Source organism: Methanobrevibacter thaueri, from assembly GCF_015062915.1.
In the GTDB taxonomy this organism is placed as follows: Archaea; Methanobacteriota; Methanobacteria; order Methanobacteriales; family Methanobacteriaceae; genus Methanocatella; species Methanocatella thaueri_B.
This window is the reverse complement of the sequence record NZ_SUTJ01000001.1, coordinates 6,045-61,506: the sequence shown is the minus strand read 5'-3', so window position 1 is coordinate 61,506 and position 55,462 is coordinate 6,045. Positions and strand designations below refer to the sequence as shown.

Here is a 55,462-nt window from a genome sequence, read left to right as displayed (position 1 = left end):
ATATTCTCTCACCGTGCCTGAACATTTCACTGGTGTGCTTTGGCATATGGTTCAGCCTTTCTTCATACGCTTCACGGTTTGGAGCGGATTCCACGCCGCATGAGAGAAATGTTGCCTGGAAATCTATTGCATCCTCATTTGCCCTCCCTGATCCCCATCCGAATCCAACGCTGATTCCTCCGCAGGTAATGTGGTCACGTCCAAAATAGGTTGTTTTTCTATTGGCTATTGTCTGTGCAACAAAACTCATTACACAGCCGCCCTTTTCGCTTTTTGGGCCGATGGCATCTTCCGGTTTGGTATCTGTTTTCAGTAACGCAATTGGCGGAAATTTCATGTTAAGTTCTTTTGATATATTGCTTTGCATACTAACTACCTCTATGTTATTGTTTAACATTTAAAGTATTAATTTTTATCAATTGGTTAGTTTTTCACTTCAAAAAATCGAACGATTGAACAATTTTTAGAATATGGTGTTATATCATTGTATATTTTTTACAATGTTTTTTCAAACTTTACATTATTTAATCACTGTCCAAAAAACTGAAACATTTATATACTACCTCGACTAATTTAAGATAGGAATTCAGTGAGGTGAAAATAATGAGAAAAATTACTATCGCAATATTAGCATTAGTCCTCGTTGGCATGTTGATTCCAACAGGATTTGCAACCGATTCCAATCTTGTAATAACATATGGTGAAAGTACAAATGCAAACAGCAATTATAAATCAATTGTTGATTCATTCTTCACAAGTCAAGCAAATGTAAATTTAGGTGATGTAAACTCAAAAGTAATCACTGCTGATCAGGTTAATCAAATATCAAGCGGTATTACTGGAAAATCATATTCCTCAAATCAAATATACTCATCAGCGCTCCTGGATTTGAATGACAATGACAATCTTCAGGTTAGCGTTGACAAGTCCAAGATAACAACAATAACAGGGGACATGTACATTTCAGCATTGAAATCTGCAGGAATTACAAGCGGCCATGTCTATGTGACAAGTCCAGTGACTGCAACTGGTGAATCCGCTCTTGCAGGAATAATGAACGCTTATGAGCAAGCGACCGATGTTGAAATTCCAGACACTGTCAAGGAAGCTGCAAACAATGAGATCTACACTGAATCACAAATTGTGGAAAACTCCGGTGTCGACCCTAACAGCTTATCACAACTGGTGAATGACGTTAAGGAACAAGTTTCAAGAGAAAATGTCACAGACCACAACACAATTGTGAATATCATTAACAACTATGTTCAAAACAACAACATTAACATAACCAACAGTGATATTGAAAACTTGGCGGGCAGTATCGAGCAAGTGCAAAACGTTCAAGGTGATGTTAACTACTATAAAGATAAAGTAAGTGGTTTTTTAAATGACACCAATTCAACAGGCGGATTTTCACTTGACGGATTGTTTAACTGGATTAAATCCTTTGTAAATGGGATTTAAATCCCATTCTTTTTTTAACCTCCTATAAATTAACCCATTGATGTAATTTATATATGATAAAATCATAATGTTAATTAATGGAGGTGAATTATACTTGAAATATTTTAAAAGCATTTTTAAAATTTCAATAATTCTGTTACTTCTAATAATTGCGGTTGGATCAGTTTCTGCAACAGATGCAGGTGATTCAACAATAACCGATAATCAAAATGATGACTTTGATTTGGATGAAGATTTAGACGATGATTCTGATTATGACTCTGATGACGATTCTGATGAAGATTGGGATGATGATTCTGATGAAGATTGGGATGATGATTCTGATGATGATTCTGATGAAGATTGGGATGATGATTCTGATGATGATTCTGATGATGATTCTGATGATGACGATGATTTAGACGATGACGATTGGGATGATGATTTCAATGAATCAGATATCTACTTATCCGACTATGATTATCTTGAATCCAAAATTCTGGTTTATCTAGAAAAATACGGTAATCTCACAGATGAAAACTGGACAGAATCCGATGCTTTCCTGAATGAATATCAGAAATATCTAAATGATCCATCAAACTACACTCTAAATGAAAGTCTTGAGGGTTATGAAACATATGTTAAAATATTCGATTCAATAACCTCAACATTTGGTGATTATAATCTAACAGAAAACGAGACAGCATATCTTAAATTCCTGATAATATATTATCTTAACAATTATGGTAATGTGAGTGCAAACTACACCTGGAACGAAAGTGATGACTTTTCAAACTTCCATTTAGCATGGATGTTTAAAACAGAAACATTCTACGGATGCGCGTCAGCAGGATGCATGGATATTCTGGATGCATTAGTTCCTATCTCATATTCAAGCTTAAATAACCTATTCAATCCGATAGTAGGCAATTCCACTGAAGGCAATGTGACTTCAGATGATAATGTCACCAGCATTGATGTGCCTCAAAACGGCGACTCATGGTGGAACAACATCATTATCATGGCTTTGGTCTTGATATTGGTTGCTTTAGTGATTATTTAGGTTTTTATTTTTTCTTTTTTTTAACACAATATTTTTAATAATTTAACAACAAATTAACTACATGGTGATTAAATGGTTATAGTTAAGCATTGTCCAAATTGTGGAAATGAGATTACAGATGAAGGGGAATTTTGTACAGAATGTGGATATAACTTATTGGATAATTCTCCTAGGATAATAAGGGCAACAAAAGATGAAAAAGGATTTTTTGATAATCTGGTTGAAAAAACAAGTTTTCCAGTCATGGTATTTGCTTTTGTAATATTTGGAATATTCCTATTTGTTGGCGCTTTGTTTTGGTCTTCATTCATGTCAAACGGATCTTTGGATTTGTTAACTTATCTTATGTTGACCGTTGTGTTTGCAGTATTCTTCGGAGGGATATTTGTCGGATATAAGGGATGTGTGGACAAATCTTATGTAATGCCAAACTTTGCATTATACTCTGGCAGCATTTATGCGGTCGTATTGTGTGGAATAGGGTTGATATTCACATTTTTGATGGGAATCTTGTCAGCTCTCAGTTCAGCATTTTCTTCAATGAGCAGTTCCTCTCCATATGGAAGTTCTTATCAGCCAACAACTCCAAATTATGTTCCTAATATGGACTTAAGCGGTGTTTTTAAAATAATATTGTTTATTTTACTGATTCCTGTAGCTGCTTATTTTGGAGTTTACTTGGGTTATATCTTAAAAGAGAATATTTAATTTATTATTAAATATTATTTTTTTCTTTTTGAAGGCATAATTTATACTATTTTTTACAAAGATACATTTTCAAACCATCTAATATATATACTAATTAACTACATAAATAAACACATTAACTAATTAAATTTAATTAACTGAAGGTTTGATAATATGGTTAAGTTTTCACAAACTCTTGATGATAGGCAACCGAGAAGTCGAGAAAAATCATATGTTCCTCCAAGGGAAAATCAGAATTATTCTCGTCAAGAACCCAATGCCAGTTCCAGGTCTATAGATGACATCATGTACAGCAGATTGCCTAGACCAAACCAGGTTCAAAGAACAGTCTATCAAGAGGAAAACAGGTATTCTGACTATGATGATGAGGTCATCTATGTACAGCATCAAACTGAAAGGGAATCTGTCCAGCCGGATTACAGAAAACCTGAACTTCAGTTCCCTGCTGATCAAAACATCCAATTCGGTGTGGAATACAAGCCAAATTCAAAACCGCCGGTAATAGGAAATAACTACACAATCCGTTCAAACTCAATCATCTACAATGACGTTGTGATTGGGGACAATTTCAGAACAGGACACAACGTGGTTATTCGTGAAAACACCAACATAGGTGATGATGTATTAATCGGTACCAATACTGTCATTGAAGGTGATGTAATCATTGGAAATGATGTCAGCATCCAGTCAAACGTTTACATACCAACCAATTCAGTCATTGAGGACAATGTATTTATCGGACCTTGTGCTTGTTTTACCAATGATAAGTATCCTGTTAGAATTAACTATGAACTTCAAGGACCAAAGGTAAGGCGTGGAGCTTCAATTGGAGGAAACACCACATTCCTGTCAAATGTTGAAGTAGGTGAAGGATCAATTGTGGCTGCCGGAGCTATCGTTATACACTCAGTTCCGCCATTCTATCTGGCAATAGGAACACCGGCACGTATCAAGCCGCTTCCTGACCACTTGAAGGTTCCAAACAGATTTTAAGGAGAATTATAATGGCTCAATATAAATGTAAGATTTGCGGATATGTTTTTGATGAAGATGATATTGAGGAAGGTTTAAACATTCCTGCCGGAACCAAATTCGAGGACCTGCCTGCTTCATTCAAATGTCCAAAATGCAGAATGGCAAAGGGAATGTTTGAAAAAATAGATTAGTTTTATATATTACTAACATATAAAATAGTATTATATCTTAAAAATTTTTAGGAGATTGTTAAATATGGCAAAATTCAAATGTAAATTATGCGGATACGTAACCGAAGAATTCGATGAACTCCCAGAAGACTACAAATGTCCAATGTGTGGCGCAACCGCTGACATGTTCGAAAAAGTAGAATAGGATTGTTTTAAATGGCTTATGTTTGTAAGGTATGTGGATTTGTCTTAGAAGAAGACGAATTACCAGAAGATTACGTATGCCCAGTTTGTGGCGTACCTGCAGCTAATTTTGAAGAACAATAAGTTCTTCTTTTTATATTTTTTCTAAAAATTGCTTATTTTTAAAGTTGACACTTATTTTTCCAGAGTATTTTTCAAATATCATTTCAATGTCACGATTGTCCCTTGACACGACCTGATAACTCACTTTATCTGAATATTCCTTATCTATGGATTCCAGATTGTTGTTTCTCACTTCACCGTCAACTGTTTTAATGTCTGAGTATTCAAAAACAAGTTCAAAAACATCATACTCTTCAATCTCAACGATTTCAGCCTCTCCGATGGCCTCCATAACTGATTTTGAGTATGCCCTTACAAGCCCTCCTGCGCCAAGCTTGATTCCTCCGAAGTATCTGGTAACCACAGCAGTCACATTGTGAAGTTCGTTTTTTCTCAAAACGTTAATCATAGGTTTTCCGGCGGTTCCGCCAGGTTCCCCGTCATCGTCAAATCCTTCCCCGTCACCTGCAATGTATGCTGTGCAGTTGTGAGTGGCATCGCTGTACTGCTGGTTCAAGCGTTGGATGATTTCCTTTGACTCCTTCTTGCTTTTGGTTGGAAACAGTGAGCATATGAACTGTGATTTCTTGACGTTTATCTCAACTTGCACGGGTTTTTTAATAGTTTTCATGTTATCAATATATTTATATATCTCATCAAACATATTAAATTTAATTAATTTTTACAAAGGTGTTAAATTTGGCAAGTAGATCAGCTACAGTTTTGGTTGTTTTTATAGTTGCTGTTCTTGCATTCTGTCTTGCAAGTGTCTTTGCATCTATGACTGGACCAATATCAATTTTACCTAATGAAAGTGAGTCTGGAGGAGTTCTAGATAACCTGTCTGCTATCACTGAAGACGATTCAATCGGTCAGAGCAGCTATAGTTATCAGGATTACAGTGACAATTCCTACAGTGATGATTCATCAAAACATGATTCTTCAAATGTAGAGACAACAACAGATGACTCATCATCTGGTGGTTCAGGTTCCTCAAGTGGAGGTTCCGGTTCATCTAGTAGTGATTCTGGTTCATCTAGTGGTGATTCAGGTTCTTCTGGTGGAAGTTCTGGTGGCAGTTCATCTGGAAGTGGTTCTGGTGGTTCTTCTGGAGGTAGTTCCGATATTGAAACTACCACAGATAAATAACTACTTTTTTTCTTTTTTTTAAAAATCCAATAATTTTTCAACGTCAAATATTACTGAGTTTATGGCGAGATTAAACAGTCTGTGACCGTATTCCTCATCGATGTAGACTCCGTTTTCTTCAACGTCCCTTGCACCCTCTTCAATGTTAGGGTCGTCTTTGCGCGCCTGCTTGAATCCATGCAAGCCCACTTCCTCGTATTCATTGACATTTGCCTGATTTTCAAGCTCTTCCTCATTTACAATGCCCAATACCTTAGCCATTGAAAGCTCGCCGCTTCCGCCGTGAGGTCCTTCGGAGGATATCACCTTGTTGTTGAATGTTATTGCAAGGTCTGTCTTGTCCTCAATGTCCCATAATTCAGCCATCAGAGGTATGTTTCCGCCATGTGCATTTACAATGACAACTTTTTCAATATCGAGGAATTCCTTTGCCTGGTTTAATGTGTTGATGACGTTTTCTTTTAACACGTCAAGGGAAACGTGAACTCCATGATCGATTGTGTCCAATTCGTAGGCGGGAAAGATTATTCCTAAAAACTTGGCTCCTGTCTCAAGGGATGATTGGAATGCGATATGCGCTCCTATTTTGGCGTCTGTGTCAATAGGAAGTGCTGGGCCATGGTTTTCAAGGTGTGACCCAAGTGCAATGATTCCAACCTTGTGAACGCCAGGGTCTCTGATTTTGCCTGCTCTGTATCTCAATTCAGCCATGAAATCACCTTATATCTCGAAGTTCCAGATGTCGTCTCCGACATAGTGTTTGGTTTCAACCGCTTTTCCTGAATCGTTTGCAACCATTTCCTCACCGGTGATTAAACTGACACCGATTGCCAATGGTTTTCCATGGGTTTCATCAATTATCAGTACGATGTCTCCGGCTTCAACGCCTTCAGAAGCATCAACGATTCCAGGACTCATGATGTCTGCACCGTTGCTTACAAAACGAATCGCTCCCATGTCCACGGTCACTGTTTTTGCATCAATCTCATTGGCAAGTGCCGCTTTTAGTGTTGGGAACGGTTTGTCGTCGATTATTATGATGTAAGGTTCGCCGTCTACCAGTATGAATGAATTAGGTTCCGCTTCAAGTATCTCAACATTCTTCTTTCCTTGAAGTAAATTTCCATATTCGCCTAATTCTGATTTTATCTCTTTAATTTTCTTCTTTTTTAGGAAATTTCTTTTTTTAACTTTTATAGCCATGTCTATCCCAATTGTATTTTAATGAATAGTATTATGTTTTCGCAATTAATAAGGTTATTTATTTATCAGGGAATATTTTCTGTCCCTTGAAAACACATACCTGAAATCGATGTCATCTCCAATATCTGCAACAATGATTGGTGAGTCGTGTCTTGCATACCGGGTTATTGTGCTTGCATTGCTGTTGCTTAGCTTGTCTATGGTTCTGTTGATGATTTCCATCTCCTGCTGGCTGAAATGGGGTGTTGGGATTATTGTCGGGAAGTACCTGTGGATCTTTCTTGAGTAGTAATTTTCCTTTCTTAAAAACAGCTGATTATTTGAAATAAGCTCCTGTGTTATCTCAAAGAAATGCTTGGGCTTTATTCCTCGCCTTGACTTTATGTAGGTTTCATCGGTTAAAAGCTCACCGTAAAGTTCATAATATCCGAAATCAATGAAATACATTATGCTGCACAGCACTGTCTTTCCGAAATTCGGCTTATAGGAGCATTGGGATAAAATATACATTATTAGGTCGATATATTTGGTGCGGTTGAAAGTCATGTGATAGCCTGTGATGGTTGAGTGAAGTTAGTTTTGTATTTAATGTATACTTATGGAATGTGGGAGAGCATTTGGAAACTAATATTTATACGATGGGCGTTAATAATAATTATTGTTGCTAGTTTTTCATTATTTTTGCTTAAAATAAGGTAACCTTTATATAGTAGGTTATCTATAATTAATAGTATTAGTTTTAATTAGGTTTTGTCTTATCTTAACTTGATTATATTATGTCTAATACTGAGTGTTTAACTCAATTCATATTAAAAAACTAAAAATTGTAATAATATAAGGTGATATAATGAGCGGACAAAATGTTCAAAGACCACTTGACGCATTAGGAAAATCTGTGGACTCTCCAGTTTTAATAAAACTTAAAGGAGATCGTGAATTTAGAGGTATACTTAAGAGCTTTGATTTACACATGAACTTAGTTCTTAACGATGCAGAAGAGTTACAAGACGGAGAAGTTACTAGAAGACTCGGTGTTGTGCTCATTAGAGGAGACAATATTGTTTATATTTCACCATAAGTATTATTCAATACTTTTCGAGATTACATTTTTACGATAGCTTAAGGAGGTGTATCAATGTCAAAGGGAACTCCATCAATGGGTAAAAAGAATAAAAAGACCCATATCAGATGCAGAAGATGTGGTAGAAACACTTATCACATACGTAAAAAAGTCTGTGCTTCTTGTGGATTTGGTAAATCCAAAAAACTCAGGAGATACAGCTGGCAAAACAAAAAACCAACTACTAGACAAAGATTAGTATAAGTTGGTAACTCTGAAGATTATTTTAATAATCTTCTTTCAAAACTCTTTTTTTCATTAACGTTTACTTTAACAGAACTCTTTTTAGATAACTTTATTAATTACATCGTCAATTAAATTATTTTAGGTATAACTAACTTTTTTAGGAGGTCAAAAATATGACTGAATTGAAAGACATTGCTTTAGAAAACGATGTGGATTTAGAAAACTGTGTGGTTTTCGTAAGAGGAAACGATGACATACTTGCTGTTGACATTACAAACGCCGGAATCAGGCAGAGAAGTGACGATACAATGGGATTCACCTTTTCAATCTCTCCAAAACAGGCATTAAAATTAGAGGAATATTTCAACAGATTCACAACCGGTGAAAAATTCTACTTTAACATTTCACAAACAGGCTACAGGCCGGTGTACTATCGCGGATTGTCTCCAATGACCAAGGAGGTAAGCAAGGAGTACATGCCGAAATTCAACATCACACTATTTGCCCAAAAGGCAATTGTTGAACCTGAAGACTCATACTTCGCACCTGCCTGTGCATGCTGTGAGTTCTGCCATATCGATTAAGGGGTATCATGTTTGGCGATGAGTTTAGCGATATAATCAAAATAACAAAGGGCAACGGACAAAGCATTGAACTTGATCAAAGGAGAATCAAGATTCGTGAAAACAAGAATGGATTGATGGGCATCAGTTATGTTGCTCCAGCTTTTGAATCAATGGACATTGAGGATTTCTTTGAGGGGGTCATCACTTCTGAAGAGGTTTACATGGACATTGGTGGAACTGGTGATTATAAGGTGAGGTTCAGAGGGTTGGTTGAAGGGAAAGGAAAAAATTTCCCTAATAATTTCAATCATAAGATTATTCTTTTGCAGGAACCTACAAATTTGGATCCAAGAGTCAACATTCAAGAAACAGGTTTTTCAAGATTCGTGACTCCTGAGGAACGTTTTGGAGGATTATAATTCTCCTTCAACGGCATCCCATAGGTCAACTGCCCAACCCTGTTTGCCGTCGATTACCATATCGAGCAACCTGACTTTTCCGTCTTTGAATCTGAATAGGCGGTAGTCTAGTTGTGCTTTTTTGGCGGTTCCTTCCTTGTTGCAGTCAAGGTATAATCCTTCACTGTATTCTTCTTCAAAGTCTCCCGCTTGAACAAAATCACCTACAAGGGAGTATCCGTTTTTAACGCTTTTATCTAATTCGTCTACGGTTTTTAACCATCCGCCCTGTGCTCTGAATTTCATGTCAGGGTCGATTTTTGTCATTTCTTCTTTCCAATTTAATATCATATTACCAAATCCTTGATTCAATTTTGGTCCATGTTATATAAATGAAAAGTGCGAGAGAGCATTTGAAAAGTAATAAATATAACAATAGTTATATATTAATAAGTAGTTATATATAATTAGAATTCCATAATTTAATAATGTAACAAAATAAGTTTGGGCTTTAATTATGGATTTATTTGAAAAATTTGGTATAGAAACTGATAACAAACACTTGTATGAAATAGCATTCACACATGCTTCATATTCAACGTATAATGATTTAGATTATACTTATGAAAGATTAGAGTTTCTAGGAGATTCCGTCTTAGGTGTAATAGTATCAGAATATCTCTACAAGAAATATCCTAACTATGAAGAGGGCGAATTGACAAAGATAAGGTCAAATTTCGTATGCCAAAATGCATTAATATACTATTCTCATAAGTTGGGGTTACAGGAATTCCTTAAGGTATCTGTAGAGGAATCTAATCTGACAAAAAATGAAGTATTGTCAATTACTGCGGATTTATTTGAATCATTCCTTGGAGCAATATTCATTGATAAGGGAATGGATTATGCTAAGGAATTCGTAGCAAATGCAATATTCAAATACATCGACCAGAAAAGAGTATTCTTTGAGGACTACAAGTCTTCCATTAAAGAATATGGTGATGCTAATGAGCTTAAGATCACATATGAAGTTCTAAAGGAATACGGTGTTCCTCATGACAAGACATTCATCATGGCCTGTCTGATTGACGGCAAGGAAATGGGTGTCGGAAGAGGAAAGAATAAAAAAGAAGCTGAGCAGGCTGCTGCAAAAGGAGCAATGCGAAAACTACGAATTGGGAGAAAATAAATGAGCAAAGAATCTGTTGGCAATGTAGAGACAAAATATTATAATATTGCCGAACCAATTGATTTGGATAGTGGAAAAACCCTTGAAGAGGTCACAGTGGCATATGAAACATATGGTGAACTCAATAAAGAAAAAACCAATGCTATACTAATCTGTCATGCACTTACCGGTGACGCTCATGCTGCAGGATGGCATGAAGGCGATAAGAAACCTGGCTGGTGGGAAATAGTGATAGGTCCAGGAAAGGCACTGGATACTGAAAAATTCTTCATAATCTGTTCCAACGTATTGGGAGGATGTAAGGGAACAACCGGTCCAAGTTCAATCAATCCAAAAACAGGTAAGGAATATGGATTGGAATTTCCAGTAATAACAATTAAGGACATGGTCAAAGTCCAAAAGAAACTCATCGATTCATTCGGCATAAACCAGTTGTATGCAATAATCGGAGGGTCAATGGGTGGAATGCAGGTTCTTGAATGGCTGGTAACATATCCATCAATGATGAAAAAGGCAGTTCCAATAGCAACAACAGCTTTATCATCTCCGCAGCAAATAGCATTTAACGAAGTTGGTCGTCAGGCAATCTTTTCAGATCCTAACTGGAACAATGGTAACTATTATGAAACAGGCAAGATTCCGGAAAACGGATTGTCACTGGCTCGTATGATTGCTCACATCACCTATTTGAGCGATGAGTCAATGGACATCAAGTTCGGAAGGGATCTTCAGGACAAGGATGAAATCAGCTACGATTTCTCAATCGATTTCCAGGTTGAAAGCTATCTTAAGCATCAAGGGGAAACCTTTGTTAAGCGTTTCGATGCAAACAGTTACCTGTTCATAACAAAGGCAGTGGACCTGTTTGACTTAAGCGTTAACGATTCACTGATTGACGGACTTAAGAATGTGGAATGTAAAATGGAAGTCATTTCAGTAGATTCAGATTGGCTATATCCAACAGAGCAAAGCACAGAGCTTGTAACCGCACTCAACGCAAACAATGTTGAAGTGTCATTTTCAGAGATAAAATCAAATTACGGGCATGATGCATTCCTGCTTGAAATGGGACAGTTAAACCACATACTTTCAAAATTCCTGTCAAGCAGCATTGTTGAGGACATAATGATGGAAAAAATTGCAACAATCAGGGAAACCGCTGACGTGCAGGATGCGGCCAAGCTGATGCTGGACAAGCATGTAACTCACATTCCGGTCGTTACGGAGGATTACAAGCTGATTGGTATCGTGACCAGCTGGGACTTGTCAAAGTCCATTGCAACCAACTCCAATCATCTGAAAGACATCATGACAACAACAGTGAAATACTGCCATGCTGATGATACAATAGAGGACATTGCAGGGAGAATGCGTAAATTCGATATATCATGTCTTCCTGTAGTCGATGAGGATATGAAAGTTTTAGGTTTGATTACAACAGACCAAATCAGTAATTTATTAAGTTAAATTACTTATCTATTTTTTTTAATTAATTTTATAAGGTATTTATTACATAAGTATTATTTTAACTAATTTGGAGTCGTTATTTTGTCGAGGAAAGAAAAATTTATTGAAGGTTGTAAGAAGGGTGTTCCAATTGCCTTTGGTTACGTTCCAATGGGGATTGGTTATGCTGCAATTGCAATAAAGGCAGGAATGACTCCTATTCAAACAATATCAATGTCAGTGCTTGTTTATGCAGGTGCGGGCCAGATCATTGCGGCATCAATGCTTTTAAGTGGTGCCACTGCAATGGCAATAATTCTTACCAATTTTGTTGTAAACCTGAGGTACTTTGTAATGTCAACATGTGTTCTTAATCAGGTTGAGAAATCCAGTTTGCCATTGAACATTCTTGCGGCACATGTGACTGTTGACGAATCATTTGCAATGTTTTCATTAAGTGAGGATTCAAATATCTGGATTTATCTTGGAATTGCAATATTTGCATGGTTGAGCTGGATTCTTGGGGCAGGAATCGGTGTTGTAGTACTTGACTTGCTGCCTGTAATTGTCACTAACAGTTTCAACATATCATTATATGCATTGTTTGTAGCCATTTTGGTTCCATCAATTAAGGAATCCAAGCAAATTGCACTTTTGGTATTGATTACAGCAGTCTTAAATATTGTTTTGGGCCAATTTTTAGGCAATTGGTCACTGATTGTTTCAACATTGGTTGGTGCTGCAGTTGGAATGTATATCGTTGATGATGACTATATTCTAGGGGGAGAGGTATAATGGATTACGTAAACCTTGTCATTTTAGGATGTGCCCTTGTCACTTTCATTCCAAGATTGATTCCGGCACTCTTTATCGATAAGCTGAATTTCCCACCTAAAGCGGAAAAATTCCTGAATCTGATTCCATACACTGCCCTTGCTGCACTGATATGTCCGGGAGTTTTGACTGTGGACAATCAGCTATGGTACATAGGATTGATCGGAGCGATTGTTGCAGCAGGACTTGCATGGAAAAAGGTTCCTCTCGGAGCCATTGTGATTTTGACAGTGGTAATTCTTATTGCAGTATACTCAATAGTGCCATTCTTTTAAGGTGATTTAATGAATATTAATGAAATTTTTTTCTATTATATTAATAATAATTTGCAAAACCCATTCTTTGATGCGGTAATGCCTTTCATTACTGATTTTGGAGGTTTTTTAGGGTTATTCATAATAGTGATTGCAATCATATTGTATGCCAAGCTGAGAAATAGGCAAACACTTAAAAAAATTGCAATCCTTGCATTGATAGCTCTTCTCTTTTCAGACGTGATAGCCTATGGGTTAAAGATAATTGTTCAGGAGCCAAGGCCATTCATGACATTGGATCATGTCCGTTTGTTAATAAGGGAGGATGATTTACTTGCATTTCCTTCAGGTCATGCAACCTCAACATTGGCGGTTGTTTCACTATTCCTTTTAAACATTGAGGATTTGGTCAAAAAACACTATGTGATTGTAAGCATTCTTTTAGTGGTATTTGCAGTTGCGATTCTATTTTCAAGAATTTACTGCGGGGTGCATTATCCGTTTGATGTTCTGGCAGGTGCATTGATAGGAATTGCCGGAGCATTGGTAGTTAACAGGTTTAAGGATAGGATTTTTAGTCTATTGAAATTATAATTACTAAAAATCTTTAATGTATTATAGATGGTGATGTGAGTTTAAATGAAATTGTGGAATCCAATAGCGTTTTTCATTAGTCTTATAATGAGTATTGTCATGCCGTTGATTTTTGCAACACCTATGGGAATGCCCGTAGAGATATGCTTTTTAATGTGGCCGGTAAGATGGGTTGTAGCTTACTTTTTAGTCAATCTGATTGTTCATCCATTGGGATTAAAACTGGCCAATAAGGTGTTTGGATTTAAATTGGGAATGAAAACAGGATTATGGAATCCTTTGGCATTTTTCATAAGTCTGATAATGAGTTTCATAATGCCTTTGATATTCGGAGTCCCTATCGGACAATTGCCTGTGGACATGTTGATTTATTTATGGCCTGTCAGATGGGTTGTGGCTTACTTCATAGTCAGCCAGGCGGTAAATCCATTGGCATTCAAGTTGGCAGGTAAGGTATTCGGATTCAATCCCATGAAGTAATTAAATTTATTAATAAATTTTTCAATATTTTATTTTAGTTGTTAAAATTTGGAGCGTATTGTAATGTGTTCAATTGTTGGTTTGCAGGGTAACGTTAATGCGGAAAGTATAATAAAAATGTTGAAATCCTCAAAAAACAGGGGTCCTGATGCATCAGGCATCTATCTTGATAAGATTTATTCAGATATTGATTTGGATGAGTTTGAAGACGATTCACAATACCCTATTGCTTTTGGCCATAACCTTCTTTCCATTTATGATTTGAATGAAAGGATTTCCAAACCTCAACCGGTAAGCAATGATAATCTCACACTCGTTTTCAATGGGGAACTGTACAATTTCAAAACAATCAGAAACCTTCTCTCCAAGGTGGGGGTTGATGCAGAAGTTAAAAGTGATGCTGAAGCGCTCATGTATCTAATTGATTTTTATAACAAGGGAGATTTAATCAAAGCCATTCAAATGGCTATGAGACTGATTGATGGAGATTATGCATTTGCGGTTTGGGACGGTGAAAACCTTGCGCTTGTTCGTGATCCTTTAGGTGTCAAACCTCTGTTCTATGCTGAAAATGATGATTTGAAAGGATTTGCATCAACAAGAAATGCCTTAAAAGAGGCCGGATTCAATGATATTCATACCCTAAAACCAGAACATATCCTATTTAACTGGGAAGATATAGCTCCGGCACAACCGATATATGAAAAGATCTTTGAAGGTGACGTAAGTAAAATAGACAAGCTGTTAAAGTTAAGTGTTGCCAAAAGAGTTGAAGGATTATATGAGGTCGGGGTAATATTTTCAGGCGGTGTTGACAGTTCATATCTTGCACTGCTTTTGGGTGAAATTGCTGAGAATGTTGCCTTGAAAATAACACTTTATGCTGTGGGAACTGAAAACTCACATGACCTTGAGGCAGCAAAATACGCCGCCAAATACCTCAATCTTGACTTGAAGACATGTGAGGTCACTGAAGACATGGTTAGAGAGGCATTGCCTAGTGTAGTGAATGCAATCGGTGACGATAACCTGATGAAGGTTGGAGTTGGACTTACAACATACTTTGCAACAAAAATGGCTGCAGAAGACGGTATAAAAGTGGCAATATCAGGTCAGGGTGCAGATGAGCTCTTTGGAGGATATAAGCGCTACCTTGAAAGCTTTGTAAATGACACATTGAACTATGACATTCGTGAGGACATGTCAAACATGTACCATGTCAACCTTGAAAGGGACGATGCATGCGCCATGCTAAACTCAGTTGAATTGAGATTGCCGTTTCTGGATGAAAAGCTTGTTGAATTGGCACTGAACATTCAGGACAACAAGAAAATCGTTTCAATGCATGATGAGATGAGAAAAAGCATCTTAAGGAAACTGGCCTTTGAGGAAGGCCTTGACTATGAGATAGCCTACAGGCCAAAGAAGGCTGCCCAGTATGGGACAGGTATCGACAAGATTTTGAGAAAGAAAATCTTAAAAGACACTGATATCTCAAAATTTTTAGAATGATTCTCAAATTTTAATGGCCGACCAGGGCTATTATTTTCTCTTTTTTTAACTTTTTAATCTTTAACTTTATTAATATTGAAAAACATAATAATTATATTATTAATTGTTAGGAGTTTTATAGATGTCAATCGAAAAAGATGCAGAAGAAATTATAGAAAAATTTTCAAAAACATTAGAAAACATTCCAGATTCAGATGAAACCTGGTACATTACTGATAATTTAAATTTAACCCGTGAAGATGAAGCTCACGAAAAAAATCCTGAAAAAATATTAAGAAACGCCAACATTGACAAAGATGGAAATCTTATTGTGAAAAGAGCTGATTGGACTAATTAAGAGGGATTTACATGAGAATAAATTTGGTTCTCGAACTTATGGATACTCCAGGACAACTTGTTAAGGCATTGGAACCTGTAAGCAGTCTTGGTGCAAACCTTGTCACCGTTATCCATAAGAGAGATTATAAAAACGAGAAAGGCAATGTTCCCGTTCAACTCACTATTGAAGGAGAACAAGAAGACCTTAAAAATGTAGTTAACAGATTTGAAGAGTTAGGATTTTCCATAATAGAATTGGATGGTGTAGTCTTAAAGGAAAAAATCACTACCATCCTATTCGGCCACATCGTAGATCAAGATTTAAGAGACACAATGGACAGAATCAATGACCTTGATGAGGTTGAAATCGTGGCATTTGACATAAAATTGAATGGTGAGGAAAAATCCACTGCAGTAATCAATATCGAAGCGGGCGTCGGCAGAAAGCAAGCAGTATTTGATAAGATTGCAGAAATTGCAGAAGAAAAGGAATTACTGGTAATTAATGAAGTTTAAGTGATGATTATTATGGATGAATGTAAAGTCATTATCATGGGATTCGGTTCAGTTGGCCAAGGTGTAGCTAATGCCCTTTCCATGAAAAAAGATTTAATTAAGGATAAAACTGGAATCAGCGTGAAGGTTGTAGCAGCAGCTGATTCATCTTCATCTGCAATCTCACAGGAAGGATTGGATGAAGAATTACTTGTCAAGACAAAAAAAGAAGAAGGAAAACTCTCAGCATATCCTGAATTCGGTTCAGATAAAAGCGGTTTGGATGTTTTAGATGCTGTCGAATACGATTGTCTTATCGAAGCAACTCCTACTAACATCGTTGATGCACAGCCTGCATTATCATTAACATTAAAAGCATTCGAACAGGGAAAAGACGTTGTAACCTCAAACAAAGGACACCTTGCACTCAAATTCAGGGAAGTTGTTAGTGCAGCAGAGGAAGCTGGCGTTGAATTCAAATATGAAGCAAGTGTAGGCGGATCAATGCCTATCATCAATTTCACAAGAGACACACTCGCATCATGTGAAATCAAATCAATCAAAGGTATCCTCAACGGTACCACCAATTATATTCTGTCAAGAATGACTTCTGAAGGTTCAGAATATGAAGTCATCCTCAAGGAATCACAGGAATTAGGTATTGCAGAAACCGACCCAACACAGGATGTTGAAGGTATCGATGCAGCATGTAAGACAGTTATTCTTGCAAACTCACTTTTAGGCATTGATGCAACATACAGTGACGTTAAAGTGGAAGGTATTTCAAAAATCAATTCACAAGCTATTGAACTGGCTAAAAAAGATGATTATCTAATCAAACTGATTGCAGAAGTATCTCCTGACAATCTGCAGGTATCTCCTCGTTTAGTCAAAAGAGGAAGTTCCTATGATGTAAGCGGAACCTTGAACATGGCAACAATCAAGACTGACTTGGCTGATGAGGTTTCCGTAATTGGACTTGGAGCAGGTTCCCTTGAAACCGCTTCAGCAATGTTAACCGATTTAATTAGTATTTTAAAAAATAAAAACTAATTAAATTCTTTATTTTTTTCACTATTTTTACCTAGATGATAATATGAAGTATGTAATTTTTATTCCGGACGGGTCAAGCGATTACCCGGTAGATGAACTAGACGGTAAAACTCCTTTAATGGTGGCCAACACTCCAAACATTGACAAATTGGCAAAAAGAGGATTCGGAGGATTCACAAACAACGTGCCTGAACAGTACACTCCAGGTTCCGATGTGGCTAACATGAGCATTTTCGGATTTAATCCTGCTGACTACTACACTGGACGTGGACCGTTGGAAGCGGGTAGTGAAGGAATTCCAACAAAACCTGAAGACGTAATATTCAGATGCAACACAATATACAGTGAAAGTGATGCAATGGATGATTTCAACGCAGGCCACATTTCCACTGAAGAGGCTGACGAACTGATGAAAGGCCTAAACGAGTATTTCAATGAGAAATACCCTGACTTCAAGGGCAAGTTCTACACTGGCGTAAGCTACAGACATCTTTTCATCTACACCTGTGGCAGCGTGGAAGATGCAGAAATCCTTTCAAGCATCAAGACAATGCCTCCACACGACATTACCGGTGAAAAACTAGTTGATAATCTATTTGGAGACTGCGAGCTAGCAGAAGAATTCCATAAGATAATGTTTGAGGCAAGGGAATACCTCAAGGATCATGAGGTAAACCAGAAAAGGGAAATTCCTGCAAACATGGTATGGCTATGGGGACAAGGCGTAACACCGACCCTGCCTAACTTCGAGGAGACTTACGGAATAACCGCTTCAGTGATTACCGGTGTTGACTTATTGAAAGGTATAGGTAACTTTGCAGGCATGAACATTGTCAATGTGCCTGGTGCAACAGGATACTTTGACACTGACTATAAGCAAAAAGGAGAATATGGAATCGAAGCTTTAAAGGAAACTGATTTATTATTGATTCATATTGAAGCTCCTGATGAAGCAGGTCACGCCCAAAATACTGAAGAAAAGGTAAAAGCTATTGAAAGAATCGATGAGTTCATTGTAGGACCAATCATTGAAAGCCTTGAAGGCGAGGAATTCAGGGGAGCAATATTGCCTGACCATCCAACACCAATCAGCGTTGGAACCCACACCCGTGACAATGTGCCGATTATAATATTTGACTCTGAACGTGAAGGGGATGAATGCGAATCATTTGATGAGGAAGGAGTCAAGAAAGGTTCACTTGAATTTAAAGAAGGTCATTTCCTAGTTCAAAGATTGATTGATGGAGATTATTAAAATGAAAGTATTATTAGTTAATGGAAGTCCTAACCGTAAAGGATGCACTTACACTGCACTCACATATGTCGAAAAGACATTAAATGAGGCAGGAATCGATACAGAAATATTCTGGATTAAAACAAAACCAATAACAGGATGCACTGCATGTGGCATTTGTGGAGAGATAGGCAGATGCACATACAATAATGACAGTGTAAACGAGTTTGTTGAAAAGGCACACGATGCAGATGCATTTGTATTCGGTTCACCGGTTTATTATGCAGGTGCAAACGGGTCAATGACATCCTTTTTGGACAGGGCATTTTATTCAAACTCACATAATCCTGATGGAGATGCATTCAAGCATAAGCCTGGTGCGGTAATATGTTCCGCTAGACGTGGAGGAACAACTGCAACATATGATCAGTTAATCAAATATTTAGGAATATCCCAAATGCCAATTGTATCATCATTCTACTGGAACATGGTTCATGGTAACACTCCTGAAGAGGTTGAACAGGACCTTGAAGGGTTAGCCACCATGAGACAGCTTGGAAGAAACATGGCATATTTCCTTAAATGCATAGAAGCAGGTAAAAAAGAAGGCTTAACTCCTGAAGAGGAACCTAAAATAGCCACTAACTTTATAAGATAAAATTATGAACATTTTCAAAACTCCTGAAGGCTATCTATATTCAAATAGGGCATTGCTCTACCTTTTCCTACCTTTATTGGTGGAGTATGCCTTGGAATTCTTTGTAGGTCTAGCCGATTCCATCATGGTTGCATCACTTGGTGAAGCGGCGATTTCAGGGGTTTCACTTGTTGACTTTCTGATGCAGTTTCTTATTTTTTCATTTTCAGCCCTTGCAACGGGTGGAGCCGTTGTGGCAGGACAATACCTGGGCGATAAGAAGGTGGGTCAAGCTCAAAATGCTGCCACTCAGCTCGTCTGGTTTTCCACAATATCATCAACAGCGTTAATGATTGTTGTAATCATATTGAGACAGTTCCTGATTGGAATTCTTTTCGGTCATATTGAGGCTGACGTATGGTACAATGCGGACATGTACCTGTATATTGTGGCATTGTCAATCCCATTCATTGCAATATACAATGCAGGTGCGGCAATTTTCAGAACAACCAACAAGGCTGCTTTTCCAATGCAGGTAATGCTTGTATGCGATATATTGAATATTGTCGGCAATGCAATCTGCATATATTACCTGGGATGGGACGTTCGTGGCGTTGCAATTCCAACCGTAATCTCACGTATGATGGCGGCGATTTTAATCATGTACTTCGCTGCAACCAAAAATGAAAGGCTATCTATCAAACTGAAATTGAAGCATAAGTTTGATACCATAATCCTTAAAAAGGTGCTGAAGGTTGGAATTCCATATGGTATTGAAAACGGACTGTTCCAGCTGGGAAGAATACTCATTCTAAGTCTGGTTTCAACATTCGGAACAATGGCAATAGCTGCAAACTCAGTCGGTTATGCAATAGGAATATTTTCAGTATTGCCAGGGTTTGCAGTCAATTTAGGATTAACCGCAATAATATCAAATTGTGTCGGTGCAAACGATTATGAGCAGGCCAGATATTACAATAAGAAATGTTTAAGTCTAGTATTTATATCACATATCATAATAAATTTAATCATATTTGCCATGCTTCCGATGGTTTTAGGAATTTACAACTTATCCGCTCAGACAGCTCAAATGGCAACTGAAATGGTGATTTGGCATGGAATATTTGCAATAATCATTTGGCCATTGTCATTTACCATTCCTGCAACATTCAGGGGAGCTGGTGATTCAAAATCAGTAATGTACATTAGCCTTGCGGTAATGTTCACATGCAGAATAGGCCTGTCCTATGTCATAGCCGACTGGATGGGTGTTGGAGTGTTTGGAACATGGATTGCAATGTTCATAGACTGGTACGTGAGGGCAGCGATTTACATTTACAGGTATTTCTCAAACAAATGGACAGAATACAGGGTGGTTTAATGAGACCGGAAATAACATATAAAAATACGCATCATTTTAGTAAAAAGGAACTTCAGGATTTATTCCTATCCGTTGAATGGTCTTCAGGCGAATATCCCGAAAAGCTAGTGATAGCAATGAAAAACTTCGACACAGTATTTTCAGCATGGGACGGCGAGGAGCTTGTCGGATTGATATCAGTGATGGATGATGGGATAATGAATGCATACATCCATTACCTGCTTGTAAAACCGGACTATCAGCTAAAGGGAATTGGAAAGGAACTTGTTGAAAGGGTCAAGAAGCATTATGACGATTATTTAAGGATAGTTGTAATCTGTAAAGATCCTAATGTTAAGTTTTACGAATACTGCGGTTTTGAAAAAGAGGAAGAAAAGAGTGCATTATTCATTACAGAATTGGAGAATTAGGTGTAAATATGGTACTTTTCAGAGGAGACATCAAGTGCAAGAGCCTGCAGAGACGCACATCTATAAGTGTAATACTGCCTGCGGACAATATCCATTTCCTGCAGGACACAGAGGAAATCGTTCCGCAGCCCTATAAAACATTGTATCTGCTTCACGGCCTCTACGGCAGTGACGACATATTTCTTGCAAACACTTCCATTCAGAAGTTTGCAGAGGACAACGGGATAGCTATTGTAATTCCATGTGGCGAGAACAGCTTTTACGTTGACAATCCAAAGGCACATGCCTATTACGGAGAATATGTGGGCCAGGAACTTTTGGACATTACAAGAAACATTTTCCCGTTATCCGATAAGAGGGAGGACACATTCATCGCAGGTTTTTCAATGGGAGGCTATGGTGCACTCCGCAATGGATTGAAATATTATGAGAACTTCTCAAAAATTGGAATGATTTCATCTGCATTGATAACAGATGATATTGTCAGCTATACTGATGACAGCAATGTTTTAAGGTCAAGAGATTTCTACGAGTCAATTTTCGGAAATCTTGATGAAATCGAAGGCTCAGAAAATGATCCAAAACATCTGATTGAGACCTGTCCTGATATTCCTGACATTTATATGGCATGTGGGATTGATGATTTCTTGTTTAGAAAAAACGCTGATTTTTATTTGTATTTGAAAGAAAATGATGTTCCTGCCACTTTTGTCGGTGACGAGGGTGAACACACTTGGGATTTTGCTGACAAGTACGTCAAGGAATTCATGAAAACATTAATAACTGATTAGGTGAATTATTATGAGGGAATGGCAAGTCGGAGATCCAATTGGTGACGGAAATGATTTAGGCGTACCGGATATACCATACATGGGTTATCTGAAGGACAAATCAGATGATGATTCATACGAAGATGATTGGGAGTTCGAAGATGATGACTCATATGATGATGATAGAATCGGATACTCTCCTGCGGAGTATATTGCCAAAGCCAATCAGTTGAAAAACAATGGGGATTATGTCAATGCCATAAAATTATATAATTTGGCATTGGATAAACGACTTGTTGATGAAGCCTTAAAGGGGAAAGCGGAATGTTTGGAAAGTCTGGGAAGAAAAATCGATGCAGCCAATTGGTATTCCGAATTAGGATATTTCAAGCTTTGGATTGGGGACAGGGATATGGAACTTGCCGCAAAATATTATAAAAAGGCGGTTGAACTGAATCCTAATGATGAGAAATCCTTAAAAGAATTGGCTTATGCCTTAAAGCAGTTAGAAAGGTATGATGAATCCTTAAAATATTACAGTCGCATCACAAAAGAGGATGTCAGTTGGCACTTGGCAATGTGTCATATGGGTATGGGTGAATACGACAAGGCCATACCGTTTTTGGATATAGAAATTAATAATCATCCTTATCGAGAGGATCATCTTGATGATAAATGCCAATGTCTAATTAATTTGAACCGTAAAAGCGAAGCAATACAGTGCTATAAGGATTTCATTGATTTTTTAATGTCTAGGGAATGCTATCAAAAGGCAATCGATCGAATAGATTTGCTGTCCGAAATCATACCTGATGACCCTTTCCTGGAGGAGAGGAAAAGCAAATCCCTAAAGAATATGGAAATTCTTTACAAGAGACTTCAAAACGTTTTGAATGCAATAGCAAGTCATCATATGTATAATCCTGACGGTTTGGATGAAAACGATTACATGGGATTCGTAAAGCACATTACTCAAGTGTCCGGTGAGTCAATTGGTGACATATTGAGATGGTATCAGCTTCCGAGGGTTGATTCAGTTGGATTCGCTGATAAATGCGAGGAAATGCTTTTCCATTACCATTGGTCAAGAATCATAGACATGTATGATGACGGTAAGTTAAGGGGGTTGTGATGATTATGAAATGTCCGGAATGTGGAAACCAATTGGATGAGGATAATTACTGCAGTGAATGCTGTGAATTTTTTGAGGATGTGGAAAATCTATGTCCTAACTGCGGTAGCGAGTTGGATGAGGATAATTACTGCAGTGAATGCTGTGAATTCATCAAGGATGATTATGAAGGCAATGCTTTTGAGGAAGTTGATTATGAAGACAATTCTTTTGAAGAACCGGATTATGATTCAATGGTCAACAATGGAGACCAAATCTGTTTAAACTGCACCTACTGGAGTGTAAGTCCATATGGAGCGGCTCATGGAATGGTTTGCAGGAGAGGTTATCTAACCAATGGACCGGGGGATTCCTGCAGTGATTTTGTACAGGCACACAGTTTTGCAAACTATGGTGACAGTGGACAATACCAGTTTGATGAAACATCACGAAACATTTCAAACAGGTTAAATCACTGGAAAAATAACAGATGAAAATCATCTTTATAAAGCAAATTAAATTTTTATATATTAGTAAAAACTAAAATTATAGTATAATTGAATTGGAGAGGATTAATCTGACAAAGTATATTATTATAACTGGTGGGGTAGTTAGTTCCATAGGTAAAGGTATTACCTCAGCATCTATGGGTAGAATTTTAAGATCATATGGTTTAAAGGTTTCAGCTATTAAAATAGACCCTTATTTAAACTGGGATTCTGGAACACTCAATCCATATCAGCACGGTGAGGTATTCGTAACTCACGACGGTATGGAAACAGACTTGGACCTTGGTCACTACGAAAGATTCCTTGATGTTGAGCTTGATGGAATGGCTAACATCACAACCGGTAAAGTTTACGAGTCCGTCATTGCAAAAGAAAGAGAAGGAGGATATCTTGGAGAATGTGTACAGGTAATTCCTCACATCACTAATCGTATCAAAGAAATGATTAGGGCAAACTCCGAAAGCGCAGATTATGACGTGGTTCTCGTTGAGCTCGGTGGTACCGTTGGAGATATTGAAAGCCAACCATTCCTCGAAGCATTAAGACAACTCAGAAACGAGGAAGGAAGAGAAAACGTTATGTTCGTCCATGTTACATTCATTCCCTACCTGAATGCAGCTGGAGAATTCAAAACCAAACCAACCCAACACTCAACAAAAGAATTGAGAAGTGTCGGTATTAATCCTGATGTTATTGTATGCAGATCACAAGTCCACATTGACGATGCGCTGCTTGGAAAGGTCGCTCACTTCTGTGATGTTGACGTTAATGCAGTGGTCAACACTCCTGATGCAGGCACAATCTATGAAGTGCCTTTAGTTCTAGAAGACCGCAATATCGGTCAGTTGATAGTCAATCGTATAGGATTGGACGTTGAAGCGGACACCTCCAAACTCGATGAATGGAGGGAAATCGTAAAATCCCTTAAGACCTCCGACCCTCAAGTTACAATAGGTATTGTTGGTAAATACGTTGAGCTTGAAGATTCATACATCAGTATCCGTGAATCCCTGCTTCACGCAGCAGCAAGCATCGGCGTCAAGGCAAACATCAAGTACCTAAGTTCAGACGTTGAAGAGCTTGACCAGGATGCATTGAAGGAATTTGACGGTATCCTAATACCTGGAGGATTCGGTGAAAGAGGATTTGAAGGTAAATTGGACGCTATCGACTATGCAATTGAAAACAATGTACCATTATTCGGAATATGTCTTGGAATGCAATCCATGGTGACTCAATTCGCCAGAAGAAACGGATACCCTGAAGCAAACAGTTCCGAATTCGGCGATGACATTGCAGACCCTGTAATTGACATGATGGAAGAGCAAAAGAAAATCAAGAACATGGGCGGAACAATGCGTTTAGGTTCATATGACTGTAAAATCATTGAAGGAACCAAGACCCATGAGGCTTATGGCGAAATAGATATTGAAGAGCGCCACAGACACAGATACGAATTCAACAATGACTACAGGGAAGACCTGCAGGAAAAAGGATTGATCATTTCAGGTACAAGCCCTGATGACTTCCTCGTGGAGATTGTTGAACTGCCTGATCACCCTTGGGCTATAGGTTGTCAGTTCCATCCTGAATTCAAGTCAAGACCTAACAGGCCACATCCATTATTCAAATCATTTTTAGAAGCTATATATGAGTATTCTAAAAATTAATTTCTCTTTTTTTTACAAGTTGAAAGCAATTTTGCATGCTTGCTTTCTGCTTAATTTATATTATTTGTTGTAAAATACTATACTTATGAATTTCAGTACTATATTTTTAATTCAGATAGTAATTACAATTTTGTTTTCGGTTTGTGCGACAATTTTTGATGTTCGAAAGGGTTTTGTTCCCAACATGTTATGCTATATCATGATAATTTTCGGATTGGCAACAAACCTGATTTTGTCATTAATTTCAGCTAACATTAAATTCATTCTAGCCTCATTTATTTCGATGGTTGTCACATATTCCATAACTTATATGCTGTGGCAATTGTCAATGTGGGGTGGTGGTGATGTTAGACTGTTTACTGGCATTGCCACAGTAATACCATCGGGACTAAATGTCGACTTCTTGCATGTTTTTCCTGTGATGTCAATATATCCCTTCTCGTTCAGTGTGGTAGTAAACAGCATCCTGGTGTCATTTCCATTCCTCTTGATTTTCGTGGCATATGTGATAATCAAGAAGGATCTCTTCAAAAACAACATAGACATACTCTTCAATGTATTCAGCCCAACCAGCCTGAATTATATCAAGGAGCGGGCGCTCAACAAGAGAATAAAGGTTAGGGACATAAAGGAGGGAAACATTGTCAACAGCTATTATTTCGATGATGAGCATATCTGTGAGCTTATTGAGGAGGCTGACGGAAACCTGAAGGTGTACAAGAACAAGGACGAGGGATGCAAATACTATTTCAAGTCTCTAAGTGCAGGGGGAATAACAAAAAAAGAGGAAAACCTGCTTAAGATAATGAGCGTCCAGGGATTCATTGGCGATGAGATATCCATCAAGATTTCATACCCATTCACCCCTGCCATCGTTGCAGGATTGCTGATAGCGGTGTTTTATGGAGACATAATGATGATCTTTACAAAAAACATTGTGCTGGTGATATGATGGACAGCAACGGACAGGTATCATTGGAATACATGCTAATATTTGCAGTTTCATTGATCCTTTTGATTGCATTCACATTGCCTATGACCGACATGACAATTAGAAACACTCTTGACGTATCTGATTCACTGGATGTGAAATCAGACCTTTCAAAGCTCTCAAATGCGATTGAAAGCGTTTACGGCCAGGGACAGGGTTCAAAACAAAGTGTCAACATAATATCAAAGGATTCACACAGAATCGATGTGTCCGACAGTCATGTATCATGCAGGCTGAAGCTTAATGATGGGGCAAGCAAGCTTGTTAATGTTGACTGCAATTCAAACCTGAAAAGAACATCAATACCAATAGGCAAGGGGACAAATACGATAATCGTCGAATGGCCAGTAGGCAGTGAAAACATGAAAATCTATGAGATATAGCCAAATTTCATACAAAGTTATTTTAAGTATTATCTTTTAATATAAAAGTATAACACTTAAAATTGGTGTGAATTATTATGGATATTATTACAAGCATAATTTACATTGTTTTATTCATTATCATGATGGCATTTGTCTTTTCAATAGGTATGCTAAGGCAATACATGCCAAAGCGCGAGATACTTCTGGTATTGGCTGTGGCATTCTTCATTGGTGCAATCGGAGGAGCATTCTTTTTAGAGCCGATTTATCAGGAATTGCCTGCAATGGCAAGTGCCGTTGAAAGCAATATGCCGAATAATGAAGAAACATTATATTTAGATTTATCTTCATCGATTGATACAAATCAATTGAGAAGCGATTTGTCCTCAATGCAGGGTTTCAAGTCCTTTGATGAAACTTCCATCACGATTCCGATGTGGAGCTTCAACGAACGGGAACATGACTACTTTGCATCCATAGTGGGTAATATAGATTCCCATTACGAGAAATACAATGTAACTTCAAATTCAATCAAGATTGACCTTGCGGAAAACTACACTGCATCCCAAGCGTTAAAATCATTTTCAGATTGGTATAAGCTGGTTTATGACGATACCATCTCATACGCTCAAATCCATGCAGTGCTTGTCATCGATTCATCCAAACTTGATGATTTCGAGCAGGCCCTGCTTGAAAAGGGAGTAGTTGCATCACATATTGAAGGACCAATCCAGGATAGTGTGAACAATACCAACTCATCAATGTTATCAGATCTTGAGTTTACACTTGTTTGCGGTGGAATTGGAGTCATCGTGGCAATAATTGGAATATACATGGACTCTGTTGTTCCTGCATACAGAAGATTCAGAAAGTTCCTCAACACTAAACGTAAAAGATAATTATGGATGTTGCAGTACTATTTTCAGGAGGAAAGGACAGTACCATGGCGGTTTATGCCGCATTGGAAGCGAAGGAAGATGTTAAATATCTTCTTTCGATGAAATCCAAAAATGACGAGTCATACATGTTCCATGTTCCAAACATTCATGTCACCGATTTGCTTGCAGAAGCACTTGACATTCCGATAATGTCAGTCGAAACAGATGGGATTAAGGAAGAGGAACTTGAGGATTTGAGGGCTGCTTTTGAAACTCTTAAAAAATCAGGTGTTCAAGCCATATACACAGGTGCCCTTTACTCAGTTTATCAAAAGTCAAGGATAGAGAAACTTGGTGATGAGGTGGGATTGGAGATTATCTCACCATATTGGCATGTCGATGAGTTGGAATACATGCGAAAAATAGTTTCACTGGGATTTAAGATAATGATTTGCGGTGTGGCAGCATGGGGACTTGACGAGTCATGGCTTGGAAGAGTCATTGATGATGAAACAATTGATGAACTTGTCAAGCTCAACGGGAAGTATCGCCTTGACATTGCCTTTGAAGGCGGTGAAGCCGAAACATTGGCCATTGATGGGCCTATTTTTAAAAAAAGACTTAAAATAATTAAATATAAAAAAGAATGGCATCTTGACAGTGGTGTTTACATTATCGAAGATGCAATTTTAGAGGATAAATGATTATAAGTTGATTTCATCAAAATACTTATTTATCTCTTCAATACAGCTTTCCATGTCACTTTCGTTAATGATGAGCTTATCTGAAAGTGAAATAACTGATCCGATACCGAATTTTAATTCGGTGTAATCTCTTTCTTTAAATACATTGTAGTCGTCGGAATCGTCTTCCCTTTGTCTTAGTTTCAATCTTTCAAATCTTAAGGCAGGATTTGCAAATATTGAAAGAATAATGAAGTTATCAAAGTTTTCCCTGAACATTTCAACTTCAGGAAGGCTTCTTATGCCTTCAACGACAATTGTTTTTTCAACGCCCTCTTCCTGTATTTTTTTAATTTTTTCTATGGTCAATTCAGAAACGATATACTCTCCATGTTCTTTTCTTAGGTTTTTTGCAGTTTCCTTTGAGCTTTCGCCTCTTTTTTTAGCTTCCTCACGGATGATGTCGCCCATGCTAACGATGATTGCACCTCTTTCAGTTGCAATGTCTGAAATAATGCTTTTTCCGGAACCCGGCATACCTGATATTCCCATTACTTTCATTATATTCACTCTTTTAATTTAATTTGTTCCAATGATTCTTTAAGGTTTTCTTCATTATCAAATTCGTTTACTATTTCCATCAATACTTTTTTATCTTGAGTTTTCAAGTCTTCAGCTATTTTTGTCATGAATGGAATTGCTCGAACGATATTGTCCATGATTGAAACGTCAGACATCTTTGATGTTCTTGAAAGGGGGTTCAAGTCTATTGTCAATATGTTCTTGCCACCTTTTTTCAATATTTCAGCCCTGTCACCATCTTCCAATGGCACCAGTACGGTATCGGCACTGTAGATTCCAGTTTTACTTGCACTTGCACGATTATTTTTAATATCGTCAATGTATTCGATATCGTCATCCAATGTGCCCAATATCTTATCATAGCCGAGATCCTTGTAAATCTGTGTGATAATTTTAACTCTCTCGTCTGTCCTGTAGAATAGGTTGATTTCGATTTTTGCATCCACACTGTTTGCCAGCTCGATAATTTCCTCACAGGCCAGTGCGGTTGCGTTTCCATTAACTGAAATGACTGGATTATTTGATAAAAGTAATGCTGCAACGGCAACATACATTGCCCTTTTTGCAGGATAGGTTGTTTTTTCACCAATCAGATAGTCAAAAGCCTCTCCTCTGCCGTGTGCTATCATTGCAGAGTCCGCTAAGTAACCTAGTTTAGAAGCTTTCACCATCTTGTCTCTTAAAAGTAAAGATTCATAACGTGGATGTGATTTTGGTATCATTTATTATTGTCTCCTTATTTTAAATCGATTTTCATTTGCGCTAAATATCCTAAAAATGTAGTAATCAGTAATGTCAGTATTGCCACAGAAAGTACATGCATTGGGAAATTATCAAACATAATGTTTTGTGTGTTTGGCACAACGAAAAATATCATGTCTAGAATGATGTCCACTATAATGAAAATCATCCCGGCCAGTAGGCCTTCAACAACTTCATTTGTCTCAATATTTCGGATGTACAGTATTCCAAAAAATCCTGTGACGACTATGGTAATTAGGGGTATAATAAGGTCAATGTATGGAAGGTTGTCGGTGAATATTGGACCGAGTATTGATGAGAGTATATAGGATAAGACCCATATCACAATTCCGAATATTATTGCTAATTTTAGTTTCATTTTTTAAACCTTATAATTAATAATCAATTATATTTATAGTTTAAAAACATTAAATACTTTTCTAACTTGCAAATGTTTGGTAAAAATTAAAAATAGTTTTTGGGATGGTTAGGTAGAAAATATAATAAATTAACTACCTAACAACTTGTTTTACAAGCTTTAGAGAAATGAATTTTAAATTTGGCTGTTTAATCTATCTCTCAAGGCTACATTGTAGCCTAATGTATTATATGAAATTCACAATATATAAATCTTATTGTTATTTTATAAAAATTCAATTGTACTTTATTAAAAAACTTTATATTGTCAGATTAATAAAGTTAAATTGAATGACTCAAGATGATAATTTTGAAGAGTATTTAAGAAAGATGCTAAGCAACTCCATTAGCTCAGCAAACCCTTCAAGTGAAGCAAAAAGCAAGGCAAGAAAGCTATCTCCATCATATTACAGTGACCTTAAGGAAAAGCTGCTCATGGAATATGAGGGAAAGAATCTGGAGGATGTAATGGACTGCAGGAAATGTGAAGGCTCATTCGGGGAAGTCCTTAAAATCAAGACCTCCCAGAAAATCGATTTCAGCATTGAGGACAACAATTTCAAAAACCAGATGAACCACAATCTCAAGTTGCTTCCAAAAATCGGCGTGAAAACCGAGGAAAACCTTAAAAACAAGGGTTATGACACAATCGAGTCATTGACAGGTCACGACAAGTACTGTGATGTGGCATCAAAATTCCTCTCAAGAATCGAGGATATGGACTACCTTGACATAATGACAGTTCTTGACCAGAACAAGTACACAAAGAAATGCAGGAACAATATACTTAAAAGCATAAGCCTGAAAGACCCTGAAGACTTCAAGTTCATGGATATTGAAACCAAAGGATTATCCAATGTTCCAATAATACTGATTGGGGTTGCTGAGATCAAGGGAAGCAAAATCATATCATCACAATACTTCCTGAGAGACTACACAGAAGAGTCAAGCATAATTGAAGCCTATCTGACACATCTTGATGAGGACTCCGTTCATGTCACATTCAATGGAAAGACTTTTGATGTGCCGTTCATAAAGAATAGGTGCAGATACAACAGGATTGAAGGAAATCTTGACCTTCCGCACCTTGATTTGATGTACTTTGCAAAAAGCCTATGGGGCGATGAGCTGCCGAATTGCCAATTGCAAACAATTGAAAGGGAAATGTTCGGAATCGAGCGTGAGGGAGATGTTCCTGGACAGTATATTCCAGGATATTATGACACTTACCTGGAGAGGAATAACATTGGACCTGTTGTGCCTATTATAGAGCACAACTGCCAGGATATCATTTCACTTGCAAGCTTTTTAGATAAAATGTATAGGGATGTAAATTAAAATGGGATTATTTGACAGATTCAAGAAAGACAACAGCAAAAAGGAAGAGCCTAAAGAGGAGAAGGTCATCCCGGATAATTTGGAAATTGATGAGGATCAACTGATACTTAAAGAAATAGCAACTAATAGCAAGGACCGCTATGAAAGGGCGGCCGCAGCAGACCAAATCACCGACCAGTACGTTGCCCTTGACATGTCAAAGACAATCAAGGACCGTGCAATAAGACTTATAGCAATCAACAAGGTCAAGGATGAAAAATTATTGCGCGATGCGGCTGAAAATTCACCGTTCTTTGATGTGAGGAGTTTTGCATGGGAAAGATTAGGTGAAAACAACAAGTCCATAGCCGAAGTGGTTATAAACACCAAGAAAAATCCCCGTGTAGATGAAATATTTGATAAGGTCACTGATGAGAAGACCCTTGCATGGATTGCAATAGATGCACAGGACAAGAAATACAGAAACAATGCGATTGAAAAAATCAATGACGCTGACATATTGTACGATTTGGTTTTCAAGGCAAAGGACAGTTCAATCAGAAGGGCTGCAGTGCTGAAGGACTCATTTGTCAGTGAGGACATTCTCCAAAAGGTTGTCATTGAGGACAAGGACGAATCAGTCAAGAAAGCTGCTGTCGGCAAAATCCGAAATGAGGACAATCTTGAAAAAATCGCCCTTAACGAGGACAATGCAAAGATAAGGTCAATAATCTTTGATAAAATCCAGGACCCTAAGATACTTGAGGACATTGCACTCAATTCAACCAAGGCGGATGTCAGACTGGACATTGTGAAAAAATTGGATGATGATAAATTATTGTCTCAAATAGCTTTGAATGATGGGGATAAAATTGTTAGAAGTGAAGCCGTTAAGAAAATTACTGATGAGAATGTTCTTCTTGATGTAATCTCCAATGATAATGACCGATTTGTACGCCAGATTGCAGTGAACAATCTTCAAAACCCTAAGGAACTGATAAAGATTGCAATTGAAGATGAGGATCAGTTCGTGAGAAATCATGCAATCAAAAACCCTTCACTAACAGATGAAAGCGATTTCACCTACATTGCGATAAACTCAACCCATGAGGAAATAGCCTCAGAGGCGTTAACCCATATAACAGATGAGAAAAACTTCATAGAAATTCTGAAAACAGCAAAAATAGACTCAGTCAGAAAGGCAACACTTGACAACATCACTGATTTGGAGACATTGATAAGGATAGTCCTGGCCAATGAGGATGAGGAATTCTCACTCAAGGCACTCAACAAGATCAAGGTTGAAAAATGCCTTTTCAAGATATATGAACAGGGAATATCTGAAAACATATCTGTAAGGGCGGTTTCACTAATCAAGGACCAAAAGCTATTGACTGACATTGCTCATAACGCAGAATCATGGAGAGTCCGTGAGGCGGCGGTTAAAAAAATAGTTAGTAAAAAGGTTTTAAGAGACATTTCCATAAACGATGAAAACGAGTACGTTAGAAATGTCGCCAAAAAGAGAAAGAATCTGTAGGTTTTCAAAATCAACTTTCAGCTTCAAACTTCTCTTATATTGTTTGGAAACTTTTTGATGGGTCCTGTTGGACTAAAAAAATATTTTCATAACAGTTTACTTAAATTTATTTTTAACAATAGAAACAATTTAATATTATTAAAATAATAAAAATTATGTGGTGATACGATGGAATTAATGAGAGAACTATCTTTAGCACCGGGTGTATCCGGGTCTGAAGAGGAAATTTCTAAAATTATTACACGTGAATTAAAAGATGTAGCTGATAAAATAGAAACTGACAGTATGGGAAACCTTATTGCTACTAAAAAAGGTCAAAAAAAGGCTCCTACTGTAATGTTAGCTGCTCACATGGATGAAATTGGTTTAATGGTAAGATACATTGACGATAACGGTTTTATTAATTTTTCAACAATAGGCGGTATTAACGATCAAATGCTAATGAACCAAACCGTAACAATCCACTCTTCCGTCGGTGAAGATGTTGTTGGTGTAATAGGTTCAAAACCACCTCATGTAACAACTCCTGAAGAAAGAAACAAAGTTGTTAAAGCAAAAGACATGTTCATTGACATCGGTGCAAAGGACAAGGAAGAAGCAGAAAAGATGGTCAGAATCGGAGACAAAATGACCTTCAACGCATTATTCGAAGAATACCCAAACAACAGAATCATGGGTAAGGCTTTAGACAACCGTGTAGGCTGCTATGTTATGATGGAAGTCTTAAAAAGAGTTGAAACAAGAGCCACCGTCTACGGTGTAGGTACCGTACAGGAAGAAGTTGGTCTTAAAGGAGCAAAAACCGCTTCATTCAAGTTAAACCCTGACTTGGCAATTGCACTTGACGTTACATTATCCGGTGACCACCCAGGAATCAAGCCTGATGAGGCACCTGTGGTAATGGGCAAAGGTCCAGCTATCATCTTGGCAGATGCAAGCGGAAGAGGTATCTTAACCCAACAATCCGTTAAGGACATGCTCATCAAGGCCGGTGATGAAAACGACATTCCATACCAATTAGAAGTGAGTGACGGCGGAACCACTGACGGAACTGCAATTCACTTGACCCGTGAAGGAATTCCAACCGGTGTATTATCCGTTCCTACTCGTTACATACACACTCCTGTAAGCGTATGCAGTATGGACGATATTGAATATACTATTCAATTAATTACTGAAGCTATAAACGATTTATAGCTTTACCATTTTCTTTTTTTGATTAAACAAATTCATTTATAAATGTTTCACTTTATCTGACTTAATTGCTTAATTGACTAAAATACAATTAGGTGATTAAATGTCAAGAACAGTAATTCAGTTAACATGTGACAATCCCAAAGACAGTGAAACCGTAATTAAGAATATCTTAAGACAATATAATTATGAACTCAAGGAGAAAGACGGTGAGGAATTCTATCAATGTGGTGTTGGTGCTCTCACAGCTCCGAAGTTCATTAAGTACACATTCAACGGCAACCAGCTGACATTGGAAGGTTGGGTTCGTGCATTTGCATTCGGCGGTGAATCCGAACTTAAGGGATTCATGGCGGGAGTTCCTAAAAGATCATGTAGGAAAACCTTGGATGACATTCAAAATAATATAAACGCTTCTGTTTCAAGCACAGATGTTCAGGTAACCGCTGAAGAGAAAAGCCACACATTGGCTATTGTTTTAGGTGCAGTTTTTGCTTTTTTAATTCCTATAATCGGAATCATTTTCGGAGTATATCTCATGACTAGAAAAGACAGTGAAAAAGCAAAGACATATGGTATTGGAATAATTCTTTTGGCTGTGGTTATTTATGGTGTTTCAAGAATGTTGTTGATGTAAGGGATTGATTTATCCCTTATTTAAATCTGTCGTCTGATTTTTGTGATTTTGCCTTTTGGTGTTTTGTTTCAAACCAACCGATTTTAAGCTCATCGATTGTGTCCTCGTATAATTGCGGCACGTATGGTTTTATGTCAAGTAATGGTGTTCCGTCTAGAATATCCACGTTTTCCACATAAACTGTGTTTCCTTCCACTTTGTTGACTTTAACGACACTCATTCCTATGCGGTTTGGTCTTTTAGGTGATCTTGTGGCAAATACTCCGTGAGTGTTATTGTCCATGAATGGTTTTACTTCAAGCATGTATCCATCAACTTTATGGAGCAGGTATATCAGGTGGATGTGTGAAAATCCGTCAAGGTCCTTTAATCCGTCAGCATATTTGTCCTTGATTTCAATTGTTCCTTCAATCCCTTTTGCCCCTGTTGGTTGAATCGGCATTCCCTCGATTTCTTTAAACTCAGTGTGGATTGTTCCGATTGATTCTAGTTCTACTTTCATAGTTATATGTTTGGTTAATTTTTTTTATATAATTTACTGATGTGAATTAAATGACACTTTGATAAGTTCTTTGGATTTCGTTAATATAATAATATTTTAGATTATTGTTGATATTTAAAATTTAATCAATGGTAATTTTATTAATATTTTTATTATAGTAATTTAAGACTATTATATCTTAAATAAATTAATTTGCATTGTTTTTTTTAAAATTATTTTTTATATTTCTAACGATATGTAATGTTTCAGGTAATCGATTTTAAAATTGTTATTTTCTAAAAAAACGAAATATTTATATACAATTCGATACAATTTATTATTGTAAAAATTAAGGAGATGAAAAAATGGAACTTAGTGCAAGAAATCAATTAAAAGGTAAAATTACTTCTGTAGAAAAAGGAGCTGTAATGGCTAATATTAAAATCGAAATTTCAGAACCTAACACTGTAACAGCAGTAATCACCAAAGAATCCGCTGAAAAATTAGGTTTAACCGAAGGCGATGACGTAACCGCTATCATCAAATCTACTGAAGTAATCATTGGAAAATAAGTATCTTTAAAAATCTGGGGTTGGATTTTTGGGAATTAGATTCCTAAAAATCCTAATAATATCAAAATAACAAAAATAACTACTGCTGCTTTTAATAAAGTTTTCAAGTTCTTTATAATGGCATATATTATAAGGAATAATAATATTAATCTAATAATAAAAAGAAGGGTGCTCATTAATTAGCCCCCTGCAAGAATGATTTTAGTTCCTTCTTTTGAAATTTCTTCTTTTTGGAATTCAACATCATATTTGACTGTTTCGATAACTTCTTTTAGTGCATCAAGGGTTTCTCTCCTGTGTGCTCCAAGAACTGCAACAAGGAACAGCATGTCTCCTGTGTAGAACTCTCCGATGTAGTGGACAACTGAAATCTCATGGACGTTGTATTTTATCTTTGCGTTTTCAACGATCTTTTCGATTTCCTGTTTTGTCTTTTCCTTGTCGGGGGTGGTCAATATCAGCTTTTCAAGGTTCATGTTTTCTTCTTTTCCACGTACAATTCCTTCAAAAGTGAATATTGCACCTGAGTAATCTATTTTTGTGCTTTTCTTTAGTTCAGCTATCAAGTCAGCTGTTGTAACTTTATCTTCTTTTGCTTCGATAACACGTACAACCATGTTTTCATCTCCAAATAATTATTATATCTTTATCTTATATAACTATTGTTATATGTCACTAATTTCCTTAATGGACAAATTCTTCAATCTAGTGGTGCCGTCAATTTCCCTAAGCAACTCAACGGTTGCATCAGGAACAAGTTCCTGCCAGTTATCATCATTAACAATCCTGCGCCTTACCTCTGTTCCGGATAGGTTTAAGCGATCGTATAATGGGGGTTGCCTTACCTCAAAACCTTCCTCTGAAAACAATTGTTTAACAAGAGGATTTCCTGAATAAACAACGGAAAACGGAGGGGTTATCATTTTTACATGTGAAACCCAAAGAGCATTGAAATTGATGTCCTGCATAGGAATGATATAGTACCTAGACGGGTCAATGTCAATTTCAGCAAGGGCCTGGGTCATCATGACTATGCGCTCACCGGCGGTGAACGGATCCTTAATCTCATGGCTTAGCTGTGCGCTTCCAATTCCAATGATGATTTCATCAACTTCATTCAAAATCTTTTTAATGACTTCCATATGTCCATTGTGAACAGGCTGCATACGGCCAATCAAAATTCCACGAACTTTATCCATATTTATCACTACGCATTCAAGCTATCTAAACTGTTAATTAAATTCACTGCGGTCTGATGTTTCTGCACTAATGAGTCAGTGATTGAAGTTTCCATAAGCAATGTGTTTACTCCCTTTTTAGCAAGGGGCTCTGTAACCTTTTCAGGGCTTGTGCCCTCATCGAACTCATAGTCTACAAGATTGACATCATTTGTTATTTTACTTATGTATGAATCGATCTTGTCTGTTCTGTTGGATAGGCTGAATATGAAATTTGAATATTCATAATTAGGGTCGATTTCATGAACATCTACAACAATGAATGGGTCGTCTTTAGCAATTTTCGGCACTATGAACTTATTGGCCAATTCCTCACCTGCAGGACGTGTGTCATCACGTGAGGTTAGATTGTCCTTTGTTTTAACGTAATAAATCACATATTTCTTGGTTAAATTTTGAGTACCGTTTTCCTGAGTAATGTTGTATATTGTATTGTTGATAGCCTCATGAATCTCATGTTCCCTTGGATGAACACCCAATATTATTCCTACAGTTTCATTACTGGACATGTTACCCGCTTCGATTTTATAGACTGTTCCGTTGGCGTTGCTTCCAACACTTGTAACATTGTAAATGTTATCCGGACCACGAGTAACATCAGATATCATAATTGCTAAATTAAATATTACTATAACAATTAAAACAATGAGTAATATTTGGTATTTCATTTTTTTATTCATAAAAAGACCTTATTCAATAATTATAATTAAATATCTAACTAAACTTATATTAAACACTTTTCACTTAAATTATATTAATTAAATTGTATGGAGTAATTTTACAATGGAAACTAAAAATATAATAATCATTGCAGTAGCAGTTGTGATAATTGCCATTGTGGGCGTTTTTGCTACTGGAATATTGAATAATAATGATTCTAGCTCTCCTGCACAAACAACTCCATTTGAAACAGAATTCATGGAAGGCAGTTTTGCAGGAAAGGTAAAGCTAGTTGATGACACAGAAAAGTTCATGCATTCCTATAAGGATAAGCAAAACAAGATTACCTATAACATATCCACTGTTGACGATTCAGATGCATTGATGGACATATATTACCTGCAAGGTGTGATGAATCCTGAGCAGAGAACATTCAACGGCAAGGAATGGAACATCTACTTCACCCAGGCTGTTGAAGGAAACGATTCAAACTCAGATGACAAGCCAATGAACATCATTATCTGCCAACATCAAGGCGATAAACAGGGATATTTAATCTACATGATCATTGACGCCGATTCAAAAGTCAATGCAACCCTGAACACCTATGGTGAATCATACACTGACTTTGTGGAGCCATTGCTCAACAGCATCACATTAAAAGATAGTAAAAACGTTCCTAAAATCTATGAGGAATTTGGATTAACTGAAGACCAGTTCAATGAGCAAATGGAATTGGTTAAACAGATCAAGGCAGGAAATCAAACTGCAATGCAGCAAATGTCAGGATAATATGAGAATAACAGTCTTTCACGCAAATGAATGCGACAAGAAGAAATGCACAGCCATCAAACTGGCAAAGATGGGGAAATGCAGATTGGTGGATAACATCAACAAGATTCCATCAGGTGCTATAGTCCTAAATCCATATGCTGAAAAGGCTGTATCATATGAAGACTATCGGTATGTTCAAAGAAGAGGAGTAGTGGGGCTTGACTGTTCCTGGAACGAGGTTTCAAGCTCTAAAAAATTCTTCTCACTGTCCAAATATCACAGGTCACTGCCGTTTTTAATCGCAACCAACCCTGTGAATTATGGAAAACCATGCATATTGTCTACTGTTGAGGCAATAAGTGCCACATTATACATCACTCGCTTCAAGGAAGAGGCAAGGGATTTGATGGATGGTTATAAGTGGGGACATACCTTTTTGGAGTTGAACCATGATCTGCTTGAAGCCTACAGTGAGGCCGATACCAGTGCAGAGGTGGTTAAGGTTCAGAATGATTTTCTCGAGTCCAAGCAATAATAATTTTTATTATTGTAATTTTTTCTTATTTTTACTGATTTTAACTAAACCTTTAAATACTATTAAGTTAAAATAATTAATTAATAGTTATGTATAGCATAACGGTTTATTATTATTAATTTTCACGATGATAAGGAGGAGTTATTAATGGCAAGATTCGAAGAAGCAGAAAACAGAATGTTCAATGTAAAAATCTGCTTAAAATGTAATGCTCGTAACCCTGCAGGCGCTACAACCTGCAGAAAATGTGGTTACAAAGGTTTAAGATTCAAAGCTAAAGAACAAAGAGGATAATCTTATTCTCTTATCTTTTTACTATTTTTTTTTAAAACAATTAATTTAATATATTATTTTTAATAAAACTATTTTTAGGTATTCTTATGAAAGATGTAGAAAATTATATTAGAGATATATTAAAAACACGTAAACTTCATTTTACCTTGATTGATCCTGATGAGCAAAGTCCTGAGGAAGCATTGAAGATAGCTACAGAGGCTATTGAAGGGGGCACTGATGGAATCATGATTGGAGGATCCACAGTTAATGGTGATGATGTAGACAACACATGCAAAATATTGTCTGAAAACATTGCAGTTCCAATAATTATTTTCCCGGGCAATACAAGCAGTGTAAGTAAATACGCTGATGGAATATTCTATATGAGTTATGTAAACTCCACAAATCCATACTGGATTAACGGTGCACAGGCATTGGCCGCACCATCAGTCAAGGCATCAGGAATTGAAATCTTGCCTATGGCTTATATGGTTGCTGAACCTGGCGGAACCGTAGGTTGGGTTGGAGACGCTAAACTCGTGCCTAGAAACAAGCCTAAAATACCTGCAATCTATGCAATGTCTGCAGAGATGTTCGGTATGAGATTCTTCTACCTTGAGGCAGGTTCCGGAGCGGATAAACCGATTCCACCTGAAATGGTTGCATACTCCAAAAGAGCAACAGATAATATGATTATTGTTGTCGGTGGAGGAATCCGTGATGCAAAGGCAGCATACACTGCAGCAAAAGCCGGTGGGGACATTATTGTAACCGGTACTGTTGTTGAAGAAGTGGATGATGTAAAGGCTAAAATTCAAGAATTAACTGGAGCTGTACTTAAAGCTTCCAAAGAGTAGTTTCCAACTGCTCTTACCAAACTTTTTTTAATTATATATTAACATATTATTTGTAGTGATATTATGTTAAATTCATTATATGAGAAAGCCATCGCTAAAAGAGGATTTATCCAGAATATCGAATCCGATGCTGATATTGAATCCCAGCTTGAACACAAATGGTTCAACCGATTCATAGATGAAAGCAAGGATGATTTTTCCATTGCTGCCGGAGATGGAAGTTTCAACAAGAAGAAATTTCTCACCACCAATTTCTGTGCAGTTGGAGCGGAATCCATTATTTACGATGGTGAAATAAAAAAAATCGACGATTCGGACATATTCGACATATCACATGTGTCCTTTCTAGATGAACTGTTAAGTAATTACATGGCAATTTACGAATTGAAATGTGCATTGAGAGCCATCAAGGAATATAATGTTGATTATTACATGTTTGACGGTTCCATTTTAGGAGATTTGCAAAACGCATTTCCAAGAGGTGCTAAACTACCATCCAAAATCAAGGAAAACCTTGACGAGTCCACATTGAAGGAATTTGAAAGAAGACTGGCAAACAGGAAATACGGTTTGGTCTTTCCCGAAATCAGGGATTCCCTAAAGATGGTTGAATTGCCTAAAGACGAATTGAACAAGATTGAGGAGTACAATCTTCACCTTGCCTCCGTTGAAAAGATTATTCTCTTAAAGGAACTTCTGCAGTATAGAAAAAAGATCATTTCAATTTCAAAAACATCATCGGACAATGACTTGTTCCATTGGAACATTCCGGATATTGCATTCTTGGATAAGTTCACCAAAAAACAGGGAATGTCACTGATAAAGCATAAGTCAGTATATGATAAGGCTGCATTTCCATATTACAATGATTTTTTCAAGGGCATAACGTTTACAATATTTTATGTGCGTTTCCAAAACAACAGGAACGTATTGAAAGTGGAATTGCCATACAAGGCAACTAACGATGAAGTATTCGAATTGATTAAAAAGATTAACGCATTATCCGTTCAGGGTTATCCGTACCTTTTGAATAAGGCCCACAATGATGTGGTGATAACCGGCAGGAACATGAAGGAACTAATGAAAATAGCTAAGATTTATGAGACAACAAACAGGGAAGTGATGTCATGGTAGTTGGAATTTGTGTAGGGGAAACCTCATTAACAGAAGTCACATTCATCTCAGAGAAAATGCCTCAAGTCGGTGAATATGTGACAATGGAATATGATGGAAAGAAAGTTTTGGGAATGATAGAAAACCTTGTAAGGGGAAACGATGCATTAAACATTGACATCAATGACTTTAAGGCAATTCAGAAAATCTCCCAATTGGGTGCTGAAGACAACTACATCCGTGGAAAAGTGAAAATTCTCGGAGATGTCAACGACCATCTGAAACTTCCAAGAACCCCTGTACTTCCTGGAACAGAAATAAAGCTGGCCGACGGTGAAATCCTTGAGGAGATATTTAAGGTCAAAAATCCAATCAAACTGGGTTGTCTTGTAAACCAGAGTGATGTTGCCGTTAATGTGGATGCAAATCCTATACTTTCAAGACACCTTGCAATTCTTGCAATGACCGGTGCAGGTAAATCCAATACTGTATCAGTGCTTATTGACCAGTTGCTCGGGTATCATGTTCCAGTATTCATATTCGACATGCACGGAGAGTATAAGGATGCGGAATTCCCAAATGGTAATGTTAATGTAATCAGACCTAAAATCAATCCTCATTACATGACATTCTATGAAATCAAGAAGCTTGTAAACATTCCAAGCAACGGTTATATTCAGGAAAGGCACTTCAGAAGGGCATTCAAGAAAGCAAATGAAATGATTAGCAGCGGAGAAGCCTATACAAATAACTTCCTTCAGATAATATATGACATTCTTGAAAAGGATTCCCAAGTGGAAGGCTCAGATAAGCAGATAGTTGATGTGATGAACAAGATTGACGATTCAATGGACAGGTATTCCAACCTTTTCGACCCGAACGCAGGCAATATCCTGACAAACATCAAGAAATCTCATGCAAATGTCCTGGATTTAAGTCAGGTCGATGAATCCGTGGCAAGCGTTCTAGTGAGCCATATCCTGAGAAATTCTCTGCAGAGATCTAAAAATGCCGCTCACAGTGGAAACAAAAAGGAACTCCTGGACAATTCAGTGTTTTATATTCTTGAAGAGGCTCATATCCTTGCTCCAAACAAGCGTGACAGTGATTCCAAACGTTGGATTCAAAGGGTTGCAAGGGAAGGACGTAAGTTCGGTCTTGGATTATGCTTGGTAAGTCAGTCACCTAAGACTGTTGACCATGACGCATTGTCCCAGATGAACAACATGATCATTTTAAGACTGGTTGAGCCGGAAGACCAAAGACATGTCCAGTCAGCAAGCGAAAGCCTGTCACAGGACTTGATCAATCAATTGCCGTCATTGAACGTGGGTGAGGCTATTGTGCTTGGATTGATGACCAAGGTTCCTACCCTTGTCAAGATTGACAAGTTCCAAGGCCGCCAGCATGGTGATGATATGGACATCGTTTCACATTTCATAAATTCACAAAAGGAAGATGAAATTGAAACTGGTAGGCAGGAAGATGAACTTCTAGATATGGGATATGACTATTAATCCCATCATCTTTTCTTAACTTTTTTTTAAGTAGTTATTACATTGTAAAATCAATATTGATTAGTTTTCAAATGCTCTCTTGGCAAACTATTATATATAAAAGACAATAAACCATTACACATTAAATGCTTGGTTAAGTGTTTAAATTGGTTATATACAATAAATTAAAGAAGGTAATATAATGAAATTTGCACATTTAGCAGATACTCATTTAGGTTATCGCCAATACGGATTGTTTGAGCGAGAAAAGGACTTTTATGAAGTATTTGAAAAGGTTATTGATAAGATAATTGAGGAAAATGTAGATTTTGTGGTGCACAGTGGAGACTTATTCGAAACTGCCAGACCTTCACCTATGGCTTTACTGACTTTTCAAAAAGGACTGTTAAAGCTAAAAGGTGCGGGAATCCCTATGTATGCAATAGCAGGAAATCATGATGTTGTAATGCGTAAGGGGTCAATTCCTCCACAAGTGATATTTAAGAAAATGGGATTGAAGGTAATAAGCAACATCAACCCGACCTACATGCATGGGGACATCTTCATTGCAGGAATCCCATACTATCCGGCATCACATGGTAAGGCATTAAGAAGCAAGCTTGCAGAATTGTCAGAAAAGGCAACCCACCATGAAAAGTCAATTCTGCTTTTACACCAGGGAATAGACAAGTACTTCGGCTACAATTATGAACTGGAAATCGGAGAGATTCCTGACAACTTCAATTATTATGCATTGGGACATATCCACAAGTATGTCAACGATAAGTTCGGTAAGGGAAGACTCGTCTATCCGGGTTCAGGTGAAATCTGGAAATCATCTGAAATACCAGATTACAGGGAAAACGGCAAAGGATTTGTTGTAGTTGAAATGGATGGTCCTAAAACACTAGTCAAAAGGGTAAAAGTGGACATTCCAAGAGAATTCATTCAAAGAACCATTGACTACAACAATCTTGAAAGCGGCATAGCAGCAATAAAGGAAACCATCAAGGACTTTGACAAGTTACCTATTTTAAATTTGACCATTAACAATGTCGAATCAGACACCAGTGGTGTTTATGAGATAATCAATGAGGAATTGGGTGACTTGGCATTGATGATTAGGCCTAAATTCAACATGTTCGACATGGATGACCCTGATGTAATCATCGAGGAAAATCAGAAGGTAGGTCCAAAAGAGTTAATCGTCAAGCAACTGGAAGGATACGGAAACAGTGATGTCGATACATTGGCAACTGACCTTTATGACCTATTGTCCAAGGACAAGATTGATGAATCAAGTGAATTGATTAACCAATTCTATGATGAGCATTACGCCAATGTTAAGGAGGATACTGAATTCAAGACAGAAAAACCTGGAGAAGAACAACCTCCTCAAGAGGAAGAGAAGGACAAGCAAGTTACATTTAAGGAGGTTCTGGAATGATTTTCACAAGATTAAAATTAAACAATTTCAAATCACATGAACACACTGTCATCTCATTCAACAAGGGAATCAGTGTGATTGTTGGTGAAAATGGTGCTGGAAAATCTACAATACTTGAAGCCATAAGCTTTGCATTATTCAAGCAACACACAGGAAAAAGAATAGATGACTTGGTTAGAAACAATGCACAGACAATGTCTGTAGAGCTTGAATTCACTTCAAACAATAGACAATATAAGATTGTGCGTGAAAAGAAATCCAGTTTAAAATCTTCCATTTACAAGAAAACATCTCCTGAAAGCGGTTATGCGCACATATGTACTGGAGATAAGGAAGTGGCTACTGAAATTCGTCAGATTTTAGATATTGATTCTGATCTTTTCCTAAATGCAATCTACATCAGACAAGGTGAAATTGCTGAATTGGTTGACAAGACTCCTGCTGAGAAAAAACTAATGATCGGTAAATTATTAGGTCTTGATTCACTTGAGAAGGCTTGGAAAAATCTCTTGCCATTCATCAGCGATTATGAAAATCAGCTTGCTGAACTTAAGGGTAAACTTTATAATTCCGACAAATTACATGAAGACCATGACAAGAAGCTTTCAGAGTTAAACAGTTTAAAGGACAGGGGACATGAACTAGAAGAACAAATTGAGGAAGTCAACAGTCTTTTAAAGGAAATTTCCGAAAGCAAACGCAACATGGAACGTGAAAAGGAAATCTATGATCATCAAGTAGCCAACTTGGAAAATGAAGAGAAAACATTGATTAAACTTGAAGAGGACAAGCATCTTGTTCAGGACAATTTGGATAAAATAAGAAAAGCTGAAGAAGAAATTGAAAGGCTTGAGAAATTCGTTTCCAAATTGGACGTTTACCTTGACTTTGAAAAATCAGTGACCAGCATCCAAAAGCTTAAAATGGATGAAAAGGACATTGAAGATAAGTTGGATTCCATAGCTAATCAGAAAGAACTGGCTTCAGATAAAAAAGAAGGTTACAATAACTATTTAAGTTCTGATGAAGACATTAACAAGTTGAACAATCAAAAGAATAACTTTGAAAAAGAACTTGCCACCATGGCTAAGCTTGAAAATGATAAAAAAGACCTGTTGAAGAATATTGAGGATGAAAGAAACGACATTGAAAGTTTCTTCTCAAAATCCAAGGATAAGTTGGATGACAATGGACTTCACCAGGATATCCTTGCTGAAATCGATGACTTCAATCATCTTGAAGATGCAACCAATGATTTCATTGCTCAAACTTCATCCAAAATCAAGGATTTGGATGAGGAAATCATTTCCAAAAATGAGGATATTGTCGTTTATAAACAGAATATCAAGTCCTGCGAAAAGCCATTGGAGGAACTGGAGGATGTTGACAACAAATGTCCAGTATGTCAGTCAGACATCAGTTCATATAAGAAGAAGGAATTGATTAAGGATTACAATTCCCAGATTTCCGAAAATGAGAAATTGATTAGTGTAAATGAGGAAAATGTTCGTTTACTGACTAAAAACAAGAAAAGCTTTGAGGAAAAACTCGAGAAGCTTCAGGACCTTTCCAAGAAAATCATTGAGTATAAGCAGAAATTCAATCAATTGCAAAAGCAACTGGTTAAACTTAACAAGGTTGATGAGGACTTGGAAGGCAAGGAGTACATCAGCAACAAATTGGGTGAGATTATCCTAGTCATCGCCAATAAGAAAGCTGATCGTGAAAGATTCAAGGAAGATTATGATGCATACAATCAGGCTAAAGGTGCATTGGATGTTTTAGGCAGTGAAACTGAAGCCCAATACAAGTTGAAACAAGTCAAAAACGAAATCGACAATCATGTTACTAATATCAAATTGGCTATTGATCAAGACCCTCATTTAAGCAGTGACATTAGTGCAGAAGAGCTTAAAGACCGTATTGAAGATTTAAAACAGAAAAATGAGGAATACAATCAGCTCAAAGGATTTGTTCAAAACAAGCCATCTTACTTGACTCAACTTGATTCCATCAAGGAAGACATTGGCGTTTCAATAAATCAAATTGACATTACCAAAAACAAGATTGAGGCTTCCAAGTATGATAAGGACAGATATGACCAAATCATATACAGTTCTGAATTGTATGAAAGGAGACATTCCATATTTAACAATGAGCTTTCCGAAATCAAGGGTAGGGCTCGTGAGTCCATTGCTGTTTTAAAAGATTTAAAGGAAAAAATTGCAGTTGCGGATAAGTTTAATCAACAATACAATGACATATCCGATTATATTAACCTGCTCACTCATATCAGGAACCTGTATGGTAAAAATGGAATTCAAAGGGATTTAAGAAACATTTCAAGGCCTTTAATCCAGAAACATACCAAGGAATTCTTCAATGAGTTCAATTTCAACTATTCAGACTTGACTATTGATGATGATTATGAAGTGACTGTATATGGTCCTGAGGGAGAGTCATCAATGAGCATGGTCAGTGGTGGTGAAAAAATAGCAATTGCACTTGCCTTAAGGTTAGGTATTACACAAGCAATGGCAAATGGTGAATTGGACACTATCCTATTGGATGAACCTACAATACACTTGGATTCATCCAGGAAGCATGAGTTGATTAATCTGTTAAAAGAAATGTCATCATTGCCTCAAATGATTATTGTAACTCATGAGGCTCAACTTGAAAACGCTGCAGATAATCTAATAAAAGTTGAAAAAGAAAACGGTATTTCAAGAGTAATAATGTAGACTACATTATTACCAACTTATTTTTTTTTTACATAGTTTCAGGTGCATCTTTAATTGAATCAATGATGCAGTTTGCATTCCAGCCTACAATTGTTGCTGCTTTTTCTTCCAATACTTCAGGAACCTCTTCAACGCCCATTGGTCTTACAAGCACTAGTGGTATGTCATACTTGTCGGCTGCAGTTAACAGGTGTTCGAATAATTCCTTATTGTCATTGTATAGGCCTGCCAGTAAAATGATCCTATCCACTTTGGAGTAGAATGTTTCTCCGGCATGTTCATATGAGCCTGAAATGGATTCTTTCCATAAGAAATCGACTTTAGAGTATAGTTTTTCTGTAAATTGGGCATATTCGTTATTTTTGTCAATACCATTTGTAATAATTAAATTGTAAATCTTGTCATCTCTTTCATCTTCAAACATGTGAAACACCTTGTTTTTAGTATTGTCTTAATCTAGTATAAAAATATTTATTAATTCTAAAAATGTAAGTTAATTATAGAAATTATTTTTAAGGAATTATTTTTTATGAGAGCTGCAGTAATCGGTTTAGGTGTAGAAGGTAAAAAAGCCGTAAACTCCCTTTTAAGACATGGTTGGGATGTTTACGCTACTGATTTGAATATTAATGTTGATTTGGATGGCTTGGAATTGCCTAATTTGTCAATGAATATGATTGAAGATACTCAAACAGTTTCCATTGTGGGAGATAATATAACTGTTGATTTGGGTTTTTCCAATTCATACGCCATTGAAGAATGTGATGCAATTGCAATTAGTCCTAGCATGTTCGGTGGGGCTTTTGCTGAACGTCTGCTTGAAAAAAATGAGCTTTTAAGCAATGTCGTATCCAAACACAAGGACCTTTTCACAATAGGAATTACTGGAACCAATGGAAAAACAACCACTGTCCATATGCTTAAAAGCATTCTTGAAAGTGCAGGACGCAAGGTTCTTGTCGGAGGCAATGGTGGTGGAGGATTTTCAGGTTATTACGATTTGATTCTTGAGGCAAACGAAGGAGATTATGATATCCTATTGGTTGAAGTCTGTGACATGACTCTTGATTTTGCAAATTACTGCTTTGATTTTGACATGGTGGGCCTTACAAACATAGGAAATGACCATATGGATGTTCACAAGACCATAGCTAATTATAAGGACTCATTGGTCAGGTTTTTCGCTGGAAAAACAATATTCACCGCTTTCAATCAGGACTTTAACAGTGACTTTAAGGATTCTGCAAGCAAGGCGATTCCATATTTTGAATATCAGGATGAATTGCAGCTTTTCGGTAAATTCAATCTGCTCAATGCGGGACTTGCAACTGCCATAGCAAGGGAACTTAAGATTTCAAAGGATTTAATCAGAGAAACTTTGGCTGATTTCAAGGCAGTTCAAGGTCGTTTGGATGTTTATAAGATCAATGATGCTGATGTTTATGTTGGAAAAACAGATAATTCCGATGCCTTGGCATCTATATTGGCTGAAAAGAACTTCTATGCATTGTTTATCGGAACACCACGTCACAATGAAGTGCATAGGCTTGACATTCTTGACGTTGCAGTCAACTACAATCCGGAAGTCATTGTGCTGTTTCCGGGCCTTGATGACACTCTTGACCTTGCAATTTACAGGCTCAATTCACTGGGTTATATGGGTAACATCATAACCGTAAACACCCTTGACCAGATCATCGAGTTGGTGGCAGAGTATTCCCATGAAGATGCAATATTGATAGGCGGTAATGGTCAGGAAACCATTATTGAAATTCAAGAGAGAATTAAGCTAATTTCTGAAAAATTATAAAAAATTAATAATGTTTTTATAGTACTTTAAATATAGTATAATATTATTATTTAGTTAGGTGTTTTAATGAGCAGTGGTTGGAGAAAAATTTCTATAGTAATTTTAGTAGCAGTATTATGTTTATGCGCATTTTTTGCTGTAATTTCCGCAAGCACCACTTCATACACTGCACAATCAGTAGTTGAGGATTATAATATTCCTGTTGGCCAATCCATGTTTGAAAATCAATCCATTGTGGGAACTAGTGAAAACATTGAAGTTCCTATTGTTTCAAATTTAGGATTCTTGTCACATCAGCTTTTAGCATTGGACATTCAGGGAATATTGAGAAGTGCTTCTACTGGTATTGTTCCGTTTGATTTCAGTACTGTGGCCAGTAGTGGTATTGATTCCTATGGAAATGTAGTGGATATTGAAGGTCCAGGTTTTTTAACCTATGAAGGCGATAAATTAGCAGTAAAAGCGCCGGATAATTATGTATGGGGTTACAGTGCTCCTTACAAATGGTTGGTAAAAACTGAAAGCGGTGTTGACGTAATGGAAAACGGTACTAAAATCAAGTCTGTACCTGTTGAGGAAATAAAGAATTTGGATTATCATAATGATTATTATAACGCATCCACAATTGCAAGCTGGTATAATTATGATGCACAAGTTGGATCTACATTCGCACTGGAAAAAGGTATGGTAGGATTTTCAGATGGAAGAAACAATATTTCATCAGATGATGTTCCGAAAATATTTGGTCAAGATGTAGTGGACTATGCAGCAGAATACCCAACAGGTTCTCCAATTTTACTATACTCTGGAAATTACACCGAAGAGGCTGGTGAAGCATACGGTACTTCATTAGGTTCCCACCCTGAATATGGAGATTCCATCAGGGAAATCAATGCCAGACAATTTGTTGAAGCATGGAATGGAACTGTTATCCCACCTAATTCAACAGGCAGTGGAAAAGACTATGTATACTTTGAATCTGCATCCGATGCTTCTGCTCCAGGTGGAAGTGCCGCACACGGTGTATGTCCATCTGCAAGGGCACTAAGGGCAGCTGTTACATCAGAAGGATTTGATTTGCCAACAGGTATGACATGGGATGAGGATGCTGTGCTCTTTGGTTACAACCCTGCAAGGGACATTACAGTTCACAATGATTACGACTATCCTGTTCAAATCAAAATGTGGACTGAAGGTGAAGGAACTGGAATGGGCATTTATGCTCAAGTTGTAAGATATATTCCAAATTAGTGAATATATCCTCTTTTTTTTATTTTTATGTCTATTTCAACAGTAATAACTGCCGCCGGAAAGAATTCCCGAATGAGGAAAGACCAGATTTCCCGTGGCATAGAAGTGACAAACAAACTGATTTTACCGTTCAAGGATAAGACTGTCATAGAGACAACCATTGACAATGCATTATCCTCAAATATTGATGAATGCATTGTGGTACTTGGACATTATGCTAGTGAAATAAGAGAAGCTATTTTTGATAATTATAAAGATGAAGTCATTTTCATTGAAAACGATCCTGTTGATGTAGGTTTATCAACATCACTTTACCATGGTCTTTCAAACATCGGCTCCGAGTTTGCATTATGCATAACTGCCGACCAGCCGACAGTGACAACAGAGACATTTAATGAAATGATTGAGGTTAGTCAGAGTTCTGATGATCCGTATCATACAATATCCATTTTAAGAAGAAGAAAAACAGGATGGCTGGATACTGCTGAAGGTCTTGGAATGCCATTTGTGGCGCCAAGGGAAAACCTGATGAGATATCTGGAAAATGAGGATGATAACTTAAATCCTATTCTTAGAAAAATATTTGATGATGGATATGCTTTTTATGGAATAAAAGAAAAAAATGAAAAAGAGTTATTGAATATTAATCATTATGATGATTATATTAAACTCTTAGACTGAATCAAGTCCTGAAAAGACTTCCTCGATTTTAGCTTTGCTAATACCTACAATCATCTCATTGTCATGGATGTCAGCATAACTTCTTGAACCGCTACAGCCTAATGTGAAATTGATTCCTTCTGAAATGTATGGGTTTGCAAATGCATCACCACATAATGATTGAATTCCTGCAAATGAAGGAGTGACCTTTTCACCGGTCTTGTAAACGATACTTTGAGCAAGTTTCATTCCGCCAACAGGTTCGGTAATGACTTGAATAACATCTGCTTCAAAGTCTGCCTCATCTAAAGGAGCATAAACAATTCCCCAGTGGATGTCCTTGACGATTGAAAGGTCTGCAGTAAGTTTTTTTGCGGTTTCCAAGTCTTGGAATCTGCCTAATGAGAAGTATTTTTCACCGTTTGCAAGTTTTTCAGGCATTTCTCTAAGTCCGATTGCACCTGCTCCACCTAAACATAACTGTTCGTCTATTGTGGAGTAGAATTTATTACCTAATGATGCTTTTCTAACCATTTCACAGTGTCTGATTTTTTCATCGATTAAATCATAGCCTTCCGGAAGGTCAGCTTCTGTTTTGATTAGTTTTATTGCAACAGGTTTTGCATCAAGGTCGATTTTGCTTTCAATCTTTTCACAGTATTTTTTGTTTGTCTCTAAATTAGTCATTTTAATCCCCTTAAATATTAATTTAGTATTAAGGAATTTTAATATCTTTTGTTTTAACACTGTTATTTTTACAGAAAGTCCTGAAATCGCAAGCACTGCATGTTCTCTCATCAGAATCCGCTTTCCATGCCTCCTGAATCTTGCAACCGTTCATCTCCTTGATTAGTGAACTTTCAATATTCTCCACAACACTGTCAAACATCAGCAATGCATTGTCCTGTTCTGATTCATCAACATTAATGATTCTTATTGACCGGGATATTTTAAACTCATCGCTGAGGTTCGGTGCCTTATCGTCCTCTTCCCAGTTTTCAATCAACTTGACGTCATTTTCAAATTCGTTTCCAACATCTGTCAAATCGTCTTTGAGCTCTTCCTTAATCAGGACCAAGTCCTCTTTTGATGGGACAAGCTCATTCAAGTAGAATATGATTCCGGCCACAATAGGCTTTGAATCCTCCTGCTTGGACCTGAGCCATGAATAGGTTAAGATTTGTTGCTTGTGTGTTTCCCACTTGTCCTCCACTTTAGGATCACTCACAACTGTAGGTGGCCTTTTCATTCCTTTATAATCGATTATGATTTCGTAATCTTCCCCATCCTGCTCCATAATCTGTTTTTTGAAGTTAGGATCTTTTTTGAGAAACTCAATAATCAGGTTGTCATAATTGTCAAGATTGCTCTGCTCCAAGTCATTAATCTTCATTGAAGTCAAAACATCCACAACACCATTGATTCCATAATAGTTGGAACGGCTCTTATGCTCATCATAGTTTGGCATTGGCCTAACACCTTTGATTAAGTGCTCGGATGAATCAATCAGTGGGAACAGGTGTCTTCCCCAAATGTTGATTGCCTTTTCAGCCCTTGCGCTGGCCAGTTTCTTATGGTCATGCTCATTCAGGTATTCAACTTCCGGATGATTGGACATACTGAAGAAAAGATCCTCATCATAAGGATACAGTCCTCTAGTCTGAAGTCTCAAGTCAATTTGCTCCTCGATTGGGCGAATGTCATCCAGCCAATCCCATGGAAACGCTGTTTTCTTGTAATCCCATTCCAGGTATGCCTCTTCCATCACTCCGTGGATGAATTCACCGAACCATCTCTGAACGGGCTTTGATGGAGGCAGTGTCCCCTTGTTCTGGTACCTGTATTGCAGGTTGCATGTTAAAAATGAAAGCAAATCTCCAGTTAGGCTGTACTCTGGAATTATATAAGGTCTTGATTTTGACGGTAATTTCATAGAATCAACTCCTAAATTAGATAAATCTCCTTAAATCCAACATAATTCTCATCTCTGCTCCATCCAAGAGCAATATTCGGTATATTGAAATGGTCATTTCTTTTGGTATATCCTTCAATGGCCGGATAAAGTCCAACCAGCAGCAAAACGCTTTCGGCCCTTGAAAATGCCACAAAATACAATCTGGTCAAGTCATCAAATGACCTGTCCTTCTCACTTCTTTCACTTAATCCCAAGGAACTGTGACGCCTTATGCTATCCTCAATGGTTAGCTTGTCCTCAAGGGTTTTCGGAAATCTCAAACGCTGGTTTCTAATGTCATTGGTTTTGAACTTTGAACCCACATCAACAATAACCAATGGGAATTCCAATCCCTTAGACTGGTGAATTGACAACACGTTAATCCTGTCGTCAGGCAAAGTCTCAAGCAATGACTCATCTATTTTCACTCCACCTGTTGATAATGGTATGAAAATGTTCCAGATGGCTTCAAGAACGGATTCTGCTTCCTGCTTTTTATTGTAGAATGAAATTGTTGAATGGTATTCATTGAAAAATCCTGTTTGTGTGATTGATTTGGTAATCGCTTCAAGGTATACGATTCCCTCAACATCCTCCTGCAAGTCCTCTATCCATGTTGTCAATTTATATGCAAGTTCCATTAAACTGGCTCTTTTAGGCCATTCGTCATGTCCCCTTGGCCTTCTGAGCTGCCAATAGGTTACAAACTCGCTTAATGTAACAGGCTTGTGGGGTTCAGGGTTCATCTTCATATAATCCTTTGCCTTGAGCCTCCACCGGTTCATGTTTCTTATGGCCAGTTTAGGTATTGTCTTGTCTGACTTTTGGAAAATGGCCTCAGGATCTATGCATTCAAGCATCAATCCGCAGAACACTCCAACCATATCGATTTCCTGAAGGTCAATTCCTCTTGGATTGAACATTTCAATAGGGTTCTTAAGCCTTTTAAGGTGCTTTCTAAGCATAAAGAGAAATGAATTGTTTCCATGGGGAACTTCCTTAGGTGAAAATGACAATATCGCAATGTCAGATGCTGACCCGTATTCCCCATCCAGTTTGAGCTTTATGCTTTCAACCTCTTTTCCAGCCTTGACGTTTTCAGTTTTGATTTTCTGGAATTGGGCAATGTCAATGTTACCGTTCATCTTTTTATAGTATTCCTCATCCAGTACCCTTAAGACTTTCAGCTCACACTCGCCTTTATTCACCAGCTTGTTAATCAGCACTGACAGGTCTTTGGCAAGCATTTGAGGATTGTTCCTGAACAATCCTAAAACTGGCATCTTGTCCTTTTCAAAGTCAGGAGCAATAATCTTAGGTTTGTTTGCCACTCTTGCATTTTGATATTCCTGATCAAGCTCCGCAAAGCGGTTGCAGTGTTCAATGATGTTTTCGGTTGAACGATAATTTGTCTGCAGGTTAATCTCTTCAATGTCAATGCCCAGCCTTTCCTTAACACGTTCAGGGTAATGTGTGAACAAGTCAACTGTGGCTCCCCTGAAACGGTACAGTGACTGGTCGTCGTCACCTACGACAGTGATGCTTCCCTCATTTTCCAGTGCAGCCTCAGCGATTGTGAAGTAGATGTCCTCCTGAATAAGATTTGTGTCCTGATACTCGTCGATTAGGACAATTCTTATTTCATCAAGAAATTCCCTTAACTGTCCGTCTTTTAGCTTATTCAGGAATAGTGATTCGAGCATTGCAAAGTCTATTGTGTTTCTGTCCTCCAATGTGGCCTCATATTCCATGATGCAATCAAGGGCAATTCTCTCACCGCTTCCCTCGGGAGTCTGTTTATATAATTTGTCAATGTCAATCTGGTCGTAGAATAATCTGTTCTTGATGTTCATCAATATTTCACTTAATTTTGATGGTTCCTCAAGTTTGGAGTTTCCGCTCAACTCCTTCAGGTATTCCACCAGTTTCTTGTTGAGATATTTTTCATCTTCAATAAGTATTCTCATCATTGCGGAATTTGCAACGAAATCTTCAATAACAATGGCTTGGTTTTCACCTGGTTTTTTAAAGTCTCTGAGTAATTCTTCAGCAACGCTATCTGTTGTTCCAATTTTGATTTGATTGAAATCAACTCTGTCAATTTTCAATATGCTGTCAAAGTCATCCACATTGTCCAATAGGTGATTTTTTATTTCATCTCCCCATCCTAAGATACGTGAGTACAACTCTTCAGCGGCTTTTCTTGTGAATGTTGTTGCAAGTATCTCGCTTGGGTTGACGTCATCTACAAAAATGTACTTTAATATTTTAAGAACCATAACGGTTGTCTTTCCGGAACCTGGTCCTGCTACGATAAAAAGGGACTTATTACTTGGTGACAGTATTGCTTTTTTCTGATTTTCATTTGAAGAAATATCTCTTTTTAAAATATTTACAACGATATTTTCGAATTCTTCATAGGTAATCATATTTTCCCTCATTTTTTAATATAATTTAATGTTTGTAACTAACTTATTTAAATAATGATTGAGAGAGCATTTGGATACTAATATTACTTTTCATTTGCTCTCTCACTTAATTTAAATAAGATTGTCATTAAAACATTAATCAATTGATGTTGAACTTGTAAAATGATTTAGGCATACCAAATATATATAGTAAAAAATACAAAAATATGATTGGGAAGAAACTTATTTCTTCCATAATATGCATAAGTTGGAACCATCTTCGGTTCCGGCTTACTATTTTTTACATGGGTTATTTTAAATATTATTCGGTTTAACATATTATTATTAATTTTATTTTAGCTGGTACCATGGAAGATGTTAAAAATATTGATATGTTTAAAAATGACGTGAGGTATAGGGAAAATATAGCGCATATAGAAACCATACCTGCCAAAAAAGCCAGTTTTAAAAAAGTTGAGAATTTAAACGAGAGAATAATTGATTATCTTGACTCAAAGGATGTTAAATTATACCAGCACCAGGCAGAAACATACGAGGCAATTAAAGACGGCGAGCATGTCATAATAACAACCCCAACAGCATCCGGAAAGACTTTGGCTTTTAACCTTCCGATAATGGAGACAATGATAGAGGATG

Annotated in this window: 68 protein-coding genes (1 of these 68 running past the window's edge); 51 read left to right on the top strand and 17 right to left on the bottom strand. The window is 37.2% G+C overall.

Features of this window, described 5'->3' with window-relative positions; genetic code table 11:
- On the bottom strand, window positions 1-367 hold the start of the coding sequence (locus E7Z78_RS00375) for a DUF169 domain-containing protein (RefSeq protein ID WP_303723196.1). 434 nt of this gene lie to the left of the window's left edge; only the first 367 of its 801 coding nucleotides appear in the window; its start codon is at window positions 365-367; the stop codon falls past the left edge of the window.
- Between the two features lie 236 nt (window positions 368-603).
- On the opposite strand from E7Z78_RS00375, the gene E7Z78_RS00370 reads away from it, so the two are divergent.
- The 7 genes from E7Z78_RS00370 (at window position 604) to E7Z78_RS00340 (ending at window position 4,686) form a co-directional block, all read left to right on the top strand.
- Window positions 604-1,464 (top strand): DUF1002 domain-containing protein, encoded by an 861-nt coding sequence (locus E7Z78_RS00370; protein WP_303723195.1) that lies wholly within the window; start codon window positions 604-606, stop codon window positions 1,462-1,464.
- A gap of 94 nt (window positions 1,465-1,558) precedes the next feature.
- Entirely contained in the window at window positions 1,559-2,506 is a 948-nt protein-coding gene (locus E7Z78_RS00365; protein WP_303723194.1) for a hypothetical protein, read from the top strand.
- Between the two features lie 72 nt (window positions 2,507-2,578).
- On the top strand, window positions 2,579-3,214 hold the full coding sequence (locus E7Z78_RS00360; RefSeq protein ID WP_303723193.1) for a zinc ribbon domain-containing protein: 636 nt from the start codon (window positions 2,579-2,581) through the stop codon (window positions 3,212-3,214).
- Between the two features lie 456 nt (window positions 3,215-3,670).
- Entirely contained in the window at window positions 3,671-4,207 is a 537-nt protein-coding gene (locus E7Z78_RS00355; protein ID WP_303723394.1) for an acyltransferase, read from the top strand.
- Window positions 4,208-4,218: 11 nt separating this feature from the next.
- Complete coding sequence (locus E7Z78_RS00350; RefSeq protein WP_303723192.1) at window positions 4,219-4,380, top strand: rubredoxin; 162 nt, start codon at window positions 4,219-4,221, stop codon at window positions 4,378-4,380.
- A gap of 64 nt (window positions 4,381-4,444) precedes the next feature.
- Window positions 4,445-4,564, top strand: a complete 120-nt coding sequence (locus E7Z78_RS00345; RefSeq protein WP_292783792.1) for a rubredoxin — start codon at window positions 4,445-4,447, stop codon at window positions 4,562-4,564.
- Between the two features lie 11 nt (window positions 4,565-4,575).
- Window positions 4,576-4,686: a rubredoxin-like domain-containing protein gene (locus E7Z78_RS00340; protein WP_287412285.1), complete on the top strand. Its 111-nt coding sequence runs from the start codon at window positions 4,576-4,578 to the stop codon at window positions 4,684-4,686.
- Between the two features lie 10 nt (window positions 4,687-4,696).
- Here E7Z78_RS00340 and E7Z78_RS00335 read toward each other — a convergent pair whose 3' ends face one another.
- Complete coding sequence (locus E7Z78_RS00335; RefSeq protein ID WP_303723191.1) at window positions 4,697-5,296, bottom strand: YigZ family protein; 600 nt, start codon at window positions 5,294-5,296, stop codon at window positions 4,697-4,699.
- Between the two features lie 68 nt (window positions 5,297-5,364).
- On the opposite strand from E7Z78_RS00335, the gene E7Z78_RS00330 reads away from it, so the two are divergent.
- Window positions 5,365-5,814, top strand: a complete 450-nt coding sequence (locus E7Z78_RS00330) for a hypothetical protein (RefSeq protein WP_303723190.1) — start codon at window positions 5,365-5,367, stop codon at window positions 5,812-5,814.
- 18 nt (window positions 5,815-5,832) lie between these two features.
- Here E7Z78_RS00330 and arfB read toward each other — a convergent pair whose 3' ends face one another.
- Genes arfB through E7Z78_RS00315 form a run of 3 tightly spaced genes read right to left on the bottom strand, consistent with a single transcriptional unit; the run spans window position 5,833 to window position 7,563 of the window.
- Window positions 5,833-6,525, bottom strand: coding sequence for a 2-amino-5-formylamino-6-ribosylaminopyrimidin-4(3H)-one 5'-monophosphate deformylase (arfB, locus tag E7Z78_RS00325; RefSeq protein ID WP_303723189.1), 693 nt, complete (start codon window positions 6,523-6,525; stop codon window positions 5,833-5,835).
- 9 nt (window positions 6,526-6,534) lie between these two features.
- The gene (locus tag E7Z78_RS00320; RefSeq protein WP_303723188.1) at window positions 6,535-7,017 is read right to left on the bottom strand and encodes an RNA-binding protein; all 483 of its coding nucleotides are present in this window, start codon (window positions 7,015-7,017) and stop codon (window positions 6,535-6,537) included.
- A 54-nt stretch (window positions 7,018-7,071) separates the two neighbouring features.
- Complete coding sequence (locus tag E7Z78_RS00315; protein ID WP_303723187.1) at window positions 7,072-7,563, bottom strand: type II toxin-antitoxin system antitoxin SocA domain-containing protein; 492 nt, start codon at window positions 7,561-7,563, stop codon at window positions 7,072-7,074.
- Window positions 7,564-7,864: 301 nt separating this feature from the next.
- Between E7Z78_RS00315 and E7Z78_RS00310 the strand changes: the two genes are divergently transcribed.
- The 4 genes from E7Z78_RS00310 to E7Z78_RS00295 all read left to right on the top strand — a co-directional run bounded on the left by E7Z78_RS00310 (window position 7,865) and on the right by E7Z78_RS00295 (window position 9,308).
- Window positions 7,865-8,095 carry an LSm family protein gene (locus E7Z78_RS00310; protein ID WP_116591755.1) on the top strand — a complete coding sequence of 77 codons (231 nt, stop codon included), beginning with the start codon at window positions 7,865-7,867 and terminating at the stop codon, window positions 8,093-8,095.
- Between the two features lie 57 nt (window positions 8,096-8,152).
- Window positions 8,153-8,341 (top strand): 50S ribosomal protein L37e, encoded by a 189-nt coding sequence (locus tag E7Z78_RS00305; protein ID WP_067042784.1) that lies wholly within the window; start codon window positions 8,153-8,155, stop codon window positions 8,339-8,341.
- A 155-nt stretch (window positions 8,342-8,496) separates the two neighbouring features.
- Window positions 8,497-8,907 carry a hypothetical protein gene (locus tag E7Z78_RS00300; protein WP_303723186.1) on the top strand — a complete coding sequence of 137 codons (411 nt, stop codon included), beginning with the start codon at window positions 8,497-8,499 and terminating at the stop codon, window positions 8,905-8,907.
- A gap of 8 nt (window positions 8,908-8,915) precedes the next feature.
- Window positions 8,916-9,308 (top strand): hypothetical protein, encoded by a 393-nt coding sequence (locus tag E7Z78_RS00295; RefSeq protein ID WP_303723185.1) that lies wholly within the window; start codon window positions 8,916-8,918, stop codon window positions 9,306-9,308.
- On the opposite strand, the gene E7Z78_RS00290 is transcribed toward E7Z78_RS00295, so the two are convergent.
- Window positions 9,303-9,638 (bottom strand): hypothetical protein, encoded by a 336-nt coding sequence (locus E7Z78_RS00290; protein ID WP_303723184.1) that lies wholly within the window; start codon window positions 9,636-9,638, stop codon window positions 9,303-9,305. The two genes, E7Z78_RS00295 and E7Z78_RS00290, sit on opposite strands and share 6 nt — an antisense overlap.
- A gap of 166 nt (window positions 9,639-9,804) precedes the next feature.
- Here E7Z78_RS00290 and rnc point away from each other — a divergent pair, with 166 nt between their 5' ends.
- From rnc to E7Z78_RS00180, 22 genes are all read left to right on the top strand, one after another.
- On the top strand, window positions 9,805-10,476 hold the full coding sequence (rnc, locus tag E7Z78_RS00285; protein ID WP_303723183.1) for a ribonuclease III: 672 nt from the start codon (window positions 9,805-9,807) through the stop codon (window positions 10,474-10,476).
- Window positions 10,477-11,943 (top strand): homoserine O-acetyltransferase, encoded by a 1,467-nt coding sequence (locus E7Z78_RS00280; protein WP_303723182.1) that lies wholly within the window; start codon window positions 10,477-10,479, stop codon window positions 11,941-11,943.
- Window positions 11,944-12,024: 81 nt separating this feature from the next.
- The gene (locus tag E7Z78_RS00275) at window positions 12,025-12,717 is read left to right on the top strand and encodes an AzlC family ABC transporter permease (protein ID WP_303723181.1); all 693 of its coding nucleotides are present in this window, start codon (window positions 12,025-12,027) and stop codon (window positions 12,715-12,717) included.
- Window positions 12,717-13,031, top strand: a complete 315-nt coding sequence (locus E7Z78_RS00270; protein ID WP_292893856.1) for an AzlD domain-containing protein — start codon at window positions 12,717-12,719, stop codon at window positions 13,029-13,031. Before E7Z78_RS00275 ends, E7Z78_RS00270 begins: the two co-directional genes overlap by 1 nt.
- A 9-nt stretch (window positions 13,032-13,040) precedes the next feature.
- Window positions 13,041-13,604 (top strand): phosphatase PAP2 family protein, encoded by a 564-nt coding sequence (locus E7Z78_RS00265; RefSeq protein ID WP_303723180.1) that lies wholly within the window; start codon window positions 13,041-13,043, stop codon window positions 13,602-13,604.
- A 45-nt stretch (window positions 13,605-13,649) separates the two neighbouring features.
- Window positions 13,650-14,084 (top strand): hypothetical protein, encoded by a 435-nt coding sequence (locus tag E7Z78_RS00260; RefSeq protein ID WP_303723179.1) that lies wholly within the window; start codon window positions 13,650-13,652, stop codon window positions 14,082-14,084.
- Between the two features lie 63 nt (window positions 14,085-14,147).
- Window positions 14,148-15,596 carry an asparagine synthetase B gene (locus E7Z78_RS00255; protein WP_303723178.1) on the top strand — a complete coding sequence of 483 codons (1,449 nt, stop codon included), beginning with the start codon at window positions 14,148-14,150 and terminating at the stop codon, window positions 15,594-15,596.
- A 121-nt stretch (window positions 15,597-15,717) separates the two neighbouring features.
- The gene (gene gatC / locus E7Z78_RS00250) at window positions 15,718-15,933 is read left to right on the top strand and encodes an Asp-tRNA(Asn) amidotransferase subunit GatC (protein WP_295603616.1); all 216 of its coding nucleotides are present in this window, start codon (window positions 15,718-15,720) and stop codon (window positions 15,931-15,933) included.
- An 11-nt stretch (window positions 15,934-15,944) separates the two neighbouring features.
- The gene (locus E7Z78_RS00245; RefSeq protein ID WP_303723177.1) at window positions 15,945-16,430 is read left to right on the top strand and encodes an amino acid-binding protein; all 486 of its coding nucleotides are present in this window, start codon (window positions 15,945-15,947) and stop codon (window positions 16,428-16,430) included.
- A 12-nt stretch (window positions 16,431-16,442) separates the two neighbouring features.
- Entirely contained in the window at window positions 16,443-17,462 is a 1,020-nt protein-coding gene (locus E7Z78_RS00240) for a homoserine dehydrogenase (RefSeq protein ID WP_303723176.1), read from the top strand.
- 43 nt (window positions 17,463-17,505) lie between these two features.
- A complete protein-coding gene (locus E7Z78_RS00235; protein WP_303723175.1) occupies window positions 17,506-18,717 on the top strand; it encodes a cofactor-independent phosphoglycerate mutase in 1,212 nt (403 codons plus the stop codon).
- Window position 18,718: 1 nt separating this feature from the next.
- Window positions 18,719-19,354 carry a flavodoxin family protein gene (locus E7Z78_RS00230; protein WP_303723174.1) on the top strand — a complete coding sequence of 212 codons (636 nt, stop codon included), beginning with the start codon at window positions 18,719-18,721 and terminating at the stop codon, window positions 19,352-19,354.
- Window positions 19,355-19,358: 4 nt separating this feature from the next.
- On the top strand, window positions 19,359-20,714 hold the full coding sequence (locus E7Z78_RS00225; RefSeq protein WP_303723173.1) for an MATE family efflux transporter: 1,356 nt from the start codon (window positions 19,359-19,361) through the stop codon (window positions 20,712-20,714).
- Entirely contained in the window at window positions 20,714-21,124 is a 411-nt protein-coding gene (locus tag E7Z78_RS00220; RefSeq protein ID WP_303723172.1) for a GNAT family N-acetyltransferase, read from the top strand. Before E7Z78_RS00225 ends, E7Z78_RS00220 begins: the two co-directional genes overlap by 1 nt.
- Before the next feature lie 8 nt (window positions 21,125-21,132).
- Entirely contained in the window at window positions 21,133-21,915 is a 783-nt protein-coding gene (locus E7Z78_RS00215) for an alpha/beta hydrolase family protein (protein ID WP_303723171.1), read from the top strand.
- 10 nt (window positions 21,916-21,925) lie between these two features.
- The gene (locus E7Z78_RS00210) at window positions 21,926-23,026 is read left to right on the top strand and encodes a tetratricopeptide repeat protein (protein WP_303723170.1); all 1,101 of its coding nucleotides are present in this window, start codon (window positions 21,926-21,928) and stop codon (window positions 23,024-23,026) included.
- Window positions 23,026-23,499 (top strand): hypothetical protein, encoded by a 474-nt coding sequence (locus tag E7Z78_RS00205; RefSeq protein ID WP_303723169.1) that lies wholly within the window; start codon window positions 23,026-23,028, stop codon window positions 23,497-23,499. Before E7Z78_RS00210 ends, E7Z78_RS00205 begins: the two co-directional genes overlap by 1 nt.
- Window positions 23,500-23,567: 68 nt before the next feature.
- Window positions 23,568-25,184 carry a CTP synthase gene (locus tag E7Z78_RS00200; protein ID WP_303723168.1) on the top strand — a complete coding sequence of 539 codons (1,617 nt, stop codon included), beginning with the start codon at window positions 23,568-23,570 and terminating at the stop codon, window positions 25,182-25,184.
- Window positions 25,185-25,269: 85 nt separating this feature from the next.
- Window positions 25,270-26,136, top strand: a complete 867-nt coding sequence (locus E7Z78_RS00195; RefSeq protein ID WP_303723167.1) for a prepilin peptidase — start codon at window positions 25,270-25,272, stop codon at window positions 26,134-26,136.
- The gene (locus E7Z78_RS00190) at window positions 26,136-26,558 is read left to right on the top strand and encodes a class III signal peptide-containing protein (protein WP_303723166.1); all 423 of its coding nucleotides are present in this window, start codon (window positions 26,136-26,138) and stop codon (window positions 26,556-26,558) included. Before E7Z78_RS00195 ends, E7Z78_RS00190 begins: the two co-directional genes overlap by 1 nt.
- Before the next feature lie 77 nt (window positions 26,559-26,635).
- Window positions 26,636-27,439 carry a hypothetical protein gene (locus E7Z78_RS00185; protein WP_303723165.1) on the top strand — a complete coding sequence of 268 codons (804 nt, stop codon included), beginning with the start codon at window positions 26,636-26,638 and terminating at the stop codon, window positions 27,437-27,439.
- Between the two features lie 2 nt (window positions 27,440-27,441).
- Entirely contained in the window at window positions 27,442-28,122 is a 681-nt protein-coding gene (locus tag E7Z78_RS00180) for a TIGR00289 family protein (RefSeq protein ID WP_303723164.1), read from the top strand.
- Here E7Z78_RS00180 and E7Z78_RS00175 read toward each other — a convergent pair whose 3' ends face one another.
- The 3 genes from E7Z78_RS00175 to E7Z78_RS00165 are packed head-to-tail and all read right to left on the bottom strand — an operon-like array spanning window position 28,123 to window position 29,803.
- Window positions 28,123-28,662 carry a nucleoside monophosphate kinase gene (locus E7Z78_RS00175; RefSeq protein ID WP_303723163.1) on the bottom strand — a complete coding sequence of 180 codons (540 nt, stop codon included), beginning with the start codon at window positions 28,660-28,662 and terminating at the stop codon, window positions 28,123-28,125.
- Window positions 28,663-28,667: 5 nt separating this feature from the next.
- Window positions 28,668-29,405, bottom strand: a complete 738-nt coding sequence (locus E7Z78_RS00170) for a phosphopantothenate/pantothenate synthetase (protein WP_303723162.1) — start codon at window positions 29,403-29,405, stop codon at window positions 28,668-28,670.
- Between the two features lie 14 nt (window positions 29,406-29,419).
- Entirely contained in the window at window positions 29,420-29,803 is a 384-nt protein-coding gene (locus tag E7Z78_RS00165; RefSeq protein ID WP_303723161.1) for a hypothetical protein, read from the bottom strand.
- A 329-nt stretch (window positions 29,804-30,132) separates the two neighbouring features.
- On the opposite strand from E7Z78_RS00165, the gene E7Z78_RS00160 reads away from it, so the two are divergent.
- The 4 genes from E7Z78_RS00160 (at window position 30,133) to E7Z78_RS00145 (ending at window position 34,529) form a co-directional block, all read left to right on the top strand.
- Window positions 30,133-31,179: a ribonuclease H-like domain-containing protein gene (locus E7Z78_RS00160; RefSeq protein WP_303723160.1), complete on the top strand. Its 1,047-nt coding sequence runs from the start codon at window positions 30,133-30,135 to the stop codon at window positions 31,177-31,179.
- 1 nt (window position 31,180) lies between these two features.
- Complete coding sequence (locus tag E7Z78_RS00155) at window positions 31,181-32,698, top strand: flagellar protein (RefSeq protein ID WP_303723159.1); 1,518 nt, start codon at window positions 31,181-31,183, stop codon at window positions 32,696-32,698.
- A gap of 168 nt (window positions 32,699-32,866) precedes the next feature.
- Complete coding sequence (locus tag E7Z78_RS00150; RefSeq protein WP_292742413.1) at window positions 32,867-33,895, top strand: M42 family metallopeptidase; 1,029 nt, start codon at window positions 32,867-32,869, stop codon at window positions 33,893-33,895.
- A 100-nt stretch (window positions 33,896-33,995) separates the two neighbouring features.
- Window positions 33,996-34,529 (top strand): hypothetical protein, encoded by a 534-nt coding sequence (locus E7Z78_RS00145; RefSeq protein ID WP_303723158.1) that lies wholly within the window; start codon window positions 33,996-33,998, stop codon window positions 34,527-34,529.
- A 16-nt stretch (window positions 34,530-34,545) separates the two neighbouring features.
- Here E7Z78_RS00145 and tsaA read toward each other — a convergent pair whose 3' ends face one another.
- The gene (gene tsaA, locus E7Z78_RS00140) at window positions 34,546-35,031 is read right to left on the bottom strand and encodes a tRNA (N6-threonylcarbamoyladenosine(37)-N6)-methyltransferase TrmO (protein WP_292742415.1); all 486 of its coding nucleotides are present in this window, start codon (window positions 35,029-35,031) and stop codon (window positions 34,546-34,548) included.
- 344 nt (window positions 35,032-35,375) lie between these two features.
- Between tsaA and E7Z78_RS00135 the strand changes: the two genes are divergently transcribed.
- Complete coding sequence (locus E7Z78_RS00135; RefSeq protein WP_303723157.1) at window positions 35,376-35,582, top strand: molybdopterin-binding protein; 207 nt, start codon at window positions 35,376-35,378, stop codon at window positions 35,580-35,582.
- A 179-nt stretch (window positions 35,583-35,761) separates the two neighbouring features.
- On the opposite strand, the gene E7Z78_RS00130 is transcribed toward E7Z78_RS00135, so the two are convergent.
- From E7Z78_RS00130 to E7Z78_RS00120, 3 genes are read right to left on the bottom strand one after another with little or no spacing between them, the layout of a single operon-like run.
- On the bottom strand, window positions 35,762-36,199 hold the full coding sequence (locus E7Z78_RS00130; RefSeq protein ID WP_303723156.1) for a molybdenum cofactor biosynthesis protein MoaE: 438 nt from the start codon (window positions 36,197-36,199) through the stop codon (window positions 35,762-35,764).
- Between the two features lie 48 nt (window positions 36,200-36,247).
- On the bottom strand, window positions 36,248-36,781 hold the full coding sequence (locus tag E7Z78_RS00125; protein WP_303723155.1) for a nicotinamide-nucleotide adenylyltransferase: 534 nt from the start codon (window positions 36,779-36,781) through the stop codon (window positions 36,248-36,250).
- Between the two features lie 8 nt (window positions 36,782-36,789).
- Window positions 36,790-37,428: a hypothetical protein gene (locus E7Z78_RS00120; RefSeq protein WP_292742419.1), complete on the bottom strand. Its 639-nt coding sequence runs from the start codon at window positions 37,426-37,428 to the stop codon at window positions 36,790-36,792.
- A gap of 175 nt (window positions 37,429-37,603) precedes the next feature.
- On the opposite strand from E7Z78_RS00120, the gene E7Z78_RS00115 reads away from it, so the two are divergent.
- The 8 genes from E7Z78_RS00115 to E7Z78_RS00080 all read left to right on the top strand — a co-directional run bounded on the left by E7Z78_RS00115 (window position 37,604) and on the right by E7Z78_RS00080 (window position 46,722).
- On the top strand, window positions 37,604-38,272 hold the full coding sequence (locus E7Z78_RS00115; protein ID WP_292742420.1) for a hypothetical protein: 669 nt from the start codon (window positions 37,604-37,606) through the stop codon (window positions 38,270-38,272).
- 1 nt (window position 38,273) lies between these two features.
- Window positions 38,274-38,789, top strand: a complete 516-nt coding sequence (locus E7Z78_RS00110; protein ID WP_303723154.1) for a DUF367 family protein — start codon at window positions 38,274-38,276, stop codon at window positions 38,787-38,789.
- Between the two features lie 147 nt (window positions 38,790-38,936).
- A complete protein-coding gene (locus E7Z78_RS00105) occupies window positions 38,937-39,083 on the top strand; it encodes a 50S ribosomal protein L40e (RefSeq protein WP_116591610.1) in 147 nt (48 codons plus the stop codon).
- Window positions 39,084-39,169: 86 nt separating this feature from the next.
- Entirely contained in the window at window positions 39,170-39,922 is a 753-nt protein-coding gene (locus tag E7Z78_RS00100) for a geranylgeranylglyceryl/heptaprenylglyceryl phosphate synthase (RefSeq protein ID WP_303723153.1), read from the top strand.
- Between the two features lie 63 nt (window positions 39,923-39,985).
- Window positions 39,986-41,056, top strand: coding sequence for a DNA double-strand break repair nuclease NurA (locus E7Z78_RS00095; RefSeq protein WP_303723152.1), 1,071 nt, complete (start codon window positions 39,986-39,988; stop codon window positions 41,054-41,056).
- The gene (locus E7Z78_RS00090; protein WP_303723151.1) at window positions 41,050-42,552 is read left to right on the top strand and encodes an ATP-binding protein; all 1,503 of its coding nucleotides are present in this window, start codon (window positions 41,050-41,052) and stop codon (window positions 42,550-42,552) included. The genes E7Z78_RS00095 and E7Z78_RS00090 overlap by 7 nt, the downstream gene beginning before the upstream one ends.
- Before the next feature lie 181 nt (window positions 42,553-42,733).
- Window positions 42,734-43,978: a DNA repair exonuclease gene (locus E7Z78_RS00085; protein WP_303723150.1), complete on the top strand. Its 1,245-nt coding sequence runs from the start codon at window positions 42,734-42,736 to the stop codon at window positions 43,976-43,978.
- Entirely contained in the window at window positions 43,975-46,722 is a 2,748-nt protein-coding gene (locus tag E7Z78_RS00080; RefSeq protein WP_303723149.1) for an SMC family ATPase, read from the top strand. Before E7Z78_RS00085 ends, E7Z78_RS00080 begins: the two co-directional genes overlap by 4 nt.
- A gap of 28 nt (window positions 46,723-46,750) precedes the next feature.
- On the opposite strand, the gene E7Z78_RS00075 is transcribed toward E7Z78_RS00080, so the two are convergent.
- Window positions 46,751-47,146: a nuclease gene (locus tag E7Z78_RS00075; RefSeq protein ID WP_303723148.1), complete on the bottom strand. Its 396-nt coding sequence runs from the start codon at window positions 47,144-47,146 to the stop codon at window positions 46,751-46,753.
- A 105-nt stretch (window positions 47,147-47,251) separates the two neighbouring features.
- On the opposite strand from E7Z78_RS00075, the gene E7Z78_RS00070 reads away from it, so the two are divergent.
- The 3 genes from E7Z78_RS00070 to E7Z78_RS00060 all read left to right on the top strand — a co-directional run bounded on the left by E7Z78_RS00070 (window position 47,252) and on the right by E7Z78_RS00060 (window position 50,464).
- Window positions 47,252-48,532: a Mur ligase family protein gene (locus E7Z78_RS00070; protein WP_303723147.1), complete on the top strand. Its 1,281-nt coding sequence runs from the start codon at window positions 47,252-47,254 to the stop codon at window positions 48,530-48,532.
- A gap of 66 nt (window positions 48,533-48,598) precedes the next feature.
- Window positions 48,599-49,783, top strand: coding sequence for a hypothetical protein (locus E7Z78_RS00065; RefSeq protein WP_303723146.1), 1,185 nt, complete (start codon window positions 48,599-48,601; stop codon window positions 49,781-49,783).
- Window positions 49,784-49,810: 27 nt separating this feature from the next.
- Window positions 49,811-50,464 carry an NTP transferase domain-containing protein gene (locus E7Z78_RS00060; protein WP_303723145.1) on the top strand — a complete coding sequence of 218 codons (654 nt, stop codon included), beginning with the start codon at window positions 49,811-49,813 and terminating at the stop codon, window positions 50,462-50,464.
- Here E7Z78_RS00060 and E7Z78_RS00055 read toward each other — a convergent pair.
- The 3 genes from E7Z78_RS00055 to E7Z78_RS00045 are packed head-to-tail and all read right to left on the bottom strand — an operon-like array spanning window position 50,456 to window position 54,826.
- Complete coding sequence (locus E7Z78_RS00055) at window positions 50,456-51,130, bottom strand: DUF169 domain-containing protein (protein WP_303723144.1); 675 nt, start codon at window positions 51,128-51,130, stop codon at window positions 50,456-50,458. The two genes, E7Z78_RS00060 and E7Z78_RS00055, sit on opposite strands and share 9 nt — an antisense overlap.
- A 28-nt stretch (window positions 51,131-51,158) precedes the next feature.
- The gene (locus tag E7Z78_RS00050) at window positions 51,159-52,376 is read right to left on the bottom strand and encodes a PD-(D/E)XK nuclease family protein (protein ID WP_303723143.1); all 1,218 of its coding nucleotides are present in this window, start codon (window positions 52,374-52,376) and stop codon (window positions 51,159-51,161) included.
- An 11-nt stretch (window positions 52,377-52,387) separates the two neighbouring features.
- Window positions 52,388-54,826, bottom strand: a complete 2,439-nt coding sequence (locus E7Z78_RS00045; RefSeq protein WP_303723142.1) for a DEAD/DEAH box helicase — start codon at window positions 54,824-54,826, stop codon at window positions 52,388-52,390.
- Window positions 54,827-55,173: 347 nt separating this feature from the next.
- Here E7Z78_RS00045 and E7Z78_RS00040 point away from each other — a divergent pair.
- On the top strand, window positions 55,174-55,462 hold a 289-nt coding region (locus E7Z78_RS00040; RefSeq protein ID WP_303723141.1), incomplete at its 3' end, for a DEAD/DEAH box helicase.

What these genes read in the sequence shown, in the direction of transcription:
- gatC (WP_295603616.1), top strand. Translation starts at nt 15,718, where the DNA reads ATGTCAATCGAAAAAGATGCAGAAGAAATTATAGAAAAATTTTCAAAA.
- E7Z78_RS00290 (WP_303723184.1), bottom strand. Translation starts at nt 9,638, where the DNA reads ATGATATTAAATTGGAAAGAAGAAATGACAAAAATCGACCCTGACATG.
- E7Z78_RS00310 (WP_116591755.1), top strand. Translation starts at nt 7,865, where the DNA reads ATGAGCGGACAAAATGTTCAAAGACCACTTGACGCATTAGGAAAATCT.
- E7Z78_RS00080 (WP_303723149.1), top strand. Translation starts at nt 43,975, where the DNA reads ATGATTTTCACAAGATTAAAATTAAACAATTTCAAATCACATGAACAC.
- E7Z78_RS00190 (WP_303723166.1), top strand. Translation starts at nt 26,136, where the DNA reads ATGGACAGCAACGGACAGGTATCATTGGAATACATGCTAATATTTGCA.
- E7Z78_RS00125 (WP_303723155.1), bottom strand. Translation starts at nt 36,781, where the DNA reads ATGGATAAAGTTCGTGGAATTTTGATTGGCCGTATGCAGCCTGTTCAC.
- E7Z78_RS00185 (WP_303723165.1), top strand. Translation starts at nt 26,636, where the DNA reads ATGGATATTATTACAAGCATAATTTACATTGTTTTATTCATTATCATG.
- E7Z78_RS00240 (WP_303723176.1), top strand. Translation starts at nt 16,443, where the DNA reads ATGGATGAATGTAAAGTCATTATCATGGGATTCGGTTCAGTTGGCCAA.
- E7Z78_RS00305 (WP_067042784.1), top strand. Translation starts at nt 8,153, where the DNA reads ATGTCAAAGGGAACTCCATCAATGGGTAAAAAGAATAAAAAGACCCAT.
- E7Z78_RS00315 (WP_303723187.1), bottom strand. Translation starts at nt 7,563, where the DNA reads ATGACTTTCAACCGCACCAAATATATCGACCTAATAATGTATATTTTA.
- E7Z78_RS00130 (WP_303723156.1), bottom strand. Translation starts at nt 36,199, where the DNA reads ATGGTTGTACGTGTTATCGAAGCAAAAGAAGATAAAGTTACAACAGCT.
- E7Z78_RS00225 (WP_303723173.1), top strand. Translation starts at nt 19,359, where the DNA reads ATGAACATTTTCAAAACTCCTGAAGGCTATCTATATTCAAATAGGGCA.
- E7Z78_RS00340 (WP_287412285.1), top strand. Translation starts at nt 4,576, where the DNA reads ATGGCTTATGTTTGTAAGGTATGTGGATTTGTCTTAGAAGAAGACGAA.
- E7Z78_RS00335 (WP_303723191.1), bottom strand. Translation starts at nt 5,296, where the DNA reads ATGAAAACTATTAAAAAACCCGTGCAAGTTGAGATAAACGTCAAGAAA.
- E7Z78_RS00055 (WP_303723144.1), bottom strand. Translation starts at nt 51,130, where the DNA reads ATGACTAATTTAGAGACAAACAAAAAATACTGTGAAAAGATTGAAAGC.
- E7Z78_RS00345 (WP_292783792.1), top strand. Translation starts at nt 4,445, where the DNA reads ATGGCAAAATTCAAATGTAAATTATGCGGATACGTAACCGAAGAATTC.
- E7Z78_RS00105 (WP_116591610.1), top strand. Translation starts at nt 38,937, where the DNA reads ATGGCAAGATTCGAAGAAGCAGAAAACAGAATGTTCAATGTAAAAATC.
- E7Z78_RS00175 (WP_303723163.1), bottom strand. Translation starts at nt 28,662, where the DNA reads ATGAAAGTAATGGGAATATCAGGTATGCCGGGTTCCGGAAAAAGCATT.
- E7Z78_RS00370 (WP_303723195.1), top strand. Translation starts at nt 604, where the DNA reads ATGAGAAAAATTACTATCGCAATATTAGCATTAGTCCTCGTTGGCATG.
- E7Z78_RS00180 (WP_303723164.1), top strand. Translation starts at nt 27,442, where the DNA reads ATGGATGTTGCAGTACTATTTTCAGGAGGAAAGGACAGTACCATGGCG.
- E7Z78_RS00155 (WP_303723159.1), top strand. Translation starts at nt 31,181, where the DNA reads ATGGGATTATTTGACAGATTCAAGAAAGACAACAGCAAAAAGGAAGAG.
- tsaA (WP_292742415.1), bottom strand. Translation starts at nt 35,031, where the DNA reads ATGAAAGTAGAACTAGAATCAATCGGAACAATCCACACTGAGTTTAAA.
- E7Z78_RS00295 (WP_303723185.1), top strand. Translation starts at nt 8,916, where the DNA reads ATGTTTGGCGATGAGTTTAGCGATATAATCAAAATAACAAAGGGCAAC.
- E7Z78_RS00050 (WP_303723143.1), bottom strand. Translation starts at nt 52,376, where the DNA reads ATGAAATTACCGTCAAAATCAAGACCTTATATAATTCCAGAGTACAGC.
- E7Z78_RS00115 (WP_292742420.1), top strand. Translation starts at nt 37,604, where the DNA reads ATGGAAACTAAAAATATAATAATCATTGCAGTAGCAGTTGTGATAATT.
- E7Z78_RS00280 (WP_303723182.1), top strand. Translation starts at nt 10,477, where the DNA reads ATGAGCAAAGAATCTGTTGGCAATGTAGAGACAAAATATTATAATATT.
- E7Z78_RS00060 (WP_303723145.1), top strand. Translation starts at nt 49,811, where the DNA reads ATGTCTATTTCAACAGTAATAACTGCCGCCGGAAAGAATTCCCGAATG.
- E7Z78_RS00065 (WP_303723146.1), top strand. Translation starts at nt 48,599, where the DNA reads ATGAGCAGTGGTTGGAGAAAAATTTCTATAGTAATTTTAGTAGCAGTA.
- E7Z78_RS00360 (WP_303723193.1), top strand. Translation starts at nt 2,579, where the DNA reads ATGGTTATAGTTAAGCATTGTCCAAATTGTGGAAATGAGATTACAGAT.
- E7Z78_RS00150 (WP_292742413.1), top strand. Translation starts at nt 32,867, where the DNA reads ATGGAATTAATGAGAGAACTATCTTTAGCACCGGGTGTATCCGGGTCT.
- E7Z78_RS00270 (WP_292893856.1), top strand. Translation starts at nt 12,717, where the DNA reads ATGGATTACGTAAACCTTGTCATTTTAGGATGTGCCCTTGTCACTTTC.
- E7Z78_RS00165 (WP_303723161.1), bottom strand. Translation starts at nt 29,803, where the DNA reads ATGAAACTAAAATTAGCAATAATATTCGGAATTGTGATATGGGTCTTA.
- E7Z78_RS00320 (WP_303723188.1), bottom strand. Translation starts at nt 7,017, where the DNA reads ATGGCTATAAAAGTTAAAAAAAGAAATTTCCTAAAAAAGAAGAAAATT.
- E7Z78_RS00085 (WP_303723150.1), top strand. Translation starts at nt 42,734, where the DNA reads ATGAAATTTGCACATTTAGCAGATACTCATTTAGGTTATCGCCAATAC.
- E7Z78_RS00235 (WP_303723175.1), top strand. Translation starts at nt 17,506, where the DNA reads ATGAAGTATGTAATTTTTATTCCGGACGGGTCAAGCGATTACCCGGTA.
- E7Z78_RS00300 (WP_303723186.1), top strand. Translation starts at nt 8,497, where the DNA reads ATGACTGAATTGAAAGACATTGCTTTAGAAAACGATGTGGATTTAGAA.
- E7Z78_RS00245 (WP_303723177.1), top strand. Translation starts at nt 15,945, where the DNA reads ATGAGAATAAATTTGGTTCTCGAACTTATGGATACTCCAGGACAACTT.
- E7Z78_RS00170 (WP_303723162.1), bottom strand. Translation starts at nt 29,405, where the DNA reads ATGATACCAAAATCACATCCACGTTATGAATCTTTACTTTTAAGAGAC.
- E7Z78_RS00110 (WP_303723154.1), top strand. Translation starts at nt 38,274, where the DNA reads ATGAGAATAACAGTCTTTCACGCAAATGAATGCGACAAGAAGAAATGC.
- E7Z78_RS00230 (WP_303723174.1), top strand. Translation starts at nt 18,719, where the DNA reads ATGAAAGTATTATTAGTTAATGGAAGTCCTAACCGTAAAGGATGCACT.
- E7Z78_RS00265 (WP_303723180.1), top strand. Translation starts at nt 13,041, where the DNA reads ATGAATATTAATGAAATTTTTTTCTATTATATTAATAATAATTTGCAA.
- rnc (WP_303723183.1), top strand. Translation starts at nt 9,805, where the DNA reads ATGGATTTATTTGAAAAATTTGGTATAGAAACTGATAACAAACACTTG.
- E7Z78_RS00145 (WP_303723158.1), top strand. Translation starts at nt 33,996, where the DNA reads ATGTCAAGAACAGTAATTCAGTTAACATGTGACAATCCCAAAGACAGT.
- E7Z78_RS00095 (WP_303723152.1), top strand. Translation starts at nt 39,986, where the DNA reads ATGTTAAATTCATTATATGAGAAAGCCATCGCTAAAAGAGGATTTATC.
- E7Z78_RS00120 (WP_292742419.1), bottom strand. Translation starts at nt 37,428, where the DNA reads ATGATATCTGATGTTACTCGTGGTCCGGATAACATTTACAATGTTACA.
- E7Z78_RS00160 (WP_303723160.1), top strand. Translation starts at nt 30,133, where the DNA reads ATGACTCAAGATGATAATTTTGAAGAGTATTTAAGAAAGATGCTAAGC.
- E7Z78_RS00220 (WP_303723172.1), top strand. Translation starts at nt 20,714, where the DNA reads ATGAGACCGGAAATAACATATAAAAATACGCATCATTTTAGTAAAAAG.
- E7Z78_RS00075 (WP_303723148.1), bottom strand. Translation starts at nt 47,146, where the DNA reads ATGTTTGAAGATGAAAGAGATGACAAGATTTACAATTTAATTATTACA.
- E7Z78_RS00215 (WP_303723171.1), top strand. Translation starts at nt 21,133, where the DNA reads ATGGTACTTTTCAGAGGAGACATCAAGTGCAAGAGCCTGCAGAGACGC.
- E7Z78_RS00100 (WP_303723153.1), top strand. Translation starts at nt 39,170, where the DNA reads ATGAAAGATGTAGAAAATTATATTAGAGATATATTAAAAACACGTAAA.
- E7Z78_RS00195 (WP_303723167.1), top strand. Translation starts at nt 25,270, where the DNA reads ATGAATTTCAGTACTATATTTTTAATTCAGATAGTAATTACAATTTTG.
- E7Z78_RS00070 (WP_303723147.1), top strand. Translation starts at nt 47,252, where the DNA reads ATGAGAGCTGCAGTAATCGGTTTAGGTGTAGAAGGTAAAAAAGCCGTA.
- E7Z78_RS00045 (WP_303723142.1), bottom strand. Translation starts at nt 54,826, where the DNA reads ATGATTACCTATGAAGAATTCGAAAATATCGTTGTAAATATTTTAAAA.
- E7Z78_RS00135 (WP_303723157.1), top strand. Translation starts at nt 35,376, where the DNA reads ATGGAACTTAGTGCAAGAAATCAATTAAAAGGTAAAATTACTTCTGTA.
- E7Z78_RS00205 (WP_303723169.1), top strand. Translation starts at nt 23,026, where the DNA reads ATGATTATGAAATGTCCGGAATGTGGAAACCAATTGGATGAGGATAAT.
- E7Z78_RS00260 (WP_303723179.1), top strand. Translation starts at nt 13,650, where the DNA reads ATGAAATTGTGGAATCCAATAGCGTTTTTCATTAGTCTTATAATGAGT.
- E7Z78_RS00350 (WP_303723192.1), top strand. Translation starts at nt 4,219, where the DNA reads ATGGCTCAATATAAATGTAAGATTTGCGGATATGTTTTTGATGAAGAT.
- E7Z78_RS00255 (WP_303723178.1), top strand. Translation starts at nt 14,148, where the DNA reads ATGTGTTCAATTGTTGGTTTGCAGGGTAACGTTAATGCGGAAAGTATA.
- E7Z78_RS00090 (WP_303723151.1), top strand. Translation starts at nt 41,050, where the DNA reads ATGGTAGTTGGAATTTGTGTAGGGGAAACCTCATTAACAGAAGTCACA.
- arfB (WP_303723189.1), bottom strand. Translation starts at nt 6,525, where the DNA reads ATGGCTGAATTGAGATACAGAGCAGGCAAAATCAGAGACCCTGGCGTT.
- E7Z78_RS00210 (WP_303723170.1), top strand. Translation starts at nt 21,926, where the DNA reads ATGAGGGAATGGCAAGTCGGAGATCCAATTGGTGACGGAAATGATTTA.